Genomic DNA, 57,244 nt, shown 5'->3' on the forward strand with positions numbered 1-57,244 from the left:
AAGGCCATGCGCTCAATCGTCTTGACGTTCACCGGTCCGGCATCCTTCTCGGCCTCGTTCCAGATCTGCTCGTAGACGTCCCACACCGGAGGTCGAGGGTCGTCGCCAACCGTCTCCATGAGGGCAACCTGGTAGCTGCTGTAGCGGTCCAGGGGCATGAGCGTGAGGATGGACCTGAGCAGGTCGGGGATCCCCAGGCCGTCGGCCCGCACCGTGGTGGGGTGGAGGTGGTGCCCGGGGAAGTTCGCATCGGCCAGGAGAATCTCATCGCCATGGCCCATCTCGAGCAGGATCTTGACGAGTTCGGGTGACAGGTTGGCGGGAATGTTGCGGAGCATCGTTGCTCCTTTCGTGTGGTGGGTGTTCAGTTCAATGTGTGGTTGCGCTCGACGTGCCTGGCGGTCAGTCGGCGGTGGCGTTGCCCAGCCGTTCCCGCATGGTGTCGAAGGCACCGGGATCGGCGATGGCCCCGGAGGCGTCGACCTTCACGGAGCCGACGCTGCGGCGCAGCACCTCGCCGCGCGCGCTGGGGTCGAGGACCTCGGCGGCTTCGAGCTGGGCGAGGATATTACCCAGGGCACTGGCCTCCGGCGTGCCCACGATGACCCGACGGTGACAGGCCGCCGCCGTCATGGCCGGCAGGAGGCTGTTGCGCGCCCCGCCTCCCACCAGGTGGATCGGTGCCGCCGGATCCAGCTGGTCACCGACGACGTCCTGCAGCCCCTGGGCGTAGGCGGCGTGGGCGCAGGCGAGCGACTCGAGGATGAGCCGGACCGTCTGCGCCGGCCCCTCGGGAGCCACCTTGTAGTGACTGCGGCACCACTGGGCGATCTTGTCCGGCATGTCTCCGGGAGTGGTGAAGAGCTCGTCGTCGGGGTCGATGACGACCCCGAGGGAGGCGCACTGCCCCGCCGCCTCGACCAGCGCGCCGGTGTCGGGCTCGTGCCAGGCTCGCTGGCACTCCTGAAGCAGCCAGAAACCGGTGAGGTTGCGCAGCAGGCGGATGCCTCCGTCGGTGCGGACCTCGTTGGTCAGTCCGGCCCGCAGCGCCGCTTCATCCAGGACGGGGCTCGGGACGGCGGCCCCGATGAGACTCCAGGATCCCGAGGAGATGAACAGGCGCACCTCGTCACCGGCCAGACCGAGCGCGTGGACGGCGCAGGCGGTGTCGTGCCCGCCGGGACGCACGATGGTGATCCCCTCTGGGGTCGTCCCAGCCACCGTGGCGTCGTCGACGAGCGGGGGCATCCAGCCCTCGGGGATCCCGGTGGCCTGGAGCACGCGAGGCGACCACTCTCGTGCCCCAGGTGAGGCGAGCCCGGTGGTCGAGGCGATCGCCCGCCCCGCCTGCACGGGGGCCCCGAGCAGGTGGGCCACGAGGTCTGGCAGGGGCAGGAATCGATCCACCCGATCGACGAGGTCGGGCTCCTGTCTCAGGTCCGCGTAGAGCTGGTAGACCGTGTTGATCTGCTGGGGCAGGATGCCGGTCTCTTTCCAGGCCGTCTGCGCAGGGAGGGCCCGGTCCAGGTCCGCGGCCCAGCGGGCCATGCGCCGGTCCCGGTAGGCGCGTGGGGCGCGCAGCAGCTCTCCGTGGGCGTCGAGCAGACCGTAGTCGACTCCCCAGGTGTCGATGCCGATGGAGTCGGGGGCCCGCCCCAGGCGCTGCGTCGCCATGGCGATGCTCCGACGAACACCGTCCATGATGCGCTCGAGATCCCAGGTGAGGGTGCCGTGGTCGTCCACCGCCTGGTGGTGGAGGCGGAAGACCTCCTCGGTGCTGACGGCTCCCTGCCGGTAGCTTCCCAGGACCGCTCGCACGGAGCTGGAACCGAGGTCGAGGGCGAGCGCGTGGAACTCAGCCGCCTGCCTGTCCTGCCCCGCGCCGCTCAGGCTCATGTTCTGTCGGTGCTCGTCGGTGCTCGTCATGGCCGCGATCCTTCAGCGGTAGAGAGGACCGAAGGTGGCGCAGGCCCGGAAGTCGGCGCTCTCGGGCTCGGCGGTACCGAAGGGCACCCAGGCCTTGGGACGCAGGATCCTCTCGCGCTCGACGTTGTGCATGTAGACGGGGATGCGCAGCATCGAGGCCAGGGTGATGAGGTCGGCGCCGAAGTGTCCGTAGCCGGTGGCCGTGTGGTTGGCGCCCCAGTTGGCCATCCAGTCGTAGACGGAGGTGAAGGCGCCCTGGCCGGTCAGGCGCGGGACGAAGAAGGTCGTCGGCCACGTCGGGTCGGTACGGTAGACGATCTGGTCACGCACGTCGTCGGGCAGCTCCACGGTCCAGCCCTCGGCGATCTGGAGGACCGGCCCCTGACCGGCCACGAAGTTCAGGCGGGTCGCGGTGACGGGCATGTTGCCGGCGGTGGTGAAGTGCGTGGAGAAACCACCTCCTGGGAAGTACTCGCGGGTGGCGGCGTGGAAGGTGGAGGCCTTCAGATCCGCCTCGATGTCCGCCTCGGTGATCTCCCACCAGTGCTTGATGATGGGGTTGCCCCCGGCGTCCTTCTCCTGGCCGGTGGCGTTGAGGGTGGTGGCCCCGGAGTTGCGCAGGTCGATGAAACCGTTCTCCGCGCATCCCTCGAGCTTGTAGCCGGTGACCCGCTCAACGGCCTCGGGGCTCCAGTAGGTGCGCACGTCGCTGAAGAGCTGGGGGCGGTGGGTCAGGACGGAGTTGAAGAGCATGGCCACGGCGTTGCCGGCATCGCCCTCCGTGGCGAAGACCTTCTCGGGCCGCTTGCCGTTCCAGTCGAAGGTGGTGTTGAGGAAGGTCTCGAGGATGTCGCCGTTGGGCTTGTAGTCCGTCCACTGACGCTGCCCCTGGAAGCCCGCCGCGATGGCGTCATGACCCTCGGCCTCCTCGACGAAGCCGAGATCGGCCAGGGCGGGGTTGCCCTCCATGAGGTCGCGGCCGATGAGAAGCATCTTGATGCAGTAGTCGAACTGCTCGTCGTACTCCTCCTGGGTGAAGCGGTTGGCCTCAGGGTTGCGGTTCTCCCCGATGGTGAGGTGCTCCCGGGCCCAGGCCAGGGCGGTCTCGTACTCCTGGTGGTCGTAGATGCCGTGGGCGATACGGCGGTCGATCTCGATCATGTCGATGTACTCGGCACGCATGCCCAGGTAGTCGACGAAGAACTGCTCGGGGACGCGGCAGCCGGCGATCCCCATGGAGACGGTCCCGATCGAGAGATAGCTGCGCCCCTTCATGAGGCCGACCCCCAGGGCGGCGCGCGCGTAGCGCAGGATGTTCTCAACGACGTCGTCGGTCAGGCCCGAGTCGTCGGCGTCCTGCACGTCGTGGCCGTAGATGCCGAAGCAGGGGATGCCCAGCATGTTGTAGGCGGCGGCCGCGGCGGCCAGGGTCACGGCCCCGGGACGCTCGGTGCCGTTGAAGCCCCAGATGGCGTGCGGGATGGAGGGGTCGAGGTCGAGGACCTCGGTGATGTAGTTCCAGGAGGCGGTGACAGTCAAGTCGGCGCACACGTTCTCGGTGCGGAACTGCTCCTTGCAGCGGTTGGCCTCGGCCACGCCTCCGATCGCGGTCTCAGAGACGACGCAGCGCACCGGGCTGCCGTCGGGGTAGGTCAGGCGCGAGGAGATGAGCTCGGCGACATCCTTGGCCAGCTGAGCGGTCTTGTCCTCGAGGGACTCCCTCACGCCACGACGGCGCCCGTCAATGAGGGGGCGGATTCCGATGGCGGGGTAGGACGCGGTGGGCATGACAGGTTTCCTTTCACTGGGCGACGATGACCAGGACCCACATCGATGTGAGCGCAAACATAGAATGACCCCAACCAAGCAGCCATGTCAAGCATGAAAACAAGAACGCAAAATCGTAGACATGAGAGCGCCAACATGAGACGATGCCTCGGTACCACTTCTGACGCAACGGGGCGCGCAGCGGTACGCCCCGGGGAAAGAGCCCATCATGCTTCTCAACGACGCTCGACAGCAGATCACCGACGCCTGCTCCCACCTGTCCGACGACGGCCTGGTCGTCGGCACCGCTGGCAACCTGTCCGTTCGGGAGGGGGACCTGGTCGCCATCACTCCCTCGGGGCTGCCCTACCAGGAGATGCGCCCCGACCTGGTCGCCGTGGTCGACTACGCCACCGGCAAGCAGGTCGAGGGACCGCTCAAGCCCGCCAGCGAGCTGGACCTGCACCTGACCGCACTGCGGGCGACCGGACAGATGTCGGTCGTGCACACCCACTCCTACGCGGCCACCACCGTGGCCAGCCTCGAGGGCGTGAGCGCGCTCCCGGCCGTGCACTACTACATCTGCATGTTCGGCGGCAGTGACGTGCGAGTGGCCGACTACGCCATCTACGGCTCCCCCGAGCTGGCCGCCAATGTCGCCAAGGCCCTTGAGGGACGTATCGCGGCCCTCATGAGCAACCACGGCTCCGTGGTGACCGGGCCGGACCTGGCCTCCACCTACGTCCTGGCCCAGGAACTGGAGTGGGTCTGCGAGCTCTACCTGCGCACGCTCGCCGTCGGCAGCCCCAAAATCCTCTCCGATGAGCAGGTCGCGGCGGTCGCGCGCAAGATCCAGGACACCGGCTACGGTCAGCACGCCCCGGCCGAGGAGGGCTGAGCGCAGCGGCCACAAGGGAAGCGGGCTGCGGGCCGGGTAGGGTCTGTCCCATGACGAGGATCGTGGCCGGAACCGTGGGCGGACGCAGGATTGAGGTCCCCCGGGCCGGGACGCGTCCCACCTCCGAGCGCGTCCGCGAGGCTCTTTTCGCCCGCCTGGACCACTACGGGGTGCTCGACGGCGCCCGGGTGCTGGACCTGTGCGCGGGTTCCGGGGCCCTGGGTCTGGAGGCCGCGAGCCGGGGGGCCGGCGAGGTCACGCTCGTGGACTCCTCACGCGGTGCGTCGCAGACCTGCCAGCGCAACATCCGCTCACTGGGCCTGGGCGGGGTGTCGGCGGTGACCGCGAAGGCGGCCGCCTTCCTGGCCGGTGCGGCGGGCGCCCCGGTGGATCTGGTGCTGCTCGACCCACCCTACGAGCTGAGCGAGGAGGAGCTCACCGCGATCCTCACCCCCCTGGTCCGCAGCGAGGACCCGTGGCTGGCGCCGCGCGCCGTCGTCGTCGTCGAGCGCTCGACGCGCTCGCCGGAACCCACCTGGCCGGCGGGGTTGGAGCGCTTCGCAGACAAGCGGTACGGCGAGACCACGATCTGGTTCGCAGAACCGGCCTGAGCCGGGGGCGCTCCCCGGCTCGCGCCCTGGCGCGTCACGCTCTTTCGAGGAAGGCCTGGGATTCCTCGTCGAGGCGCTCGGCGATCGCCGCGGCCAGGGCCCGGTGCCCGCTCAGCTGCGGATCGGCGGCCACGATCCGCTCGGCCTGACGTCTCGCGGTGGCGATGAGGCGGGCGTCGCGGGTGACGCGCAGCAGGTCCAGCCCGGAGGCGCGACCCGACTGCGAGGCCCCCAGGACGTCGCCCTCGCTGCGCAGCTCGAGGTCGGCCTCGGCCAGCGCGAATCCGTCCGTGGTGGAGGCGAAGGCCTTGAGCCGGTGGAAGGCGGTGGAGCCGACCTGCGCACCGGTGACCGCCACGCACAGGGACGGCCTGCTGCTGCGCCCGACCCGCCCGCGCAGCTGGTGGAGCTGGGACAGGCCGAAGCGGTCGGCGTCCAGGATGACCATCATGGAGGCCTCGGGCACGTCCACCCCCACCTCGACGACGGTGGTGGACACCAGGACCGGGGTGACGCCCGAGGCGAAGTCAGCCATGGCGGCAGCCTTGTCCTCACTGCTCATGCGCCCGGTGAGGATCCCGACGTCGACGCCCTCCAGGGCCGGCTCACCGTCTAGTCGCTGCCTCCACTCCTCGACGGCGGCCAGTGGGCGGTCAGGATGCGAGCCGTCCCCGTCCTCCGCGAGCGGCTCCTCCCCCGGCCCACCATCAACATCGAAAGCCGCTGTGCCTTCCGCCTGCTCCTGTCGAGGCTCGTCGTCGACCTCGATCCGTGGACACACGACGTAGACCCGTCCTCCGGAGGCGACCTCGGTGGCCGCGCGCCGCCAGATGCCCTCCACCCAGGAGGTGCGCGACCACGGGACGAGGTGGGTGGGAACGGCGCTGCGCCCGGCGGGCAGCTCGTCCAGGACGGAAGTGGCCAGGTCCCCGAAGACCGTCATGGCGATGGTACGCGGAATCGGGGTGGCGGTCATGACCAGGAGGTGGGGAGTGTGACTGCGGCCGGTGGCCGGGTCGGTGAGACCGCCGCGCTCGCGCAGGGCGTCGCGCTGGGCGACGCCGAAGCGGTGCTGCTCGTCGACGACGACCAGGCCGAGGAAGGGGATCTGCACCGTGTCGGACAGCAGGGCGTGGGTCCCCACGACGATCGCCGGCTCACCGGCGACCAGCCCGGCGAGGATCCGACGGCGCTGAGCGGCGGGGGTGGAGCCGGTCAGCAGGTGGACGCGGGTGGCGCGTTCGGCGCCACCGAGCATCCCGAGGCGGGCCATGGGCCCCAGGACCGCTTCCAGCGAGGAGTGGTGCTGGGCGGCGAGGACCTCGGTGGGGGCCAGGAGGGCGGCCTGCCCTCCACCTCCGACCACCTGAAGCATGGCGCGCAGAGCCACGAGGGTCTTGCCACTCCCCACGTCGCCCTGGAGAAGGCGCTGCATGGGAACGGTGCGGGCCAGGTCGGCGGAGATCTCCTGACCGACCCGCACCTGGCCGGCGGTCAGGTCGTATGGCAGGCGGGCGTCGAGGTCCGCTCTCAGGGAGTCCTCCGCCTCCGGTACGGGCCAGGCGACCGCGGTGCGGGTCGCCTCATGGTGGGCTCGGCGCTGAGCCAGGGCGACCTGCAAGATGAGGGCCTCCTCGTGGCGCAGCCGTTTCCGGGCGGCCTTCCACTGCTGGCAGTCCTCGGGCCGGTGCACCCAGCGGTAGGCGGTGTAGGCATCGACCAGCCCCGCCTCGCGCCGCAGCTCCTCGGGGAGAGGATCGGCGACGTCGCCCGGCTCCAGCTGGTCCAAAACGATGCGCACCGCCTTGGCCACCAACCAGGACGGGAGGGCCTCCGTACCCGGGTAGATGGGCATGGGGCGGGCCAGCAGGGCCTCACGCTCGTCCTCGTCGAGCTCGTCGAGGACGTACAGGCGCGGGTTGGACAGCTGCTTGCGTCCGCGGTGGAGTCCCACCTTACCGCTGAGCAGGACGGTGGTTCCGGGGGCCAGCTGGGCCGCTCGGGCACGCATCTGACCCGCAGCACCGAACTGGACGAGGTCCATGGTGGAGGCGCCGTCGGTGACGGTGGCCTCCATGAGGGCCGGGACCCGGCCGGAGCGGGTGCGCCGGGAGGAGGCGCGCACGACCCGGGCCTGGACGGTGGCCTGCTCGCCCTCGACGAGGGTACGCATGTCGGTCAGCTCCCCCCAGGTGTCGTAGCGTCGAGGCAGCAGGCGCAGCAGATCCGCTCCGGTCTCCACCCCCTGCTTGGCGAGCTGGACGGCCGTGCGCTTTCCCACGAGCCGGGTCACAGGACGCTCGAGCGGGCCGACGCTGCCGGGGCGGGGCGTGCGGGTTGAGCGATCAGACGAGCCGGACACGACCCCACCCTATGACGAAGGAGCCTGGGTGCCGTTCATGACCTGAGGGCGCCTGCAGATGCGGGCGCCCTCAGGGCATTGCAGCACGAAGAGACGGCTACTCGATGGCGATGAGGACGTCAGGGTGCTCCTGTCCGCCCGCATGGACGGCGACCTCCACGTCCTCACCGACCACGTGCCCCCGGGCCCCTACCGCCGCGCTGGCGGCCAGGGCGCCGACGTCACGGCCGGCGTTGCGGCCGGTGATGACGGTGAGCAGTTCATCGGAGGGTCGCAGCGCCGAGGCCACGGCGCGAGCCACGGCCTCGGCGTCGGCCTGGGCTCCGTCGAGGGCGATGGTGCGCAGCCCCGCGGCGGCGCTCCAGGCGCGGCGGGCCAGCTCGGCCAGCTCGGCCTCCTCGCCCCTGCCGGCCAGGGCCACCGCCGCGGCCAGGACCCGGGCCTCGTCGTCGGTGTCGCACACGAGGAGCTGAATGCCCTCGGCCGCATAGCGCTCCGGCTGTCCCCCGACACGGGCGGTCTCGCGAGCGGCGCCCGCCTGACGGGTCCCCGCCGGTGGGCGGACGGTGGAGACCGCGGAGCGGGCCGCGAGGAAGCGGGCGGCGTCGTGGGCCGCCTCGGTGCAGGCGGCGTCGCAGGGCAGCACGATGACCTGGGAGGCCCCCAGGTCCGCGGCGGCGCGGGCGATCCCCTCCCGATCCGGGTTGAGGACGACGGCGGCGTCGGAGCGGGCAAGCTGCTCAATGAGCCCGGGAGCCCGGGTGCAGGCGATGACACCGACGCCGGACTGCCGCGAGCGCACGGCCAGATGCGGGGCCTGCGCCGGCGCGGGGCGGGGGGCGACCGCCTGGGAGGGGTGCATGCGCACCGACTTCGCCTTGCGCTCGGCCCGGCGTGCGGCCAGGCGCTCGAAGGAGACCACGTGACCCGTGGGGTCGGAGTCGAGCGCCCCCCACGGAGACGGAGGCTCGTCGGTGGAGCTCACCAGGGCGGTGGGGTGGAGGTGGTGGATGCAGATCTGGCGGGCGCGGCCCGCGTGCGGCAAGGCGGCACGCGGAGTGTCGGTGTGGACGTGGACCTGGTAGAGGCCCACCCCCAGGGCGTCCGGAGTGCCGACGACGCCCACGGAGTCACCAATGCGCTCCAGGTCCCGGCGCAGCTGACCGGCCTGGACCGCGGTCGCCTCCAGCAGGTACATTACCTCGAACTCGCCGGTGGACATGCCCAGGGGCTCGGGACCGATACTGTGCGGCACCCCGCCTGCGGCCAGGTCGGTGAGCATCTGGCGGGCGACGGCGGTGTAGGGGGCGTGCTCGTCAGCGTCCTGCTGGCCCTGACGCAGCTCCGGGGCGTCAGTCGTCCTGGGGTCCGCATCCTGCATCGCGTCGATGGTGTCCGACAGGCAGGTCAGCAGCAGCATGAAGGCTGCTCCCCCGGCATCCACCGGGCCGTGCCCGAGGCCGGAGGTCTCCACAACGGACTCCTGGGCACCGAAGGCGGCGGCAGCGGCGATGAGGCTCAGGGTCGCGGGCGAGCTCGCGGTCGCCTCCTCCAGGGCGGAGCGGGCGGCCGTGGCCGCGTCTCGAGCGACTGACAGCAGGGTCCCCGAGACCGGGCGGGAGACCGCCGCCCAGGTGGTGTCCGCCATGGCCTCGTAGACGTGCACGAGCTCGACGGGGCGCAGGCCAGTGGGATCCGGGGCCTCGGCGCAGACGTCGGCGAAGGCGGCCAGGGCCTGGGAGACCAGAAGACCCGAGTTCCCGCGGGCTCCCCGGACCGCGCCGTCGGCTGCGGCGCGGGCCACCTGGGCGGCATCAGCGGCCCGCCCCAGGCAGTGGAGGGCGTCGGAGGCCGAGCGCAGGGTGAGTAGGACGTTGGTTCCGGTATCCGCATCCGGCACGGGGAAGACATTGAGGACGTCCACCAGGTCCCGAGTCTGATCGGCAACGATCTCCGCCAGCGCGATCCAGCGCCGCACTGCGGCCCCCTGCAGCACCTGGGCCCCTGAGACAGGGGTAACGGGGCGGCGTCCTTGAGACTGCGCCATCTTCGCCTCCCCTGCATCCCGGCTACGACCAGCACACCATGTGTCTCACGCTGCGAACACCTTCTGTTCCATTGCATGATCTGCATATGTGCAGGCGTTCAGCGAGCCTGGTTCATGGCTGGGCCGAGCCTTTGGTTTGATATGTGGTTTCAGAGTACCTGTCCGAACACATTCCTCCCACCGGAGCGAGACGCCCGCACCAGGACCACGCTCGGGGCGGTGGGGAGCCGAAGGGGCATTCGGGACTTCGGCGCGCTGGTCAGGCCCCTACCACCACATCCGGCTAGGGCACACGTTCATCGCTTAATGATATTCATCACATTTCACGCTGAGTCCACACTTGCTCCTCGGGCCTCAAGCGCGATGGCATGTGCTCGAACGCACGCCAAGGCGGCTTGGGGCGCCACACGCAGGTCCGCTATTGTGTTCGGGTTGCCCGGCGCCTCGCGCCTGGGCGGTAAGACCTGGCGCCAGGCATCGGCCTGAGCGTTGAAGCATTGAAGATCAGGAGTGAGACCGTGGCTGCTGTGTGCGACGTTTGCGGCAAGGGCCCCATCTTCGGCAAGAGCGTCTCGCACTCCCACGTGCGGACCAACCGCCGGTGGAACCCCAACATCCAGCGTGTGCGTGCTCTCGTCAATGGCGCCCCCAAGCGCCTCAACGTGTGCACGTCCTGCCTCAAGGCCGGGAAGGTGACGCGCAACATCTGAGCGCATCACCTCGAGTCCTTCGAGCACGGGGCCGCCACTGCGCAAGCAGTCGGCGGCCTTTGTCGTGCCCCGTATTCCTCACGGTTACGGCCCGTCAGGTGTGGGAGAAGTGGTCCCACCCGGTGTGCTCCTGCGCGGGTTCTCCTGCCAGGAGGACGCCCGGTCGGCGCCCCGGCACCTGGTCCGGTGAGGACTGCGGGCTCAGGACCCGGCCGATCACCCGGGCTCCGGCGGGCAGCCGATCGAAGGCGTCTGCTGGGACGGTGGCGAGCAGTCCGTGGTCCTCTCCCCCGGTGAGCAACCAGCTGCGGGCCAGGTCGCGAGCGGCTGATCCGTCGTGGCCGCTCACGAGCGCGGCAACCGGCTCGAGGAAGGACGCGTCCGGCAGGTCGCCGGGATCATCGAGCTCAATGACGACGCCGCTGGCGCGGGCGATCCGACTGGCGTCGCGCAGCAGCCCGTCGGAGACGTCCAGCATGGAGGTGGCGCCGGCCAGTGCCAGCTCTCGGCCCGCGGCCAGGGGCGGGGCGGGGGCGCGGAAGGCCTCGATACAGGCTTGGGCCCGGGGATGCTCCTGACCTGAGGGGAGAGCGCCGCTCGCGCCTGATGCGCAGTCGGTGCCCGCGCTGAGCAGGGCGAGTCCCGCCGCGCTGCGTCCCAGGGTTCCAACGTGCACGACGGCGTCACCGGGCCTCGCTCCGCTTCGCAGAACCGGGGCCCTGCCCTCAAGGTCGCCCAGGACCGTGACGGACACGATCAGTGAGTCACCGGAGCTGAGATCGCCACCCACGACGCCTGCCCCGCAGGGCTCGCAGCCCTGGGCCAGTCCTCGGGCGAAGTCCCGCACCCAGCTGACCGGGGTGGCCGCAGGCATGACCAGGCCGACGACGAGCGCGACGGGCCTGGCGCCCATGGCGGCGGCATCGGCGAGGTTCTGGGCAGCGGCCCTCGCCCCGACGTCGCGGCCCGTGGACCACTGGGTGCGGAAGTGGCGTCCCTCAACCAGGACGTCGGTGCTCACCGCCGTGCGCGAGTCGGGAAAGGACAGGACCGCGCAGTCGTCCCCCGTGCCGACGGGGGCCTGCGGGCCGCGGGGCAGGAGGGGGGTGATGACGGCGAGAAGCTCCTCCTCGCTGAGGTCACCGACCCGCACGTCCTCCCCCGCTGCCTCTGCGCCGGCTGGGGCCTGCTCAGCGGTTGACATCGGTGGAGCGGGCCACGGCCAGCTCGATGAGCTCGGAGACCAGCTCGGTGTAGCCCAGCCCGGAGACCTGCCACATGTAGGGGTACATGGAGAAGGGGGTGAAGCCGGGCATCGTGTTGATCTCGTTGACGACCGCCTCACCGGTATCGGTGAGGAAGAAGTCGACGCGGGCCAGTCCCTCGCAGCCGAGTGCCTCGAAGGCCCGGGCGGCGGTATCTATGAGGAGTGCGCGTGCCTCAGGGTCGATGCGCGCCGGGCAGACCATGGCGACGGCGTCGTGGGCCAGGTACTTGGTCTGGTAGTCGTAGAACTCGCCGGCGCCCTGGGAGGCGTCCATGGCAATCTCGCCGGGCTCGGCCACCCGGGGGGCGTCATCGCCGCGGCCCTGAAGGACGGCGACCTCGACCTCGCGTCCGACGATGCCGCTCTCCACGAGGACCTTGGGGTCGACCGCGCGGGCCGTCTCAATGGCCTCGGGAAGGTCCTCAGGGCGGTCGACCTTGCTGATTCCCAGGGAGGAGCCGGCGCGAGCGGGCTTGACGAACAGGGGGTAGGTCAGGGACCGGCAGGCCTCCAGGATCGCCTCGGGGTCACGCTTCCAGGCGTGGGGACCGACGACGACGTGCGGCGCCGTGGCGATGCCCGCGGCCCCCAGGAGCACCTTGGTGACCTGCTTGTCCATGCCCGCGGCGCTGGCCAGCACCCCGCAGCCGACGTAGGGAAGACCCATCATCTCCAGCATGCCCTGGATGGTTCCGTCCTCGCCATAGGGCCCGTGCAGCAGCGGCAGGACGACGTCGACCTGGCCCAGGACCTCAGGCCCCGTGGGGCCGAGTACCGTGAGCTCGCCTCCTCCCAGGGGGGCGCTGAGCCTTCCCCGCCCCAGGCCCTCGGCGGTGATGGTCACCGGGGGGCGGTTGTCGCTGAGCTCGAGGGCGGCCGGATCGTCCTCGACGAGCAGCCACTGGCCCTCGGGCGTGATGCCCACTGGAAGAACCTCGTAACGGTCGCGGTCGATGGCTGACAGGACACCGGCGGCGGTGGCGCAGGAGATCGTGTGCTCGCCGCTGCGTCCGCCGAAGACGACGGCAACACGCACTGTGGACTTGTCAGAGCTGGGCACGGAGGGGCCGGTTTCCTGGAGGACTGTCATAGGCCCCACGCTACCGCGCGGCGCCCCACATGCTGATAACGCATGGCGAACCCGGAATTAAGGTGGCTCTCAGGAGTCACAGCGGCTAGGCCTGAGACGGTGCAGCGTGAACGCCCTCGGCCTTGCGGGGACGTGCCAGCAGCGCGTCAGTGACCTGAGCGACGCTGGCGGCTCCCTCAACGACGGTGACGACTCCGGCGGTGATCGGCATGTCCACGCCGTGAGCCCGGGCCAGGTCCAGGACGGCGCGGGCCGACTTGGCGCCCTCGGCCACGCCCCGGGAGGCCGCAGCGGCCTCGGCCACGCTCATCCCCTCGCCGAGGTGGCGGCCGAAGGTCTGATTGCGGCTCAGGGGCGAGGAGCAGGTGGCCACCAGGTCCCCCATGCCGGCCAGCCCGGAGAAGGTCTCCGGGCGAGCCCCGAGCTTGAGGCCCAGGCGGGTGATCTCCACCAGGCCCCGGGTGATGATCGTGGCCTTGGAGTTGTCCCCCAGGCCCCGGCCCGCGGCCGCACCGACGGCTAGGGCGATGACGTTCTTGACCGCCCCGCACAGCTCGACGCCCAGGACGTCGGTGTTGGTGTAGGGGCGGAAGGTGCCGGTGGCGCACAGGGAGGCGATCCGGGCGGCGATCTGCTCGTCGGCGGCGGCCACGACGGTGGCGGTGGGCTGGCCCGCAGCGATCTCGTCGGCGAGGTTGGGGCCGGAGACGACCACGACGCGGGAGGCGTCGATGCCCAGGGCCTCGGCCAGGACCTCGCTCATCCGCAGCCCGGTACCCAGCTCGATGCCCTTCATGAGGGAGACGGCCACGGCGTCGTCGGCCAGGGCGCACCGGAGGGGCTCCAGGACCCCCCGGGCCTCCTGGGAGGGCACGGCGACGACGACGATGCCCGCCCCCGCGACGGCTTCGGCCAGGTCGGTGGTCGCCTTCAGGCCCTGCGGCAGGCGGTGACCGGGGACGTAGCGCTCGTTGGTGCCGGCATTGATCTCCTCGGCCACCTCCTGGCGCCGGGCCCAGATCGTCGTGGGGGTGCCGGCCTGGGCCAGGAGACTGGCGAAGGTGGTGCCCCAGGCTCCTGAGCCGATGACGGCCGCGGCCGGGCGTACCGGTGCGCTCATTGCGGGTTCGACGCCGTTCACTGACCGTCCTCCTGAGTGTCCGCCTCGGGCAGCGGGTCGGGGCGGCGCACGCCGATCCTTCCCTTGCCGGGGTCGCCGTCGTAGTGCATGTCGAAGGGGCGGGGGGCCTTCTCCCCGCGGAGCTCCTCCACCAGGGAGGTGATGGCCCGCATGATCTCGGCGGTGCAGGCGCGCACGGCCTCGCGGTCCTGGGTGTCCGAGCCGAATCGGGACAGGTCCATGAGCTCGCCGATGGTGACGCGCACGTCCTTGCGGGGGAAGGGGTGGAAGGAACGCCCGTAGGTGTCCAGGATCTCGTGAGCACCCCACTGCCCCATGGGCAGGACGGGGGCGCCGCTGGTCATGGCGAGTCGGGCCGCCCCGGTCTTGGCCACCATCGGCCACTTGAGGGGGTCGCGGGAGAGCGTGCCCTCGGGGAAGATCATGATGGCGCCGCCGTCGGCCAGGACCTCACTGGCGGCCTTGAGGGCCGTGGCCGCGTTCTGCGTGCCCCGCTGGACCGGGATCTGGCCGCCGGCCCGCAGGATGGAGCCGAGCACCGGCACCTTGAACAGGGTGGACTTGGCCAGCGAGTAGACGGGGACATCGGCATCGACCAGGGCTCGCATGGCCGTGAGCGAGTCGAGGTCGGTCAGGTGGTTGGCCACGGCGATGAAGCCGCCCTCGCGGGGGATGTTCTCCAGGCCGGTCACCTTCTGCCGGGAGACCATCTTGAGGAACGGGATGATCGCTCCGCGCGCGGCGAAGCGGTAGAACGGGGTCATGGGGCGTGTTGCAGGCACGGGTGAACTCTATCCGCTGAGGCGCTCTGAACGAGGCTGTCCGAGCCGGGCCCGGCCCCTGCCCGTGCGCCCCGCCTTGCGGGTCCACGGGGCCCACGGGCAGGGGCCGGCGTCGATCTGCCTCAGGCCAGACGGGTGACAGCGGCGTTGAGGGACTCCAGCTTGGACATGAAGTGCTCATAGCCGCGGTCGATGAGGTTGACGCCCTCGACCTGGCTGGTGCCTTCGGCGGCCAGGGCCGCGATGAGATGGGAGAAGCCACCGCGCAGGTCGGGCACGACGATGTCGGCACCGGTCAGGGGCGTGGGCCCGGAGATGACTGCGGAGTGGTAGAAGTTGCGCTGGCCGAAGCGGCACTCAGTGCCGCCCAGGCACTCGCGGTAGACCTGGATGGTAGCCCCCATCTTGCGAAGGGCACCGGTGAACCCGAAGCGGTTCTCGTAGACGGTCTCGTGGACGATGGACAGGCCCTGGGCCTGGGTGAGCGCCACGACGAGAGGCTGTTGCCAGTCGGTCATGAAGCCAGGGTGGACGTTGGTCTCCACCACAATCGACTTCAGGTCCCCACCGGGGTGGTAGAAGCGGATGCCCGCATCGGTGACGTCGAAGGCGCCCCCTACCTTGCGGAAGGTGTTGAGGAAGGTGGTCATGTGGCTCTGGTGGGCTCCGCGCACGAACACGTCCCCGCGAGTGGCCAGGGCGGCCGAGGCCCAGGAGGCCGCCTCAATGCGGTCCGGTAGGGCCGAGTGGGTGTAGCCGCACAGCTCGTCAACGCCCTCGACGTGGATGGTGCGATCGGTGTCCACCGAGATGATGGCGCCCATCTTCTGCAGGACATCGACCAGGTCCATGATCTCGGGCTCGACGGCGGCATTGCGCAGCTCGGTCAGTCCTTGAGCGCGCACAGCAGTGAGCAGGGTCTGCTCGGTGGCTCCGACTGAGGGGTAGGGAAGCTCGATGACGGTGCCGCTGAGACCGTGAGGCGCGGTCAGTCGGATACCCTGGGCCTGTTTGTCCACCACGGCGCCGAACTGACGCAGGATCTCCAGGTGGAAGTCGATGGGGCGATCACCGATACGGCACCCGCCCAGGTCGGGGATGAAGGCCTCTCCCAGGCGGTGCAGGAGCGGACCGCAGAAGAGGATCGGAATGCGCGAGGAGCCGGCGTGCGCGTCGATGTCAGCCATGTGCGCCGACTCGACCTTGGATGGGTCCAGCTGGAGGACGCCCTCACGCTGGTCGTAGTCGATGCTCACGCCGTGCAGGCTCAGCAGCCCCGAGACCACGTCGACGTCACGAATGAGCGGGACATTGCGCAGCACCGAGGGAGACGAGCCCAGCAGCGCCGCCACCATCGCCTTGGGAACCAGGTTCTTGGCTCCGCGGACGGTGATCTCACCAGTCAGCGGGCGACCGCCCTCGACCTGGAGCAGACCGTCGACCATGCACACCTCCATGACGTCATCTGGGTGTGCCGCGCACGAGCCGCTCACCCATCCCCGCGCAGGCGCGCGAGGCCGTCCCAGCATAAGCGCACTGGAGGGACTCCCAGGGTCTTTTTCAGGGCTGTATCAGGTGGCCTTCGACTCACAGAAAGCCCCAATTAATAGTAGGGCAGACCGTGCTAATACTGATGAAATTCGGAGGAGGAATTCTTTCGCGCGCCGGCTGCGAGCCTCCCGGTCCCGCTCAGGGCCGGGGCATATCCGCGGCCCGGGCAGAGACAACCTCCTGGGCAGGCAAGTGCTTGGCCGGCAGGGTGCGTGGCTTGAAGCTTGGACGGGCCTCCTCGTAGGCGCGGATGGCGTCCTCCTGGGTGAGGGTCAGGGAGATGTCGTCGAGTCCCTCCATGAGAATCCAGCGCACGTAGTCGTCGATGGAGAAGGCGCAGCGGAAGGACCCGGCCTCGACCGTGCGGTTCTCCAGGTCCACCGTCACCTCGGTGCCCGGCTCGGTCTCGAGGATCTTCCACAGCTGCTCGCAGTCCTCCTGGGAGACCACGCCGGCCACCAGTCCCTGCTTGCCGGCGTTGCCACGGAAGATGTCGGCGAAGCGGGGTGCCAGGACGACCTTGAAGCCGTAGTCCTTGAGCGCCCACACGGCGTGCTCCCGTGAGGAGCCCGTGCCGAAGTCGGGACCGGCGACGAGCACCGAGGCCCGCTTGTATGCCTCCTGGTTGAGGATGAAGTCGGGCTCACCGGCCCGCCAGGAGGCGAACAGGGCGTCGTCGAAACCCGTGCGGGTGATGCGTTTGAGATACACCGCCGGGATGATCTGGTCGGTGTCGACGGCGCTGCGCCGCAACGGGGCGCCAATGCCGGTGTGTCGGATGAACTTGTCCACGGTCTTGGATCTCCTTGCCTCTACTCGGCCCCTAGCGGGCCTGTCCTCGCCTGTATGCCTTCATCTCCTGCGCGCCGGCCCCTACTGGACGCTCGCCTCAGGCGCGCCAGCGACCGGCGCAACCGCCGGGACCGTCGGGATATCGCCCGAGTCCTGCGAGGCCTTGGGCCGCGGCGGCAGGTCCCCCGGGGCCGACAGCGCCCCGCGCACGGCGGTGGCCGCGGCGACGACGGGTGAGACGAGGTGGGTCCGTCCGCCTTTTCCTTGACGCCCCTCGAAATTGCGGTTGGAGGTGGAAGCCGCGCGCTCCCCGGAGGAGAGCTTGTCGGGGTTCATGGCCAGGCACATGGAGCAGCCGGCGTTGCGCCACTCGGCGCCGAAGCTCGTGAAGACCCGGTCCAGACCCTCGGCCTCGGCCTGCAGACGCACTCGGGCTGAGGCCGGTACCACGAGCATGCGCAGTCCTTCAGCCTTCTTGCGTCCGCGCACCACCTCAGCGGCGGCCCGCAGGTCCTCGATACGGCCGTTGGTGCACGAGCCGATGAAGACGGTGTCGACCTTGATGTCGCGCAGGGGCGTTCCCGGAACGAGGTCCATGTACTCCAGGGCTCGTTCGGCGGCCAGCCGCTCGGTGGCGTCGGCGATATCCTCGGGGTCGGGGACCCGCGCGGACAGCGGCAGGCCCTGCCCGGGATTGGTGCCCCAGGTGACGAAGGGCTCGATGTCCTCGGCCTGAAGGACCACCTCGGTGTCGAAGACGGCGTCGGGGTCGGTGCGCAGGCTGGACCAGTACTCCACGGCGGCATCCCAGTCCTCGCCGACGGGCGCGTGAGGACGGCCCTTGAGGTAGTCGAAGGTGGTCTGGTCCGGGGCAATCATGCCGGCCCGGGCCCCGCCCTCAATGCTCATGTTGCAGATCGTCATCCGGGCCTCCATCGAGAGCTGCTCGATGGCCCGGCCGCGGTACTCGATGACGTGCCCCTGGGCCCCGTTGGTGCCGATCTTGGCGATGATGGCCAGGATGATGTCCTTGGCCCCGCTGCCCGAGGGCAGGTCCCCGTCGATGGTGACGCTCATCGTCTTGAAGGGGGCGATGGGCAGGGTCTGGGTGGCCAGGACGTGCTCGACCTGGGAGGTGCCGATACCGAAGGCGAGGGCCCCGAAGGCGCCGTGGGTGGAGGTGTGGGAGTCACCGCAGACCACGGTCATGCCGGGCTGGGTCAGCCCCAGCTGCGGGCCGACGGCGTGAACGATCCCCTGGTCGGCGTCCCCCAGGGAGTGCAGCCGCACCCCGAACTCAGCGCAGTTGGCACGCAGGGTCTCGATCTGAGTGCGGCTGGTGACGTCGGCGATCGGCAGGTCGATGTCCACGGTGGGGGTGTTGTGGTCCTCCGTGGCGATCGTCAGGTCGGGGCGACGGACCGTGCGTCCGGCCAGGCGCAGCCCCTCGAAGGCCTGGGGGCTGGTGACCTCGTGGACCAGGTGGAGGTCGATGTACAGCAGGTCGGGAGCGCCGTCGCTCCCCTTGGACACCACATGATCGCGCCATACCTTCTCGGCGAGAGTCATTCCCATCGACTTCATCCTCTCAGCAACAGGTGTTCCCGATCCGCTCCGCGCTCAGGAGCACCCGAAGACGCTGCTGGCCCGCGCAGACCGCGCGAAGCGGCCGCTCCACATCCGAGGCCATTGAGCCTTGGCCTACAGGATGCTGACACTGCGCCGCTTCCGAGGTGGACCCTAACTTGAAATCTCATACCTTGAAATGCCAGTATCAGATTATGGACAGCCCCTCAGAGAACTCCCCGGAGAACGACAGCAGCGGCGTCGGCGTCATCGACAAGGCGGCCCTGGTGATGAGTGCGCTGGAATCGGGGCCGGCGACCCTGGCCCAGCTCGTGTCCACCACGCACCTGGCCCGACCCACGGCTCACCGCATCGCGGTCGCCCTGGAGTTCCACCGCCTGGTCGCCCGCGACTCCCAGGGACGCTTCATCCTGGGCCCCAGGCTCACCGAGCTGGCCAGCGCCGCGGGAGAGGACCATCTCCTGTCCGCCGCCGGACCGGTGCTGGCGGCCCTGCGCGACAAGACCCACGAGTCGGCGCAACTCTACCGCCGCCAGGGGGATGTGCGTATCTGTGTGGCCAATGCCGAGCGCCCGATCGGGCTGCGCGACTCCATTCCCGTGGGCGCCACCATGTCCATGCAGGGCGGCTCGGCCGCCCAGGTGCTCCTCGCCTGGGAGGAGCCCGACCGCCTGCACCGCGGTCTGGTGGGGGCCCGCTTCACCGCCACCATGCTCTCGGCGGTCCGACGTCGGGGATGGGCTCAGTCGGTTGGGGAGCGTGAGCCCGGAGTCGCCTCCGTCTCGGCGCCAGTACGCGGGCCCGGAGGCAAGGTGGTGGCCGCGATCTCGATCTCCGGCCCTATTGAGCGCATGGGCCGTCAACCCGGCCGGGTTCACGGGCACGTGGTCATGGCCGCGGCACGTCGACTCTCCGAGGTGCTCAACGACGCCAGTACCGCCTGACGAGGGGGTCGATAACGCCCTCACCTCCAACGCCGGCTCACGCAGCCAGTTAAGCTCACGCAGCTGCCAGGGCGATGGCGCGCCGGTAGGCCTCGACGTTCATCTGCGCCACGGCGCCCCACTCGGGCAAGGGGGCGTTGTCGTAGTTGTGGGTCTTGACGCGCTCGAGCAGCTCGTCGTCCTCCAGGAGGGTGGCGAGCTCGCGGGCCAGGCCCGCGTCGTCGTCGGCGAGGAGACCATCGACGCCGTCGGTGATGAAGTCGCGCACTCCGCTGGAGCGCAGAGCGACAACGGCCAGCCCCGCACTGCGGGCCTCCAGGGTGGAGATACCGAAGGAGTCGGCGGGCGAGGTCTGCAGGTAGATGTCTGCACGCGTGAAGGCCTGGGCGAGCTCAGTGCGCTCGACGCGCCCCACGAGCTCGATGCGGTCGGCCAGGCCGGATTCGGCGACCTCGCGGGCGAGCTGCTCGCGCAGTGGACCGTCCCCGTAGATCTTGAGGAGCGCATCGGTGCCGGGGGTACTTCTGACCGCCTGGGTGAAGGCGCGCACGACCTGCAGGGGGCGCTTGCGCTCGACCCATCGCAGAGAGGCCACGACCGTGACTGGCCGGTGAGGCCGTCGCTCCTGGGGGCCGGGGCGCTCCAGGCGCCAGTCCTCGACGGTGATGCCGTTGGGCAGAACGGTGACGGGATCGTGAGCGCCGGCGCGACGGACCTCGGCGGCGAGCATGGAGGACACGGCCGTCAGGTCGGCGCCGCCGCGCTGCCACAGCCGCACGGGGCTGACGGGACCCAGCGCTCCGGCCACGTGCGCCCAGGGCCCCAGGACGCAGTGGAAGGTGACGGCCAGCGGGAGCCCCGCTCGCCGGACCGAGGCGATGCCGGACCAGGCGAAGGGCGAGACGACGCCGACGTGGGCGTGCACGACGTCGGGGTGCAGGCGCGACAGGAGGTCATCGAGCTCGCGCCCGGCTCGGGGATGAACGGGCACCTCCTTGGGCAGGTGCGCAGTGGTGCGGAAGACGGGGAAGCCATCGACCCTCTCAACGCTGCGGCCACGACCGTCACCGACCGGCGTGGCGGTGACGACGGCGGGCTCATGACCGGCCAGCTTCAGGTTGCGGGCGAGATCCCGCACCTGAGTTTCGATGCCGCCCAACCTGGGCGCGTAGCAGTCGGAGACGATGAGGACGCGCATGACGTTAAGTCTGCCACGTCCTCCTTTGTCGCAAGCCCCTGACGGGCTCCTCACGCCGCGCAGGCCCTCGTCGTCCGACCAGGTCAGCAGGCAGCCTCGGTGCTGCGCAGCTCGGCAATGGCCTTCTCGAAGTCCTCCAGGGAGTCGAAGGAGGAGTAGACCGAGGCGAAGCGCAGGTAGGCGATCTGATCCAGCTCGCGTAAGGGCCCCAGGATCGCCAACCCGACGTCGTGGGAGTCGACGAGCGCCTGACCTCCCGCGCGAATGGCCTCCTCAACCTGGTGCGCCAGCAGCGCGAGCTGATCGTCGGAGACGGGGCGTCCCTGGCAGGCGCGTCTGACCCCGACCACGACCTTGTCACGGCTGAAGGGCTCGACGACGCCGGAGCGCTTGCGGACCGACAGGCTGGCGGTCTCCAGAGTGGTGAAGCGGCGCCCGCACTGCTGACACTCACGACGACGACGGATCGAGGTGCCGTCCTCAGCGGTCCGGGAGTCGACAACGCGCGAGCCGTCATGACGGCAGAAGGGGCAGTGCACGCCTACAACCTCCGAACTCACTGGACTATGGTCAGTCCATCGGAGGGTAAACGCCCGGTGGGCCGCCCCGCAAGCCCTCCTCGAGGTACGACCCGCGCACCGGTTCTCACACCGCAGGAATCTCAAGCGTCTGTCCGGCACGGATGGTGGTCCCCTTCAGGTCGTTGAGCTCGGCGATCCGAGCCACCATCTCGGGGACGTCCGAGGTCCCGCTCGCCTCGGCGATGTCCCACAGGGACTGACCAGGGCGAACAACCGTGGTGGTGGTATCCGCCGGCACCTGTGCAACCGCCGTGGCGGGGGCCGCAGAGACTAAGCCCACCAGGGCCCCGATGGTCAGTCCGCTGCAGGTGAGCACGAAGGCCGCGACGATGACCGCGAGCCCGCCACGAAGAAGCCGCAGCCCCGCCCGAGAGCGTACCGCCGCCTTCACCGTCTTCCGCGGGAGGGACAGGACGGACTCACTCTTGCCCACACTCTGAGCGCCACCTCGCCGATCCTCCTCCTGCTGGGCGCTCCGTCGCAGCCCGGCGGCCCGCACCGCCGGGTGCTGCGGGGCCAGCCTCTCCAGCTCCGTGCGACGGCCCCGCAGGGCCACGGACGCCGCGGGACGACGCATTGCCGGCGCTTCCGGCAGCGCCGCGACGCCTACGGATGCGGACCCGGGGCGCGGAGCGCCCTCGAGGCCGCTCCGCACGGGAGCCTCGGGGACGAAGTCCTCGGTGACCAGCCTCAGCCTGGGCCGACGGGAGGACTGCCCACCGCCCCGGCCGCTAGCCGGCCCGGCAACGGGCTCATCAGTCCGAGCCCGAGAAGCCTGGCGGGACGGGAGCGGGATGGCAATGGCGCTCACAGCAACCTCCTGAACACATGTTCGACGAACGCTTGTTCGATACATTAGCGCCTGAGAGGCGACACGTCCAGCACTTCTTCGAACATGTGTTTGAATCGTGCTCGTCTCGCCAGTAGGCTGGTCATGTCCAAGACGATCACGGACCACCGACATCTATTCCGTGCCCTTGACGCCCCCGGGCCTGAGGGCCGTCCGGCAGGGAGAGCCAGGACCATGAGCACCACAGCACACCAGGGCGACTCACCGAGCCCGATGCCGCCCGCCGGAACCGGCGGTTCGAAGGCGACCAACGCAGCAGCGGTCGCGGAGGCCGTCAGCGACCTCGACAAGCGCGCCCGCGCGGTCTATGAGGCCGTCCGCGAGGCCATCGCCACCCACGGGTATCCACCCTCACTGCGTGAGATCGGTGAGCAGGTGGGGCTGACCAGTCCCTCCTCCGTCAAGCATCAGCTGGACAAGCTCGAGCGCCTGGGCCTGGTGCGCCGAGACCCCCATCGTCCTCGGGCGATGGAGGTCGTCTCCGCCGACAACGGCCCTGGCGACCGTGCAGCCGCCCCCGGTGGCGCTCACGTCTCCTCTCTTGACTCCCCCAACCTCCCCGGCGTCGAGGACGGGGACGCGGTCGCCGTTCCGCTGGTGGGGCGGATCGCCGCCGGCACCCCGATCCTGGCGGAGCAGGAGATCACCGATGTCATGGCCCTGCCCCGCCGCCTGACCGGCGAGGGCGAGCTCTTCATGCTGGAGGTGCACGGGGACTCGATGATCGAGGCCGCCATCTGCGACGGCGACTGGGTGGTGGTGCGCTCTCAGCCCGACGCGGCCAACGGAGAGATCGTGGCGGCCATGATCGAGGATGTCGACGGCGCCTCGGCGACGGTCAAGGTGCTCTCGCGTCGCGACGGCCACCAGTGGCTGCTCCCCGCAACTCCAGCTACGCCCCGATCGACGGAGACCATGCCACGATCATGGGCAAGGTGGTCACGGTGCTGCGCGCCCTGTAGTCACTCCCGGTCTTCATGACAGAAGGACCGCCCCGGTTCAGCGGGGCGGTCCTTCATCGCTTCAGGCCAGTGACTCAGTAACCCAGGCCGCGCGCGACCTCACGCAGGTGGTCGGCGGAGGCGATCAGGCGCTCCTCCTCCTCAGCGGTTAGAGGGAGCTCGAGGCGACGCCCAGCGCCCTCACGTCCCACGATCGTGGGGACGGCCATGCACACGTCGGAGATGCCGTGCCAGTTGTCCAGCAGCGGGGAGATGGTGAGCACCCGCTGCTCGTCGTTGAGGACGGCACCGATGATGCGCTGCACGGCCAGGCCGACGGCGTAGTTGGTGGCGCCCTTGCCCTCGATGATGCGGTAGGCGGAGCGGACCACGTCGTGGGCGATGCGCTTACGCTTGGACTCGTCGAACACGCCGCCGTCGAGAGTGGTGCCCCACTGGGTGATCGGCACGCCGCCGATCTCGGTGGAGGACCACAGGGGCACCTCGGAGTCGCCGTGCTCACCGGCGATGTAGCCGTGGATGTTCTGGACGGCCGTACCGGTCTCCAGGGAGATGAGGTACCGCATCCGGGCAGTGTCCAGCACCGTGCCGGAGCCGAAGACCTGGTTCTCGGGCAGGCCGGTGATCTTCTTGGCGCAGTAGGTCACCACGTCCACCGGGTTGGCCACGAGGACGAAGATGGCGTTGGGAGCGACCTCGACCAGCTTGGGGAGGATCTTCTCCATGATGCCGACGGTGGCGCCGGCCAGCTCGAGGCGGGACTGGCCGGGCTTCTGCTTGGCACCGGCGGTGATGGCGATGACGTCCGCGTCGCGGCAGATCTCGGGGTCGTCGGATCCCGAGACGGAGCCGGCGGAGGTGAACTGGATTCCCTGGGCGATGTCGAGGGCCTCGGCCTCGACCTTCTCCTTGACGATGTCCTGCAGCACGACCTCGCGGGCAACGCCCTTGGTTACACAGGCGTAGGCGAGGGTGGAGCCGACGGCCCCGGCACCGATGACAGCGACTTTGGAGGGGCGGCCGGAACGGTTGGTGGGGTAGGAGCCTTCAGCGGTAGTGGTGATGTGGTCTGACACGTTCTTCTCCTCGGTGGGATCTGCTGGGCAGGACCGCAGGGGCGCGAGCACCCGCTCACGCCAAGCCTACGTGCAGATCCTCCCGAGGGGCACCTACCGAAAGGCCCAGCCGACAGGTTCACTCCTCCTCCGGGGCATCGGGCCGCACGGCCAGACGCCTCAGAGCGCCGCGCACCACGTCGGGCTTCGTCGTCGGCCACAGGGCGGGCATGGAGCGGGTGAGGAAGCCCCCGTAGCGCGCCGTGCGCAGGCGCGAGTCCAGGACGGCGACGACGCCGCGGTCCTGGCTGCGACGGATGAGGCGCCCGGCCCCCTGGGCCAGGAGCAGGGCCGCGTGGGTGGCCGACACGCTCATGAAGCCGTTGCCACCTGCGGCCACGACGGCGTCGGTGCGGGCCTGGGCGACCGGGTCGTCGGGGCGGGGGAAGGGGATGCGGTCGATGACGACGAGGCGGCAGGTGCGTCCGGGCACGTCCACGCCCTGCCACAGTGAGAGGGTGCCCACCAGGCAGGCGGCGTCGTCCTCGGCGAAGGCCTGCACCAGGGTGGGCAGCTGGTCGTCGCCCTGGGCGTAGACGGGCAGGTCGGTGGCTCCGCGCAGTACCTCGGCGGCCTCCTGGGCGGCGCGCCTGGAGGAGAACAGGCCCAGCATGCCTCCTTCGGAGGCCTCGACCAGGGCGAGCATCTCATCCAGGGCGGCCTCGGAGATGCCTGCGCCGGGGCGGGGCAGGTGGGCGGCCACGTAGAGGATGCCCTGGCGGGGGTAGTCGAAGGGGGAGCCGACGTCGAGACCTCTCCAGGGCTGCTCCGCCAGGGTCAGTCCCAGGGAGCGGGCCATGGGATCGAAGCTGTCCCCCAGGGCGAGGGTCGCCGACGTCATGACGCCGACGCGGCCGTTCAGCAGGTGGCCGGCCACCGACCCGGCGACCTCGATGGGGGCCAGGAGGAGGCGCGGGGGCTCGGCGCCCATGCGGGGGCGCTCGATCCAGGCGACGTCGCGGCCCTGGGCCACCGAGTCGGAGGTCATGCGGTCCAGGGCGTCGACCAGGTCGGCGACGGCGGTACGAGCGACCGCCAGACCCCCGGCGGCCTCGCTGGAGCGGTCGCGCCCCAGGGCGCGGGCCTGGTCGCGCACGTCGGAGGCGACCTGGCGGGCGGCGCCGGCCAGAACCACGAGCGCGTCGTGCAGGGCGGTGGGCAGGGGCGCTTCCAGGCGGCCGTCGGGCAGCTCGGCCAGCGCGAGCTGGAAGGTCTGGCCCGCGGACTCCAGCTCGCTGACCAGCACGGAGGCGTGCTTGCGGGCGGTGGCGGCGGTACGCGCCACCGCGGCCGCCGACAGGGCGATGGTGCCCTGGGAGCGAATGCGGTCGGCCAGCTCGTGGGCCTCGTCGACGATGAGGACCTGGTGGTCGGGCAGGACACCGGGGTTGCCGGCCACGACCACGCCAAGCATGGCGTGGTTGGTCACGACGAGATCGGCCCGGGAGGCGGCGGCGCGCGCCAGCTCGGGAAAGCACTCGGACTTCAGGGGGCAGGACTGCCCCAGGCACTCGGCCCGGGAGACGGAGACCTGGGCCCAGGCGCGCTGGGAGACGCCGGGGACGAGGTCGTCGCGGTCACCGGTGTCGGTCCTGGCCGCCCACTCGCGCAGGCGGACCACCTGCTCGCCCAGGCTCGCGTCACTCCCGTGCCCGGCGGCCGGCTGGGCGATGGCCTCCCCGACGCCGAAGAGCGCGGCCTCGTCCTCGTCCTGCGGGTAGCCTCCGTCCAGGCGGTGTCGGCACAGGTAGTTCTGCCAGCCCTTGAGCAGGGCCACCTCGGGGCGGGTGCCGGTGACCTGCTCGACGGCGTCGGCGGCCAGGGGCGCGTCCTTGGTGAGGATCTGCCGTTGAAGGGCCAGGGTGGCGGTGGAGACCACGACCCGGGCACCGGCCTGCACGGCGTGGACCATGGCGGGCACCAGGTAGCCCAGCGACTTTCCCGTCCCGGTACCGGCCTGCACCAGGAGGTGGGTGCCGTCGGCCAGGGACTGGGCAGTCTCTTGGGCCATGGTGGTCTGTCCCTGGCGGGGGCTGCCGCCCATGGAGCGCACCGCGGCGTCCAAGGCGTCCAGGACCTTGCGATCACCGGCGCCATCAGTGTCAGGCCGGTCCGTCCGGCTCGGCTCGCTCGGCGTCACGGCGCCTCTCAGCCGACGGTGACGCCTGCGGCGGCGCCCTCGATCTCGGCCGCTAGGGCGGCGCCGACGCGCGCGACGACGTGAGTGCCCTCCTCGACGTAGCCGACCGTGTCGATCTCGCCCTCGGCGTGGACCCGGGAGACGAGGTCCCCGCGGGAGTAGGGCACGACGACGTCGATGCTCACCTGCGGGTGGGGCAGCATCTGCTCGATGCGGGCGCGCAGCTCCTCGATCCCCTCCCCGGTGCGGGCCGAGACCGCGACCGCCCCGGGCAGGCCGGTGCGCAGCGCGGCCAGGGTGACGGCGTCGGCAAGGTCGGTCTTGTTCAGGACAATGAGCTCGGGCACGTCCAGGGCTCCGGGGATCTCGGACAGGACGGTGCGCACGGCCGCCACCTGGCTGAGGGGGTCGGGGTGGGCGGCGTCGACGACGTGCAGCACGAGGTCGGCCCCGGCGACCTCCTCCAGGGTGGAGCGGAAGGCTTCGATAAGCTCGTGGGGCAGGTTGCGCACGAAACCGACGGTGTCGGTGAGGGTGTAGGTGCGTCCTTCGGAGGTCTCGGCCCGCCGGACGGTGGGGTCGAGGGTGGCGAACAGGGCGTCCTCAACCATGATGCCGGCCTCGGTGAGGCGGTTCATGAGGGAGGACTTGCCGGCGTTGGTGTAGCCGGCGATCGCCACCGAGGGGATGGCCCCGCGTCGGCGCGAGCCCCGTTTGGTCTCGCGTGAGGGCGCCATGGCCTGGATCTCGCGGCGCAGGCGGGCCATGCGCTGGCGGATGCGGCGCCGGTCGAGCTCGATCTTGGTCTCTCCGGGGCCGCGCGAGCCGATGCCCTGACCGGCGGCCACGCGGCCTCCGGCCTGTCGGGACATGGACTCGCCCCATCCGCGCAGGCGCGGCAGGAGGTACTCGAGCTGGGCGAGCTCGACCTGGGCCTTACCCTCACGGGACTTGGCGTGCTGGGCGAAGATGTCCAGGATGAGGGCGGTGCGGTCGACGACCTTGACGCCGACGACGTCCTCCAGGGCGCGGCGCTGGGAGGGGGCGAGCTCGCCGTCGACGATCACCGTGTCGGCGCCGGCCGCGGCCACGACGTCGGCCAACTCGCGCGCCTTGCCGCTGCCCAGGTAGGTGGCGGGATCGGGGTGGTCTCGCTTCTGGATGAGGGCGTCGAGGACCTCGCTGCCGGCGGTCTGGGCCAGGGCGGCCAGCTCGCGCAGGGAGGTGTCGGCGTCCTGGGTGTCGCGCACCTGGCCGCTTCCGCCCGGTGCGCCGGTGGCCGGGCCGTGGGGCCGGGGCAGCTCCAGGCCGACCAGGACGACCTTCTCCAGGCGGACCTGTCGGTACTCGACCTCGCTGACGTCCTCCAGCTCGGTGGACAGGCCAGCCACACGGCGGCGGGCGGCGCGGGCCTCCCGCTCCAGGGCGCCGTCGTCGAGGCCGTCCTCGTAGCCATCAGCGTGCTCGTGCTGGGCGGCGGTGGAGGCCAGGGCGGTTCCGGTCCGGGACAGGACCCGGGCCACAACGTCATGGACGTCGTGAACGTCACGGACGTCACGGACGTCACGGCCCTCATGGACGTCGCGGGTGTCGCGCAGGTCTGCTGCGTCCTCGGGGGTGGAGGGGGTGGTGGAGTGGTGATGGGTCACAAAATGTCCTTCGTCGTATGCCTGCGCCCCTCCGATGGGGCGCGATGGTTCTGGCGGGGAGCGGCGCCGGCCGCCGTTTCAGCGCATACGAAGGATCCACATGGGGGCGATGCTACTGCCCGCGGGCGCGTGGGGCCACCTGCGCGCTCAAGCGGCGCGTCGGGCCAGCAGCGGGGTGAGAAGGAGCCCCACGGCGAGCATGACGAGCGTCGGCCACAGCCGGTCCGTCTCGACACCGGCTGCCGTGGGGGCGACGAAGGCCGTGGCGGCCGTCCCCAGGACGGCACCGCCGGCCGCACCGGCGATCGTCACGGCGGTGGCGGCCTGGGCGTGGGTGATGCCGTCGGGCCGGGCGGGATCGGTGACGATTCGGTTCATGGTGTCCAGGTGGGTCAGGCCCATGCCGATGCTGGCCACGCCGTATCCCACGGGCAGCCCCCACCAGTGCGGTCGGCCCAGGACCGTGATCACCATGAGCGTGGCTCCGACCACGAAGAAGACCACGGCCAGCGTGGTGCGGCGTCGGTAGGCCTCCGGTTCTCGCGCCGGGCGGGCCCCGCAGGCGATCGCGACGACCGACCAGCCGACGCCGCCGGCGGTCAGCGCCCAGCCGGTCTGGGTCGGGGTCATGCCCAGGACGTCGTGGGCGCTGGGAGCCACCAGGAAGTCCAGGGCCAGGAAGAAGGCGCACACCCACAGCAAGGTGGCGATGCCCGCGCGCCGGCCGGGTACCAGGCGCAGGGTCCCGGCCGGCAGGACGCGTGAGCAGGACCAGAGCACCAGGGCGGTGCCGACGGCGACGCCGGGCCAGAACCAGGGGTTGGAGGCGCGCAGCGCACCGATGAGCGCCACGCCCGCGGCCATGGCCAGGGCGGGCAGCCATGGCACCGCCTCGTCGCGCCCCGTCTCCTCATCCAGGCTGAGGTCGCGGATCTGGGTGGCCATGACGGCCCGGGCCGCGATGAGCACGGGCAGGTAGGCCACGAGGGCCCAGCGCCAGCCCCAGGAGGCGCTGACGCCGGAGGCGTAGACGGGGCCGGCCAGGGCCGCCACGACCCACATGCCCGAGCCCGCCGCCAGGCACAGTCGTCTCCAGGCGTCGGGCAGGCCGGCAACCATGACCCCCATGGTCGCCGTTGCCAGGGACCCTGCTGCCAGCCCACGCAGGATCTCCCCGAGGACGTACACCCCCACGTTCGGGGCAAGGGCTCCGACGACGGCGCCGACCACCAGCAGGACGGTGAGCGCGGTCATGAGGCGGGCCGGCCGCCACCGGGTGAGCATGGCTCCGCCCAGCGGCATCGTGAGGAAGGCGGGGACCTGGGCCGCGGCGGTCACCAGACCGTAGGTGTTGCGGGCGCCCATCTCGGTGGCCAGCAGCGGCAGAACCGTCTGGTTGAGGTAGACCTGCATGCCCGCCAGCAGCTCGACGACGAGCACCGCCATCGCCAGGTGCCCCGCCCGCGAGCCGAGCAGCGCCCGGATCGAGGGACTGCTGGTGGAGCTGGGCGGGGCGGTCATGCCCGTCAGAGTACGCGAGTAGCCTGACGGGTGTGAGCGAGCACTACTTCACCGCCTCCCCCGCCGTCGAGGCCGAGGAGCGCACCCACCGCTTCTCGATCCGCGGCGTCGAGCGCACGGTGGTCACGGCCTCGGGCGTCTTCAGCGCCGACCGCCTCGACAAGGGCACCCAGGTCCTCCTCGATCACGTCCCCGATCCACCCGAGACCGGGACCTTCCTCGACCTGGGCTGCGGCTGGGGACCGATCACGCTGGCCCTGGCCGAGGCCGCCCCCGGGGCCACGGTCCTGGCGGTCGATGTCAATGAGCGCTCCCTGGCCCTGACCGCTCACAACGTCGCTGCCGCAGGCCTGGACAACGTGCGTGTCGCCCCGGCCGACGCGCTGCTGGCCGAGCTGCGCCAGAGCTCGACACCGGTGGATCTCATCTGGTCCAACCCACCGGTGCGCATCGGCAAGGAGGCCCTGCACGCCCTGCTGCAGGACTGGCTGGCGCTGCTGTCCGAGGACGGCGAGGCCTGGCTGGTGGTGCTCAAGAACCTGGGAGCCGACTCCCTGGCCACCTGGTTGAGGGACCAGGGCTGGGACGTGAGCCGGATGGCCTCCTCGAAGGGCTTCAGGGTGCTACGGGTGCACCGCTGACACGGCTGACACGACGCCGGGCCATGCCCGGACGGGACCCGCTCACGGTCGTGGCGGCGGCCCTGACCATGGTCCTGGCCTACCACCGGCGTCGTCGCCTCGCCAGACGCAGATCAATGACGGCGACCCCGGCGGCGACGGCGATGGCGGCCACGACGGCCAGCAGACCGGCTTGGGCGGCGGCCTCCCAGCCCGAGGAGTGCGAGACTCGGAAGGTCAGGCCCGTGATGACGGCGATGCCGATGGAGGTGCCGATGCGCTCACCGGTCTGGAGGATGCCGCCCGCGGCCCCGGCGTACTCCAGGGGGACGTCGGCCAGGGAGAGGGTCTGGTTCGGGGAGACCACGAGGCCCTGCCCCACTCCGAGCACCAGCAGCGTGAGGGTCAGCCACCAGGGGCTCCACCCCGCGCGCGCGTGCATGTGCATGATGCCGATGCTCGCCAGCAGCCCGGCCATGCCCAGCACCATGCCGCCGAGCACCATGACCCGCCCCACCCGGATGACCCGGCGGCCGGCGACGGCGGCGGCGATCGATCCCGCCAGGGCGGCCGGGACTCCGATGAGTCCGCTGGCCAAGGCACTGGAGCCCAGACCGGCCTGGACATACTGGGCCACGATGATCCACACGCTGGTGTAGCCCAGGAAGTACACGGCGATGGCCAGGCTGCCGTAGGCGAAGGAGGGGATGGCCAGCAGGCTGAGGTCCACCATGGGGGCGCCGCCCCTGGTCCGGTAGCGCTTCTCCCAGGCCACCCAGGCGCCGATGATGCCGATGCCGGCGGCTTCCAGGCCCCAGATCCAGGTGCCGGCCGAGGCCTCCATGAAGGGGATCATGATGAGCAGCGTGCCGACGGCGAGCAGCCCCATCCCCACCGGGTCGAGATCGACCCCGCCGCGGCGGGTGGTCCCGGTGGCGTCGCCGGCGGCGGCGCGGTCCGTCTGCTCCATGCCGCTCCCCCGGTGCCAGGCGGAGGCCGGCAGGTAGCGGCGCGCGGCCCAGACGCCGGCCAGGGTGAGGGGAACGTTGATGAGGAAGGAGGCGCGCCAGCCCCAGTCGTCCCCGAGCCAGCCGATGAACCCGCCGCTGAGCACCGGCCCCAGCGCCACCGAGACCCCGATGACGGCGCCGAAGAGACCGAAGGCGCGCCCTCGGGCCTCACCGGTGTAGTACTGCTGAATCATGCCGGTCACCTGCGGGTTGAGCAGCCCTGAACCCACTCCCATGACGACCCGGGCCAGGTTGAGGGTGACGACGTCGGGAGCCAGGCCCGAGACGAGGGATCCGGCACCGAACAGGAGCATGCCGATGACGAAGAGCCGCCCTCGCCCCATGACGTCGCCGGCGCGGCCGGCCGGGACGAGGGCGACCCCGAAGACGAGGGCGTAGCCGGACACGACGAGCTGGAGCCCGGCGGTGCCGGCGCTCAGGCTGTGGGAGAGTGCCGGCAGGATGACATTGACCGAGGAGACGGCCAGCAGCGAGACGAAGGCGGGGATGAGCAGTGTCGGCAGAAGCCGCTCATGGTTCGGACGCGGCGTCTGGGCTGGGTCTCGGGGGTAAGGCGTGGGCACGGCGAGAGGCTACCGCGTGCCGGGCGGTTCACAGCTGTGAGGCGGCGGCGTGCTCGACGTCCTGCTGGGCCCGGCTGGGTGGTTCCCCGGGGGCGGGCGTGGACCAGGCTCCGGAGCGGATGTCCAGGACGATGCCGATCCCCAGGGCGAGGAGCGCCGGCAGGATCCAGCCTGTGGAGTCGCTCCACAGGCCGGTTCTCGCCAGCAGCCTGCTGGGGCCATCCCAGCCGGCGGCGGTGATGGCGGGCACGGATCCGAGGATCCCGGCTGTGCTCACGCACCACAGGTAGGCGGCCTTGAGCCGTCCCGGTGCCACGGCGTCGACCAGGGTCACGGCGACCAGGGCGATGGCCAGGGGGTAGAGCAGGAACAGCAACGGTCCCGCGATCTTGAGGATGGCGCTCAGGCCCAGGTTGGCCAGGGCGAAGGAGACGATCGCGCAGGCGGCGAGCTGTCGGTTGAAGGAGACGGCCGGCCAGGCGGTGTAGGCGTAGCCGGCCCAGGAGGCCATCAGCCCCACGGCGGTGGTCAGGCAGGCCAGGATGACGATGGCGGCGAAGATGACGACGCCCGAGGTCCCCAGCGTGGAGGAGGCCGCGTTGCGCAGCAGCGCGGTGCCGTCCTTGGTGTCGACGGTGATCTGCCCGCGGGTACGCGTCCCCAGGACGGCCAGGCCGACGTACACCATCCCCAGGAGCACGGCGGCAATACCACCGGACAGGATCGTGCCGTGCACCAGGGCTCGGGGGGAGGTCAGGCCGCGTTCACGCAGGGAGGTGATGACGACGATGCCGAAGACGGTGGCCGCCAGGACGTCCATGGTGAGGTAGCCCTGAGTCAGCCCGTTGGTCAGGGGATGACTCGCATAGTCCCCGATGGCCTCGCGCTCCACCCTGGGAGACATCACGATGGTGACCCCGCAGAGCAGGGCCAGCAGGGCCAGCAGGGCGGGAGTGAGCCAACGCCCGACGCGGTCGGCCAGGCGGCTCGGACTGCGGGCGATGCTGAAGGACACACCCATGAACACCGTCACATGCGCCAGCAGGACCAGACGGGAGGGGTGAATCCCCAACAGCTCGAGCACCGGGCGGGTCGCCAGCTCGTAGGCGACCGTGGTGACACGGGCAATGGCGTACAGCGGGCCGATCGCCAGGTAGACCGCCAGCGGCATGACGGTGCCGAATCGGGGTCCTACTCTGCGAGCCAGGCCCAGGATCCCCTCACCGGAGGTGGAGACGGCCACCACCGTGATGAGCGGCATGAGCACTCCGGTGGCGAGGAAGCCCACCATGACCGGAATGAAGGACCTGCCCGAGGCGGCCCCCAGCAGGGGCGGGAAGATGAGGTTGCCCGCCCCGAAGAACAGGGCGAAGAGCATCAGGCCGGTCGGCAGGACGGCGCCGACGGCGGTGCGTGTGGATGGCTGGCTCATAGTGGTGGTCGGTTTCTCTTCTCGGATGCGGCGTCGGTGCGACGTCCGGGAGCAGTGTGGATGGCGGCGGGTCTGACGGGCCTTCAGGCGACGGTGACCCGTCCGGTGATCGTGGCCGGCCCGGTCAGCAGCACGCTGCTGTCCTCGTCCAGGGGGTCGGTGCCCACGTGGACCCCGATCTCTCCGCCGGCAACGAGCAGCCGGTAGTCCTCGGGAGCGTCCGGACCACTCCAGGCGTGCAGGGCGACGGCGACGGCACAGCAGCCTGCCCCGTAGGAGAGGGTCTCCCCCACTCCGCGCTCCAGGACGCGCATGCGGGCGACACCCACCGGGGTGTGAGTGTCGGGGTCGGTCTCCTCCCCCAGCGGCACCACGAGCTCGAGGTTGGTGCCGACCTCGGGGGCGGGGTCGTAGGCGACCGGGTCCGCGGAGTCGGTGAGCCCGGCGAAGGCGGCCGCCTCGAGCTCCTTCTCCTCCCCCAGGGCGACGACGGTGTGGGGCCCGGAGATCTCCACGCTCAGGGCGGCCCGCTGCCCGGCCAGGCCGGGGACGACGACGGCCGTGTCCCAGCCCTCGTCGTCGGCCTCCTCAGGGTTGGCCAGGCGGGCCGGCCCCATGTCCACGGTCCACAGCTCGCCCAGGCGGGTGATGGTGCGGGCCCCACCGCGCGTGCCGATGGTGACGGACTCGCCGTCGGCGATGGGACGCAGCCCCTCGCTGTCCAGGACGTGGGCGAACAGGCGTGCGGCGTTGCCGCACATCTCGGCCACGGCTCCGTCGGCGCGGTAGTAGTCCATGAACCATTCGGCCTCGGGCACGGAGGCGGCGAAGGCTCCGCCGCCGGGCAGGGCGGTGGTCCGCACGACGCGCACGAAGCCGTCGGCGCCGATACCGCGGTGGCGGTCGCAGACCGCTGCGATGTCGGCGCCGCTGATGGCGACCTCGCAGCCGGGGTCGACCAGCATGAGGAAGTCGTTGAGGGTCGCGTGGCCCTTGATGAGCTCACGACCGCGAAGACCTGTCGAGTGCGGCATGGCCCCTAGCCTAAGCGACGCCACGAGGCGCGCAGACGAGCTCCCATGCCTGCCGGGTAAGCCGGGAACGCTCGGAGTCGGTGCACTCCCCGGTCTCGGTGAGGGCGACGTCGATCCAGTGCACCCGCGGATCGCGCCGGAACCACTTGATCTGGCGGGAGGCGAGCTGGCGGGTGGCCAGGGTGGTGGAGTCGACCGCCTCGGGCACGCTCATGGTCCCGTCGATGACCGCGAGCGCCTGGGCGTAGCCGATGGCGCGCGGGGCGGTCGCCCCCTCCCGGATGCCCTGGTCGATGAGGGCCTCCACCTCCTCGACCAGGCCGCGTTCGAACATGGCGCGGGTCCGCTCGTTGATGCGCTTATCCAGGAGCCGGCGCTCGCAGCGCAGGGCGATGTGGACGGTGGGGGCGATGTCCTCGTAGCGGGGCAGACAGGCGGAGAAGGGTCGACCTGTGATCTCGATGACCTCCAGGGCCCGCACGATCCTGCGGGTGTTGGAGGCCTCGACGCGCTCGGCGGCGGCCGGGTCGAGGCGGGCCAGCTCGGCGTGCAGGGCGGCGGTTCCCTCCTGCTCGGCGCGCTCGCTCAGGCGGGTGCGCACGGCCGGGTCGGTGCCGGGGAAGTCGAGGGCATCGGTCAGGGCCCGCACGTACAGGCCGGAGCCTCCGGCGATGATCGGCAGGTTGCCCCGTGACTCGACGGCGTCGATGTCGCCGCGGGCGCTGCGCTGGAAGGCTGCCACGGATGCCCGGTCCCTGACGGTGAGGACGTCGATCTGGTGGTGGGGGACGCGGGCCCTCTCGGCGGGGCTGGGTTTGGCGGTGCCGATGTCCATGCCGCGGTAGAGCAGGGAGGCGTCGGCGTTGATGATCTCGGCGCGGGTCGCCGGTTCGTCGGCCTGTATCTTCTCGGCGAGGTCGAGGGCGAGGGCCGACTTGCCGGTGGCGGTGGGACCCACGACGACGAGTCTGGGCAGGCAGGGGGCGCTCGGGGACACTGGGCTCATGGGGCTCAGATCTCCGGCAGGAGGGGGCCCACGAGGCTGAGAGCCTGGGTGCAGGCGGACAGCGCCGTGTCCAGGTGGAGGCGCAGCTGAGCGTCGGTGACCCCGGCGGATAGGTCCGTGAGGTAGGTGGCGCGCACCAACGGACCGATGGGGGTGTCGATGACGCCGACGGTGGGAAAGAACTTGTCCCGGTTCCAGTCGTTGACGCTGGCGGCGATCTCGTCTCTCTGGGAGGCGGGGGCGGCCTCCTCCCAGTCCCCGGAGACCAGGAGCCAGCCGTCGTGCCCCTCAGGGATCTCGATGACGAAGGGGAAGGAGTCCCAGGTGCCCAGGAGGCAGGGGTGCTCGCGGTCCTCGGTCAGCTGGACGTTGTACTCCATGGGGCCGGTGAGCATGGACTCGATCCGGGCCAGGGTCAGCCCCTGGGGCTCCTCCTCGGTCGGATCCAGGTCCGAAGGGTGGTCGGCGCCCTGTTCTCCCGCTGCCGGGTCCTCCTCCGACCGGCCTGATGTGCTCGACCAGGTGCGTGAGGCGTCTAAGGTCTGCGCCGAGGCGGTTGCCCTGGCGGGCTCCGATGGTCCGTTGGAGTCGGCCGGGGTGGTTGAGTCGGTCGAGTCGGCTGAGTCTGCGGGTCCGACGGGACCTGCGACGTACGGTGAGATGGTCGGGGGCTCGTCGGGCCGGCCGCGCGAGTCGCCCGGGTGGCTGCTCGCCGGGCTGGTGCGCTGGCGGTCCAGTGCCCGCACGTCCCACTCCTTGCCCAGGAGACGTGCGATGAAGTCGGTGAGGCGTTGCAGTCTGGGCATCACGGCTCCAGGCTTCCGCGCAGCTCGTCGGGGAACTGCTCCTCGGCCTCGTGCATGAGGGCGACGATGAGCCGGCAGCCGCCGAAGACGAAGTCCTCGAGCTGTCGGTCTGTCATCCCCGCCTCGAGGGGGTAGGTGTACTCGCCGTGAAGACGCACCACCCCGCCGTCGGCGACGGTGAGGTAGGCCTTGGGGCCGATGCGGGTGGTGTTCCAGTCCTCGACCAGGGCGCGCAGCTGGGTCAGGTGCTCGGTGTCGGCGATGCGGTGCCAGATCCCGCGCATCTGGACGGCCCTGGTGTCCTGAAAGATGGCGTGGACGGTGACGTAGCGCCAGGGAATGCCGATGTCGCCCTCGTCATCGATGAAGTAGCGCAGTCCCAGTCGTTTGACGCACTCGTGGATACGGTCGACGTCCACGGGCCGGGGGACCGTGGCGGCGGCAGCAGAGCTGGCGTCGAAGCTGGGCATGCTCCCCAGCCTAGCGGGGCCTGCGGGCTGCTCCCCAGCCCAGCCCGGCCCGCTCCACCGTCAGCGCAAAACAGACGGGATTCTCAGGCGGCTCCCCGGCCCTTTTCCCATCGCTCACCGTCGGACGCGGAGGGTGCGGGGTGCGGCCCGAGTCGGCGCTGAGCCCGCACCGCCCCGTATCCAAGGCACGCCGGCGTCAGAGCTGTTCACCGACCTTCTGGGAGAACTCCACGAGGCGGTTGGAGAAGCCCCACTCGTTATCGTACCACCCGAAGACCTTGACCTGGCCATCGATCACCTCGGTCAGGGGCGCATCGAAGATCGAGGAGTGCGGGTTGCCAACGATGTCGTGGGAGACGATCGGCGCCTGGGAGTACTGCAGGTAGCCGGCCAGCGGCCTGTGATCGGCAGCCTCGCGGAAGGCTGCATTGACGTCCTCAACCGTTGCCGGGCGGGAGGTGACCACGGTGAGGTCGGTAATCGAGCCGACCGGGACCGGAACCCTCATGGCAGCGCCGGTCAGGCGCCCGTCGAGCTCGGGGATGACCAGACCGATGGCCCGGGCGGCCCCTGAGGATGTGGGAACGATGGAGGCGGCGGCAGCGCGCGCCCGACGCAGGTCCTTGTGAGGTGCGTCGTGAAGCCGCTGGTCCCCGGTGTAGGCGTGGATCGTCGTCATGAGACCGCTCTCGATCCCGAAGGCGTCGTGGAGGACCCTGGCGAGCGGGGCCAGGGAGTTTGTGGTGCACGATCCGTTGGAGAACACGTCGGCGGCGGAGACGTCCAGCTGACTGTCGTTGACCCCCAGGACGAAGGTGGGGACGTCACCCTTGGCTGGTGCGGAGATGATGACCTTCTTGGCGCCGCCCTTGAGGTGTTGGGCGGCCTTGTCCCGGTCGACGAAGAACCCGGTGGACTCGATGACGACGTCGGCCCCGACTTCGCCCCAGGGGATCTTGGCCGGGTCCGGCTCGGAGAAGACCTTGATGGTTCGACCGGCGACCTCGAGTTCGTCGCCGTCGGTAGCGACGCCGTCGAGATGCCCGGCCACTGAGTCCCACTCCAGGAGCGTGGCCAGCGTGCCTGCGTCGGTCAGGTCGTTGACGGCAACGACCTCGACGTCCGCTGCGCTGGCCAGCGCAGCACGCAGGTACGTGCGTCCGATACGTCCGAAGCCGTTGATACCGATACGAATAGTCATGTTCCTTCTCCTTCGGTGAATGGTGACGCCGGCGGACACCGACGCCGATTGTCAGGATCAGGAGGAAGCGGACCCGTCGCTGCCAGGAGCCGCGCTGGCGGTCCCGGCCGCTACGCGGAGCAGCTCGAGGGCACCTTGACAGGCCGCGTCATACGGGGCTCTGTCCTGCTCGGCCATGGCCAGAACGTAACCGCCCTGAACAACGGCGACCATCGTGCGAGCCAGGTGGTCCGGCTCAAGGTCTACCGGCAGACGTCCCTGTGACCTGGCCATGCCAATGACAGCGGCCAGCATCTCGCAAAGCTGGGCAAAGGACTCGGCGACCGGCTGACGAAGACCGTCGTCGGCCACCACCGCCTTGTCCTGCGCCATCCGACCGACTCGACAGCCTTTGAGCGGATCACGCGGGAGAGTGAGGTAGGCAGCGAGGATCTCGAGCGGATCCTCGAGGTCCTTGAGCGCGGCCTTCCAGGAATCCAGCTGGACCTGGCAGTTGTGATTCAGGGCGGCCAGCCCGAGATCCCGCTTGGTTGGGAAGTAGTGGTACATGCTCCCCTGACCGACGCCGGAGAGCTCGCGAACCGCCCGCGGGCTCGTGGCGCTGTAGCCACGCTCCCACATCAACTCTGCCATCGCCTCAACCAGCTTCTCTCTCGAGTCCACGCCAGAACTGTACATACCTCGCTATGACGTACCCCTGGGAGGCACGGCGGCCGCCCGGATCTGCTCCCTTCTGATTCCCATACCAGAACTGTACATACCTCTAGGTACAGAACACAAGGGCAGTCATCCACTGAGAATTGCTCACTCGAGTTTCAGTCAGACGGGTGCGCCCACGCGCAGGGTGGGCAGGCCCAGGCTCACCGGGGCGGTGTCGGGCTCGGGAGTGGCGCAGGCCTCGGCCTGGCGGCGCTCCCAGGCGTCACCGGCGCGGGTGCGTCGCACCTGGAACAGGGCGGGGCCGTCGTCGAGCCAGAGGCGGTCACCGGGCTTGAGGGCCTCGTTGGCGGCCACGGCGAGCGGGTCCAGCTCGCGTCCGCAGCGGGCGGAGTCGGCGATGAGGTTGTGAGGGGCGCCGTGGGTGACGCGCACGGTGACCATGTCGCCGGGGCGCGGGGCCCCGCCGGCGTAGTCGTCCTCACCCAGGCCCTCGGGCAGGGCTACGTGGACGAGGCGGTTGTCGGCGGCGCGCCCGGAGATGCGGGCGGTGGCCGAGTCCCGGCGCCCCTCGCCCTCGGCGACGAGCACCTCGACGACGCGTCCCTCCTGGCGCTCGTTCTCCTCGTGGACGATGCGGCGCACGAGCGCGTCAAGCCGCCGGTAGCGGTCCTTGACGACCTCGGTGGGGACCTGGTCGTCACGGTCGGCGGCGGGGGTGCCCGGGCGCGGGGAGTACTCGAAGGTGTAGGCCGAGGCGAAGCGGGCCTGCTCGACGACGTCGAGGGTGGCCTGGAAGTCCTCCTCGGTCTCACCGGGGAAGCCGACGATGATGTCGGTGGTGATGGCGGCATCGGGCATGACAGCGCGGACCTTGTCCAGGATGCCCAGGAAGCGCTGAGTGCGGTAGGAGCGGCGCATGGCGCGCAGCACCCGGTCCGAGCCGGACTGCAGGGGCATGTGCAGGCTGGGCATGACGGCCTCGGTGGTGGCCATGGCCTCGATGACGTCGTCGGTGAAGGCGGCGGGGTGGGGGCTGGTGAAGCGCACGCGCTCGATGCCCTCGACTGCGCCGGTCGCCCGCAGCAGCTTGGCGAAGGCGCCGCGGTCCCCGAAGCCGACCCCGTAGGAGTTGACGTTCTGCCCCAGGAGGGTCACCTCGATGGCGCCCTGCGCGGCGACGGCCTCAACCTCGGCCAGGACGTCGCCGGGGCGGCGGTCGCGCTGCTTGCCGCGCAGGGAGGGCACGATGCAGAAGGTGCAGGTGTTGTTGCAGCCCACGGCGATGGAGACCCAGGCGGCATAGGAGGACTCGCGGCGGGTGGGCAGGGTGGAGGGGAAGACCTTGAGGGACTCCTCGAGCTCGACGGCGGCCGCGGAGTTGTGCCGGGCGCGCTCGAGCAGGGCGGGCAGGACGTCGAGGTTGTGGGTGCCGAAGACGACGTCGACCCAGGGGGCCCGCTCGACGATCCCCTCCCCCATCTGCTGGGCCAGGCACCCGGCCACGGCGATCTGCATGCCGGGGCGCTCGCGTTTGACGGCGGCGAGCTGGCCCAGGTTGCCGAAGAGCCGGGTGGCGGCGTTCTCACGCACGGAGCAGGTGTTGATGATGACGACGTCGGCCCCGCCGTCACCGGCGTCGGTGGCGCGGGCGGCGGCCTCGGGCACGTCCTCGACGCGCAGGTAGCCGGCCCTCTCCAGCAGTCCCGCCATGTGCTCGGAGTCGTGGACGTTCATCTGGCAGCCGAGCGTACGCACGTGGTAGGTGCGCGGCCGGGCGCCTCGGGCATCGAGAACAGGTGCGGAGGTGGTCAGCGTGGTCATCGCCGAGCAGTGTAGGTGGCGCTGGGGCCCCGCCCCAGCCCTGGCGCAGTGTCGTGACCAGATGCACGCCGGGGCGGGGCCCTCAGCTCTCCCAGTGACGGGGCGAACCGGGGTCAGGACTTCTTGCGCGAGGCGCTTCTGACCTCGTTGCGGGCAGCCTGAGCCAAGGCGTCGCTCACCGGCCTCCCGCGACCACCGTCCACTGATCCAGGGCCAGGGCGGCCGCCCCCCGCGCCCACTCGTCGAACTCGAAGGGACGCAGCAGGACGGGCGCCGGCGCCGCCGCCCAGTGCCGCAGACCTCCCACCTCCTTCTCAAAGGTCTCCCGGTAGGTCTCCACCACGGCGACCCCCTCCCCGGAGACGACGACGAGCTCGGGGTCGACGTAGGCGATGAGAGTCCCCACGACCCTTCCGACCGCCAGCGCCGCACGCCGTAGGACGTCGTCGACGCCGTCGTTGCGACGCATGTCGGGGCTCAGGAGCAGATCGAGGCTCAGCTCCTGGGCCTGACACCCCAGGTGCTTGGCGGCCGCCCGTAGGATTTGGGAGGTCGAGGCGAGAGCACGGGCGCATCCGGGGTGCCCGATCTCGCAACTGGGTCCTGAAGGGTCCACCGGCAGGTGCCCGACGCTGCCGGCCGCCCCCTGCGCACCGGAGACGACCTCACCGGCCACCACGACCCCGCAGCCGATCCCGGCGCCGAGGGTGACCATGGCGAAGGGGTCCTTTCCGCGGCCGGCCCCGAACCTGGCCTCGGCGTAGGCGAAGGCGCGCACGTCATTGGCCGCGACGCAGGGCAGCCCGGTGGCCTCGGTGACCATGGCGGCCAGAGGCACGTCACGCCATCCCAGGAAGCTGGCCACCACCACGGTCCGTCTCCCGGCGACGGCCGCCCCCAGGGAGATCCCGACGGCGTCGGGCCGTCGACCGCTGCGCTGAGCCAGCTGCGCCACCACTGAGGCGATCAGGGCGGTCACGGAGTCGGGGTCGGTCTCGGTCAGCGGCAGGGATTCCCCGGCCAGGACCTCGCCCAGCGGATCGGTCAGGACGGCGTAGAGGCGGTCGGCGGTGAGCTTGACGCCCGCGACGGTGGCGGAGCCCGCGACGACGGCCAGGAGGCGGGTGGGCCGTCCCGGTCCACCCGCCTCCACCGGCGGCTGCTCCTCGATGAGGCCCGCCTCGATGAGGGGGCGCACCGTGCGCGTCGTCGTCGCCGCGGACAGCCCCAGGCGCTCGGCGAGGTCGCCGCGGCTCATGGGACCCACTGAGATCAGGGAGAGCAGTGTCTGAGCGCCGAGGCTGCGTCCTCCACCGTCCATGTCCTGTTCCCGCTCCCGCCGTCGCCGACTGCTAGATGGACCATTGGGCCCATGACCTGGGACGACGCCGACCGCCGCCCGATTCGTACCGACACTGTAGGTCAAACCCTTGCGGAAACTGGCGTCATCAATTATTTTCATCTTACAAGGAATCGCTTCTGGTTCCTCCCCTCCCCCGGAAGGACAATGATGACCCTCCATCTGCGATGCGCCGACACCTCCGTAGTCCTCGACCTGCCCGACGACCGTTTCCCGGTGGTGCGCCACTGGGGTCCCGACCTGGGTGACGTCAGCGGTGACGACCTGTCCGACGCGACCCTGGCCGCACAGACATCCTTGGGAACCAACACCGCCTGGATCACCAACGACCTGCCGATCCTGCCCCTGGCCCACCTGGGGTGGAGCTCCCGCCCCGCCGTGGTGCTCTCACGCACCGACGGCTCGGCCTTCTCGCCCCACCCCACTGCCTTCACCCACGAGGAGGGCTCCGAGGACACCCCGGCCGGAACCGCCCTCGTTGTGCGCTCCAGCGGAACCGACACCGCCCACGCGCTGACTCTGGGCACTGAGCTGCGCCTGGAGCCCTGCGGCCTGGTACGCCTGCGCGCCTGGGTCCGCAATGACCACTCCGGGTCCGGCGGCGATCAGGGGGCCGACCTCGTCGTCGGTGAGCTCACGCCGGTACTGCCGCTGCCCGACAGCGCCGATGAGCTGCTGGACACCACCGGCCACCACGTCCAGGAGCGTCGGCTCGTGCGCACCCCCTTCACCCCGGGCACCCGCCTGCGCGAGTCCTGGGAGGGACGCCCGGGGCACGACGCCGTCACCTGGCTGGCAGCCGGCCCCACCGGCTTCGGGTGGCGCAGCGGGCGCGTCCACGGCGTTCACGCGGCCTGGTCCGGAAACGTCCGTCACCTGGCGATGAACCCGGCCTCGGGGCGCAAGCTCCTGGGAGCCGGAGAGCTGCTCCTGCCGGGCGAGGTCTTACTGGCCCCCGGTCAGACCTACACCTCTGCGTGGACGGTCTTCTCCTGGGGCGAGGGCCTGGACGCCCTGGCCCACCGCAGCCACGCCTGGCTGCGCTCGCGCCCGTCCCACCCCACCCGTCCCCGCCCGGTGCTGCTCAACACCTGGGAGGCCGTCTACTTCGACCACGACCTGGACAAGCTCAAGGCCCTGGCCGACGCCGCCGCCCAGGTCGGTATCGAGCGCTACGTCCTGGACGACGGCTGGTTCGGCTCCCGCCGCGACGACACCTCGGGACTGGGCGACTGGCAGGTCTCCCCCGAGGCCTGGCCGGACGGTCTGGAGCCGCTCGTGGAGCACGTCCACGCCCTGGGCATGGAGTTCGGCCTGTGGTTCGAGCCGGAGATGATCAACGTCGACTCCGAGCTGGCCCGCACCCATCCGGAGTGGATCCTGTCCGACGGCGCCGGCGGAGCGCCCGAGCACCGCCACCAGCGGGTCCTGGACCTGTCCGCCCCCGGCGCCTGGGACTACCTGTTCGACGCCATCTCCACCCTCGTGGAGCGCCTCGGCATCGCCTACCTCAAGTGGGACCACAACTCCCCCCTGCTGGCCACGGGTCACGAGGTCGCCGACCCCACCGCGGGGCGCCAGGGGGCGGCCGCCGTCCACGACCAGACCCTGGCCGTCTACCGCCTCCTGGACGCGCTCCATAAGCGCTTCCCCTCCCTGGAGATCGAGTCCTGCGCCGGCGGCGGCGGCCGCATCGACCTGGGGATCATGGAGCGCACCCAGCGGGTGTGGGCCTCGGACTGCATCGACGCCCACGACCGTCAGAACATCCAGCGCGGCACCACGCTGCTGCTTCCTCCCGAGATGGTGGGCACCCATGTCGGCTCCGGGCGGGCGCACACCACCCTGCGCGACCTCGACCTCGACTTCCGGGCCGGCACCGCCCTGTGGGGCCACATGGGAGTGGAGTGGGACCTCACCGAGGCCGATGGGCCCACCCGCGAGCGCCTGGCCTCCATCATCGCGCTGCACAAGGAGCTGCGCGGCCTGCTGCACTCGGGGGTGACGGTCCATGCGGACCTGCCCGACGACGACGTGCTGCGCATTGAGGGGGTCGTCGCCCCTGATGGCTCCGACGCCCTGTTCGAGATCGCCTCGCTGGGCCAGCTCCTGGCCTGGCCCACGGCGCCGCGCCCTCTGCCTGGCCTGGACCCCTCGCGCCGCTACCACGTGCGCCTGGCGGCACCGGCCTACCCCGAGCTGCGTCTGGCGGCGGGCTGGATGGCCCAGGGCGTCACCCTGCCGGGCTCCTACCTGACCACCACGGGGCTGGCGCTGCCGGTGCTGCACCCCGACCACCTCGTCCTGCTGCGCGTGAGCGCCGTCGACTGAGGGATCGGCGACCCTCCGAGTCGCTGATCCGTCCTCTCTTCTTCTACCCGTCCCTACCCCACCCGTCCGTCTTCGACCCGTTTTCCCTCATCACCGTCGATTTGGAGACCCGATGTCAACCTCGACCCTGCTCGCACGACCATCGCGTCGGCAGCGCAAGCCACGCTCCGACCTCAAGCTCGGCCTCGCCTTCATCCTCCCGGCGACGATCGGCCTCGTCGCCTTCTACATCTGGCCCCTCATCCGAGGCATCTGGCTGTCCTTCACCGAGTACAACCTCCTGACTCCTGAGGAGTTCACCGGCCTGGACAACTACAAGCGCATGGTCCAGGACGACACCTTCTGGAACGCCGTCGTCGTCACCGTGGAGTACGTGGTCATCAACATCGGTCTGCAGACGATCCTGGCACTCCTCATCGCCGTCCTCATGCAGCGCCTGACCCAGTCCACCTTCGTACGCTCCATCGTGCTGACGCCCTACCTGGTCTCCAACGTGGTCGCCGCCATGCTGTGGCTGTGGATCCTGGACAACACGCTGGGCATCACCAACCAGCTCCTGGAGCCCCTGACGGGCTCAGCCGTCGACTTCTTCTCCTCGTCGATGGCCATCCCCACCATCGCCATCATCAACGTGTGGCGGCACGTGGGCTACACGGCCCTGCTCATCTTCGCGGGCCTGCAGTCGATCCCGAACACGGTCTACGAGGCGGGCAAGATGGACGGCGCCAGCGAGTGGCGGATGTTCTGGCGGATCACCGTCCCGCTGCTGCGTCCCATCCTGGCGCTCGTGCTCATCATGACGATGATCGGCTCCTTCCAGGTCTTCGACACCGTCTCGGTGGCCACCCAGGGCGGACCCGTCAACGCCACCCGCGTGCTGCAGTACTACATCTACGACATGGCCTTCGGGCGCTTCCAGTTCGGATACGCCTCCGCCATGGCTGTGGGGCTGCTGCTCGTCCTGGCCGCGATCACGATCCTGCAGTACCGCATGACCCGTGCCGGCGAGACGGACCTGGACTGAAGGAGGACAAGCCATGACAACGACAACCGCACCCGTGTCCTCCACCAAGCCCTCCCAGGCGGCCGCTGCGGCGTCCCGCGAGACCCCGGGCCGCCGGTTCACCGTCGGCAAGGCCCTGGCCTGGGCGGCGATGATCCTCATCATGCTGTTCACGCTCCTGCCCTTCTACTGGGTGCTGCGTACGGCACTGTCCTCCAACGCGGGCATCACCGCCCACCCCACCAGCCTGCTGCCGGTGGACATTAACCTGCGCGGCTTCGCCCGCGTCTTCGGCATGCAGTCCACTAAGGAGGCGCTGGCCGACGGCGGCAGCGGCGCAGCCATCAACTTCTGGCTCTACCTGCGCAACTCGGTCATCATCTCCACACTGGTCACCGTGGGGCAGGTCTTCTTCTCAGCGATGGCCGCCTACTCCTTCTCCCGCCTGCGCTGGAGGGGACGCGACACGGTCTTCGCCGTGTTCCTGGGCGCCCTCATGGTCCCCTCGATCTTCACGCTCCTGCCCAACTTCGTGCTGGTCAAGCAGCTCCACCTCATCGACACCTTCCTCGGGGTGGCGCTGCCGACCATGTTCATGACGCCCTTCGCGGTGTTCTTCCTCAAACAGTTCTTCATGAATATCCCGCGCGAGCTGGAGGAGGCCGCCCTGCTCGACGGAGCCTCCAAGGTCCGGGTGTTCTTCACCCTCATCCTGCCCATGGCCAAGGCCCCGATCTCGACGCTGGCGATCCTGACCTACATCACGGCCTGGAACGACTACTTCTGGCCCCTGCTGGTCTCCTACACGGACTCCTCCCGGGTACTCACGGTGGCTCTAGCCGTCTTCCGCTCCCAGGCCCCTCAGACCGGTCCCGACTGGGCCGGGCTCATGGCCGCCACCCTGGTGGCCGCCCTCCCGATGCTCCTGCTGTTCATGGCCTTCGCCCGGCGCATCGTCAACTCCATCGGCTTTACCGGAATCAAGTGAGGCACCAGATGACGACTCAACCGATCAGCCCTCTTCGCTCCTCACTGTCGCGCCGCAGCCTCCTGTGCTCCCTGGCCTCAGGAGCGGCCGCCCTGACCCTGGCCGCCTGCTCCGGTGGCTCCAGGAAGTCGGGAGCCGGCGCCGTCGAGTACTGGATGTGGGACGCCAGCCAGCTGCCCGCCTATGAGGCGTGCGCCAAGGCCTTCGAGGCCAAGACCGGCATCAAGGTGAACATCACCCAGATCGCCTGGGGCGACTACTGGACCAAGCTGACGGCCGGCTTCATCGCCGGGACGGGTCCGGACGCCTTCACCGACCACATCTCCAAGTTCGCCCAGTTCGAGGACCTGGAGGTCCTGGTTCCGCTGGAGAAGCAGGCCGCCTGGTCCGGCGTCGATGAGTCCGCCTTCCAAGAGGGCCTCATCGACCTGTGGAAGGGGGAGGACGGTCACCAGTACGGCTGCCCCAAGGACTGGGACACCGTGGCGGTCTTCTACAACCGGGACATGCTCACTCAGGCGGGCCTGTCCGAGGCCGATCTGGCCGGCTGGTCCTGGAACCCCACCGACGGCGGAACCTTCGAGAAGATCCTCGCCCGCCTGACCGTGGACAAGAACGGCGTGCGCGGTGACGAGCCCGGTTTCGATAAGAACCGCGTGGCCGTCTACGGCCTGGGTATCCAGGACGCCGGAACCGGGGACGGCCAGACCCAGTGGAGTCCCTTCACCGGTTCGGCCGGAGACTGGTTCTACACGAACAAGGAAACCTGGGGTGACCACTACCGCTACGACGAGAAGGTCTTCCAGGACACGATGGACTGGTACTTCGGCCTGGTGGACAAGGGCTACATGCCTCCGCGCGGCGCCTTCTCCTCCACGACCAGCACCGATGTCCAGCTCGGCAGCGGCAAGGTCGCCATGTGCTTCAACGGCTCGTGGATGTTCGGCACCTACGCCAAGCTCGACGTCAAGGTCGGGATCGCCGCGAACCCCGTGGGCCCCAACGGAAAGTCGGTCTCCTTGTTCAACGGGCTGGGCGACTCGATCTCCAAGCAGTCGGCCAACATCGACAACGCCTCCAAGTGGGTGGCCTTCCTGGGGACCGCGGAGGCGCAGGACATCGTGGCCTCTCACGGAATCGTCTTCCCGGCGATCTCCTCCTCCACGGAGAAGGCCGTCAAGGTCTTCGAGGAAACGGGGCTTCCCACCAAGCCCTTCACCCAGCACCTGGAGGACAAGTCCACCTTCTTCTTCCCACTGACCTACTTCGGCGCGGACGTGGCCGCCATCATGAAACCTGCGACGGACGACCTGTGGGCCAACCGGGTGCCGGCCTCAACGCTGACGAAGTACAACGAGCAGGTCAACCTCCTGTTCAAGACGTCCAAGCACAAGAAGGGCTAGCAGCAGGGTTGTTCCTGACCGGCTACGGGCCGGGTCCGGCGATATGCCGGGCCTGGCCCGTGACTTCTCAGCGCAGCCCCATGATCTGCCCGGTGTCGAGATCGACGTCGATGCGTTCGGCGGCGGGGTGGCTCGACAGACCCGGCATGGTCGACAGGCTGCCGCAGATCGCGTAGACGTAGCCGGCCCCCGCGGCCAGGCGCACCTCGCGCACTGGCAGGCGCCACCCGGTGGGCACGCCCTTGAGGCCGGGCTCGGCCGACAGGGACAGCGGGGTCTTGGCGACGATGACGGGCAGGTTCCCGAAGCCGCTGCGTTCATAGTCATCCAGCCGCCTGCTCGCGGCGGGGGTGTAGTCCACGCCGTCGGCGCCGTAGAGCTCGGCCAGCTTGGCGATCTTGGTGCGCAGGTCGTCCTGAGGCTCGTAGGCGGGTCGGGGGCAGGCCGCCTCTCCCGCCTCCTGGCAGGCCTCGACGACGGTCCCGGCCAGGTCGAGGCAGCCCTCGCCTCCCCTGGTGACGGGGTGGCAGGCCGCGACCCGGGCTCCGGCGTCGCGGGCGATACGGGTTACCTCCTCGATCTCGCTGTCATGGTCGGTGGGGAAGACGTTGACGGCCACGACCGGGGTGATGCCGAAGCCGCGCACGATCTGCAGGTGCTTGAGCAGGTTGGCGGCGCCGGCGCGCACGTCCTCGACGTTCTCCTGGAGCATCTCCTCGGGCAGGTCCTTGCCGCTGACGAGTCGGTGGCGCCCGCTGTGGGCCTTGAGCGCCCTGATGGTGACCACGACGACGGCGATGGTCGGGTGCATCCCCGAGACGGCGCACTTGAGGTCGATGAAGCGCTCCAGGCCCATGTCGGATCCGAAGCCGGCCTCGGTGAGGATGTAGCCGCCGTCTCGGGCTCCTGCTGCGGCGACGCGGTCGGCGATGACCGAGGAGCAGCCGGTGGCAATGTTGCCGAAGGGGCCGGTGTGGACCAGGACGGGCGTGCCCTCACCGGTGCGCAGGAGATTGGGTTCGAGGGCGTCGCGCAGGACGGCGCACATGGCCCCGGCTGCCTTGAGGTCCTCAGCGCTGATCCACTCCCCGCTGCGGCTTTGGCCGATGACGATGTGCCCCAGGCGCCTGCGCAGGTCGGCCAGGTCCGTGGCCAGCGACATGATGACCATGAGCTCGCTGGCCGGGGTGATGTCGAAGGAGGCCTGCCGGGTGATGCCGTCGATCCTGGACCCCAGGCCGGTGACGATATGGCGCAGGGCGCGGTCGTTGACGTCCAGGACCCGGGGCCAGGAGATGGTGCGTTCGTCAATGTCGAGCTCGTTGCCGTGGTACAGGTGGTTGTCGATCATCGCCGACAGGAGGTTGTGGGCGGCGGTGATGGCGTGGAAGTCGCCGGTCAGGTGCAGGTTCATCCGCTCGGCCGGCAGGATGCGGGCGCCTCCGGAGCCTCCGGCCCCGCCCTTGATGCCGAAGGTGGGGCCCATGGCCGACTGGCGCAGGGTGAGGACGGCCCGCTCGCCCAGGCGGGTGAGTCCCTGGGCCAGTCCGATGGCCGTGGTGGTCTTGCCCTCCCCGAAAGGCGTCGGCGTGATCGCAGTGACGACGACGTAGTGAGGGGCATGGGCACCCCCACTGCACACGTGCTCACTGGATTCCAGCACGCGCAGGTCGATCTTGGCGACGTCACGGCCGTGAGGGATGACGTGCTCGGCCGCGATGCCCGCCGACGCTGCCAGCGCGTGGAGGTCGATCGGGGCGTGGGGGCCGCCGGTGGCCGCAATCACCTGGGTCATGAGCCAAGCCTAGTCGGCCGGCAAGCAGGCCTCAGGCTCTTGACGCCTCACAAGCAGTCCCGTCCTCATTCCGATTCCTCGGCGTGAGCAGCAGCGATGGCCCGCATGGTCACGTCCCGGCTGTAGCCCTTGCGCCCCAGCACAGCGGCGGTGCGGCGCCGGCGCACCTCCCAGGGCAGGTGGCCGGTGGCGGAGAGCTTCTTGCGGGCCAGCGCCAGCGCCGCCACGTCCTCGTCCTCGGAGCTGATCTGCTCGAGGGCCTCGGCGACATCTCCCTCGCCCAGCCCCTTGCGCCGCAGCTCCTCGGCGATGGCCCGTCTGGCTGCCCCTTTCTCCGCGAAGCGGGTGCGCGCCAGGCGGGCCGCGTAGGCGGTGTCGTCAATGACTCCGGCCGCCTCCAGACGGTCGAGGACCTCGGTGGCCACACGGGGGTCCACCTCCTTGCGCTCGAGGAGCTCGGCCAGGGCAGCGCGAGGAGCCGCGCTGCGGTCGAGGCGGCGCAGGACGATCTCCCGCGCCGCCTCGACCGCCTGCGCGTGGGTGTCAGGGATGAGCCAGGGCATCAGAACCCGCCGGCGTCCTCACCGAAGATGGTGTCCGCCTCATCCGCCGACGTCACCTTGGGGGTCTTCGCGCTCTTGGAGGCCTTAGCGGTGGTGGCGGCCTTCTTCCCGCGCCCTCGGGCGTTCTTGACCGCGCTTGTGGCGGCGGTGTCAGCGCTGTCTACCGGGACGGCGGCCGCGGCCACGGCCGCCTCGGCGGCGGCGAGCTCCTCAGCCTCCCGGGCCTTGCGGCCGGGCTCACCGATTCCCAGGGCGGCGAGGATCTTCTCCTCGATCTCGGCGGCCAGCTGCGGGTTGTCCTTGAGGAAGTTGCGGGCGTTCTCCTTGCCCTGACCGAGCTGGTCCTCCCCGTAGGTGAACCAGGCCCCCGACTTGCGCACCACGCCGTTGTCCACACCCAGGTCCAGCAGGCTGCCCTCGCGGGAGATGCCCTGGCCGTAGAGGATGTCGAACTCGGCCTGCTTGAAGGGCGGCGCCATCTTGTTCTTGACGACCTTGACCCGGGTGCGGTTACCCACGGGCTGGTCCCCGTCCTTGAGGCCGCCGATGCGGCGCACGTCCAGACGCACGGAGGCGTAGAACTTCAGGGCCTTCCCACCGGTGGTGGTCTCCGGGTTGCCGAAGAACACACCGATCTTCTCGCGCAGCTGGTTGATGAAGATGGCGGTGGTGCCGGTGGAGGACAGTGCACCGGTGATCTTGCGCAGCGCCTGGCTCATGAGGCGGGCCTGGAGGCCGACGTGGGAGTCCCCCATCTCCCCCTCGATCTCGGCCTTGGGGACCAGGGCCGCCACGGAGTCGATGACGATGATGTCCAGGCCGCCCGAGCGCACCAGCATGTCGGTGATCTCCAGGGCCTGCTCCCCGGTGTCCGGCTGTGAGACCAGGAGGTTGTCGATGTCGACGCCCAGGGCCTTGGCGTAGACCGGGTCGAGGGCGTGCTCGGCGTCGATGAAGGCCGCGTTCCCGCCGGCCCTCTGCGCGCTGGCCACGGCGTGTAGGGCGACGGTGGTCTTTCCGGAGGACTCCGGCCCGTAGACCTCGATGATGCGCCCCCTCGGGAGCCCTCCGACTCCCAGAGCCACGTCGAGGGCGACCGACCCCGTCGGGATGACGGAGACCGGAGGACGGGACTCGTCCCCCAGACGCATGACGGATCCCTTACCGAAGCTCTTGTCGATCTGGGCGAGGGCTGTGGCCAGGGCCTTGGAGCGGTCCTGGGTCTGGCTGGCAGCGGGCATTGTTCTACCTCGGTTCTCAGGGCGGCGCGCAGCCGCGGCGGACATGGCTGGTCAACTTCGGCGAGGTCCCCTCTCCGGGGCTCACCAACGACGGTATGCCTGACCACTGACATCTATCTCCGCCCCTCATCAGCCCTGTGGACTCAGGGGGCGTCGTCGTCGTTCGTGGAGAACAGTACCCGAACACCTGTTCGATCATGACATCATCGTCACGCGCGTGTCGGCGACTCCTGAGCTCGCCCCAGCACCCGCCCTCACCGCCTGGGCTCAGCGACGGGGATCCGAGCGGAAGATCCATCGCTCGGCGTCCGTGCGCTCAGTCTCGTCGCACAGAAGACTCCAGACCCGCTCCGGCGCCACACCGTCGTCAAGCGCCTGCACGCAGGTCACCCCCAGGCCCGGAAGAACTAGATCCTGCGCCAGCGACCGGCCGTAGGCCGAACCGAAGACCGTCTCGACGGCGTTCCAGAACTCCGAGTGCTTCACCACTCCCCCTTTCCCCCTTTGTCAACAGGCAACCCGGCGGCGAGTCCACTCATCGTGGCCCCACCGCCGGGAGGATCGGCTCACTGGCAACGGCCTGCGCACCGCGAGAGCAGCGCAAGCAGAGCATCAGCGGATGGTCACCGCAGGGCGACCCCCTGCTGACGCACGAGCTCATCGGGAACTGTGTCTGGAATCATGACACCCTCGGTCAGGGCGATGCGGTCGGAGACCTCGCGCAGCACCACGGACAGGGGGGCGTCAAGCGCCTGGCAGATGGAGGCGAGCAGCTCGGAGGAGGCTTCCTTCTGACCGCGCTCAACCTCGGAGAGGTACCCCAGGGAGACGCGGGCCTGAGAGGAGACCTCACGCAGCGTGCGTCCCTGGTGCTGTCGGACGCCGCGCAGGACTTCTCCGATCTCGCGGCGCAGGACGACATTTTCATGCTTCGGGGTGTCCACGGACACACCGTACCCTGCCCCGGGTCCCTGGCGCATCGGCATCCGGTTGTTGATCGGGCGAGTGGTGCGGGGGTGAGTCGTGTTGTTCATCGTCTAGCACAACCATTCACGTCGTGGATTCATTCCCGCCACGCGGGCCCAGCTCTTCGGCTCCGGTGACGTTGGGAACCACTCTACCGGTATTCCTGAGAGAAATCTGAAATACGCCTTAGTCTGTGGTCTGTAGTTGGTCGGTCGTCGATGTGAGGCAGTCACGGCTGCGACTCACGGCCTTCTTCCCGCAGGAAACCGATGGCCAGCTCACACACTTCCATCACGGTGGCGCGCCGGATCTGCGAGCGGTCACCGCTCAGGTGCAGCTCGCGGTGCCTGCGCCCCCATGGAGCGGCGACGGCGACGTGAACCGTTCCCGCCGGATGGCCGTCGGCCGGCCCCGGTCCGGCCACTCCAGTGGTCGCCAGCCCCAGATCGGCCCCGAGGAGCCTGCGCACTCCGTGCGCCATTTGCAGGGCGACATCGCGGTCCACTGGCCCGGTCCGCTCCAGGTGCGCAGCATCGACCCCGAGGACCTGCGCCTTGATCCGGGTGGCGTAGGCCACGACCGCCCCCACGAGTACACGGGAGGCGCCGGGGACCTCCACCAGGCTGGAGGAGACCTGCCCACCCGTCAATGACTCGGCGACCGCCAGACTCACTCCGCGATCCGCGGCAGCTTGCAGCAGGGCCGTCGCCACGCGGATACGGCCCTCGGTGCCCTGCACGTCCCCGATCACCACGGCTTGCGCCCCCGGGGAGGTCACTGGTCGCTCCGTCCGTCCTGACGGCTCAACCGCACCGCCTGGCGGACATAGTCCAGGCCCGTCACCACCGTGACGATGAGCGCCGCAGCCACAATGACGTAGGCCGCCTTGGTCAGGAACGTGGCCGGGCCCGCGGGCAGCAGGAGCATGGACCAGGGTGTGAGCAGCCCGACCAGCCCCACCATCTGCAGCGTCGTCTTGATCTTGCCGCCGCGCGAGGCCGCCATGACGGCGCGGCGCAGCATGAAGAAGCGCATGACCGTGATGCCGAGCTCGCGCACGACGATGAGGATGGTGACCCACCACCACAGCCGGTGGTTGACGCTCAGCAGGACGAAGGCGGACAGGGTCAGTGCCTTGTCCGCGATCGGGTCGGCGATCTTGCCGAAGGAGGTCACCAGCCCCCACGAGCGCGCCAGCTGGCCGTCCAGGCGATCCGTGAAGGCCGCCACGACGAAGACCACGACTGCGGCGAGCCTGGCCCGGTCCCCTAGGGAGAGCCAGATGAAGACGGGCACGAGCAGCAGGCGCAGCACCGTCAGGACGTTGGCGATGTTGAGCAGCGGCGCCTGCTCTGACTGCGCGGCGCCGTCCGGGGCGGTCGGGGCGTTCATCAGGGTCAGCCTAGTCGCGGACGGCCTCCAGTCGACGCAGAAACCTCGATCCATCTTCTCGACCGCCTCGTATCTGCTCACCTCCGCCGTACGCGCTACGACGCCACCACATACGACACGCGGCGTAAGATCCGTTCTCACCCACGGTTCACGCCGACGTCTCGACACGTCCGCCTCGCGCCGCCGGAACGAGCACGAACCGTGCACACGTCATTAAGGTCCACTTCTTACGTTCATCACCATGTACTCAGCCGCTCCTCTGCCTTCGTCTTCGCCACGCTCGGCACGTCTCGCCCGCAGGTCACGAGGACCGGGCCTGCTGACCGCCGTCGTTCTCACCGTGTCCGCCGCGGTGAGCGGCTGCGCGACGAGCACTGACCACTCCGTGCCGGCTCAGTCGCCGACTTCGTCCGCCTCCGCCAGCACCGGCGGCTCACAGGACGTGCACTTCACCGTGGGCTACGCAGGGGACGTCCTCATGCACATGCCGGTGATGGAGTCCACCCCGGGGGCCTCAGGTGACATCACCGCCAACATCGCTGCTGAGACCCCCTGGGTCGAGGGCCTGGATCTGGCCCTGTGCGGGATGGAGGTTCCTGTCGCTCCGGACGGGGTCTACTCGGGCTACCCCTCCTTCGGCACCTCGGCCGAGGTCGTGGCCGCCTTGGCGAGATCCGGGTGGGACGGCTGCGCAACCGCCTCCAACCACGCTGCGGATCGGGGGGAGGCGGGGGTCGTGGCCACCTTGGACGCCCTGGACGCTCACGGGCTGGGCCACGCTGGCACCTACCGGAGCCGACAGGACGCCTCGGTGCCCTTCGCGCTCTACGAGCTTGAGCGGGGTGGGCGCACAGTGACCGTCGCCCAGATCTCCACGACCATGGACCTCAACGGCCTGGAGGATCCCACCGGCTACTCGGTGTCGCTCAACGACGTCGGCGCCATCACGAAGGCGGCGACGTCGGCCCGTGCGGCGGGTGCCGACCTCGTCGTCGTCCACTCCCAGCTCGGTGAGGAGTACGAGACCACGCCCAACGACAAGCAGGTCTCCTACGCCCAGTCCCTGGCCGACAGCGGGCAGGTCGACATCCTCTTCGGCGCTCACCCCCATGTGCCTCAGCCCGCCGAGAAGCTCTCCGGAGGAGTCGGGGGCAAGGGGATGTGGGTGTCGTACTCGGCCGGCAACTACATCTCGAACCAGGATGAGGAGTGCTGCGCCCCGTTGTCCGACGTCGGTCAGCTGGTCTGGGCCGACGTCACGTCCCACGCCGACGGCTCGGTGAGCGTGGACAAGCTAAACTGGCACCCGTTCACGATGGATCTCGCCGGCGGCCACAAGATCAGGGACCTGGCGGCGCTTCACAACGGCGAGCACCCTGCCGACCTGGGCCTGAGCACCGAGCAGATCGACCGGCGCTGGAGCCTGCTCACCTCTCAGGTCAAGGACGCCTCGACCATGTCCACCACGCCGCCCACACCCACCGGGCCGGCCCCGACGATTCCCAGTCGGGAAGAGGTCATCACACGAGCCGGAGCCCACCCGGGCCCGCAGGGCACGGCATCGGCCTCCCCATCACCACGATGAGCCGCGGCCAGTGAGCGACCAGGCGTCCTCGGAGTCCTCATCGGCGGAGGTGTCGTCCCAGGACTCCGACTCCGGCAGGCTCGAGGCGACCTCCAACGGATCCGTGCTGTGGCGGTTCGACGGCATGACCGCGGTACGAGGCTCATTCGCGGCAGGAGCCGAGGGCTCGTCGGAGCCCGGCTCGCCCTGAGGGGCGTCATGGGCCTCGGGAGTCTCAGCGCTTCCCGGCGCACCGCCCTCGCCCTTGATCCAGGCCAGGGTCTCCTCGAGCTGCTCGGGCTGGACGAGGACGTCGCGGGCTTTGGATCCCTCCGAGGGGCCAACGACCTCACGGGACTCGAGCAGGTCCATGAGGCGTCCGGCCTTGGCGAAGCCGACGCGCAGCTTGCGCTGGAGCATGGAGGTGGAGCCGAACTGGCTGGAGATGATGAGCTCGGCGGCCTGCAGGAGCAGGTCCATGTCATCGCCGATCTCCTCATCGATCTGCTTCTTGACCTCCGGGACGACGACGTCCTCCCGGTACTCGGGCGTCAGCTGGGACTTGACGTGCTCGACGACGGAGCGGATCTCGGACTCGGTGACCCAGGAGCCCTGGATACGCACCGGCGTGGAGGCGCCCGGGCCAAGGTAGAGGGCGTCACCCTGGCCGGTGAGCGTCTCGGCCCCGTTCTGGTCGAGGATGACCCGGGAGTCCAGCTGTGAGGCCGTGGCGAAGGCCAGGCGCGAGGGAACGTTGGACTTGATCAGGCCGGTGACCACCTGGGCGACGGGTCGCTGGGTGGCCAGGACCAGGTGGATCCCGGCGGCGCGGGCCAGCTGGGTGATGCGCTGGATGGATGCCTCCACGTCCTTGGGGGCGGTCATCATGAGGTCGGCGAGCTCGTCGACGACGACCAGGAGGTAGGGGTAGGGGCTCAGCTCTCGCTGGGATCCCGGCAGGGGCTGGACCTCTCCGGCCCGCACCGCCTTGTTGAAGTCGTCGATGTGCTTGAAGCCGAAGGAGGCCAGGTCGTCGTAGCGGGCGTCCATCTCGCGCACCACCCACTCCAGAGCCTCGGCCGCCTTCTTCGGGGAGGTGATGATCGGGGTGATGAGGTGGGGGATGCCCTCGTAGATGGTCAGCTCCACCCGCTTGGGGTCCACCAGCACCATGCGCACCTCCTCAGGCGTGGCGCGCATCATGATCGAGGTGATCATCGAGTTGACGAAGGAGGACTTACCCGATCCGGTCTGACCGGCCACCAGCAGGTGCGGGGTCTTGGCCAGGTTGGTGACGACGTAGTCGCCCTCGACGTTCTTGCCCAGCCCGACCACCAGCGGGTGCGCCTGCTTGCGCGCGGCCTGGGAGCGCAGGACGTCGCCGAGCTTGACCATCTCCCGGTCGCTGTTGGGGATCTCGATGCCGATGGCGCTCTTGCCCGGAATGGGGGTGAGCAGGCGGATCTCGTCGGAGGCCACCGCGTAGGCGATGTTCTTCTCCAGCCCCGTGATCCGGGAGACGTTGACCCCCCGGCCCCGGTGGACCTCGTAGCGGGTGACCTGAGGACCGCGCGTGTAGCCGGTGACCGTGGCGTCCACGTTGAACTCGGCGAAGACGTTCTGCAGAGCCTCGACGATGGCGTCGTTAGCGGGGGTGCGGGTGGAGTGTCCCGGTCCTGGACCGAGCAGCGCGTCCTCGGGCAGGGTGTAGGTCGAGCCGTCAGGCAACGACATGTTGCCCAGGTCGCTCATGGCGATCTGGTCGGCGAGGTCGGGCTCCTCGAGGGCGACCTCGGGGGTCTCCTCGGTGACGGCGTCGAAACCGGACGGTGACTGCGAGGGTGCCTGCGGGACGGGGCGCTTGGCGGACGAGGGTTTGCGCTGCCCCCCTGCGGCCGGGCCGGAGGCCGCGGGGCCACCTGCCGGGCCGGCGGGCCTGCTCCGGGTGGCGGACGCGGCTGAGGGCGCCGGGGAGGCGATGACGTCGGTCTCCTCGCCCACGTCCGGGATGACGAAGTCCTCGCCCCCGGAGTGAGCGCCGTGATCGCCGCCCGGCTCGAAGAGCTCGGTGGTCGAGGCCTGCTGGGCCTCCCGGTCGGACGAGCGCTTACGCCGGCCGCTGCCACGCTTGCGAGAGGACGACTCCTCCACCTCCAGGGCGGAACGGAAGGGCTCGTCGCCATCGTAGGAGTCCAGGAGCGCCGTCTGATCCGAGTCCCCGCCCGAGGCGCCGGCCCGCCCGGTGCCTCGACGCACCCGTCCGAGCAGGCGCCGGGCCAGGGAGTCACCGGATCCATCGGCTCCGTGGGAGTCTCCGTCACCGTCCGCAGCCCGGTACTGCTCCAGCAGGTCACGGATCTCGGCAACGGTCTTGCCGGACAGGACCAGGGCGGAGAACGCGATCAGGAGGAGGAACAGGATGACGGCCCCCACGGAGGAGAACAGCGCCGCCAGGGGGTAGCCCACCAGCCATCCCAGCAGCCCTCCGGCACTCTCCAGGCCA

Annotated in this window: 47 protein-coding genes and 1 pseudogene (1 of these 48 only partly in view); 11 read left to right on the forward strand and 37 right to left on the reverse strand. The window is 70.1% G+C overall.

Annotation, left to right across the window (positions count from 1 at the left end):
- The 3 genes from HMPREF2883_RS12090 to HMPREF2883_RS12100 form a co-directional block, all read right to left on the reverse strand.
- Window positions 1-338 (reverse strand): RbsD/FucU family protein (locus HMPREF2883_RS12090; protein ID WP_070662841.1); only part of this gene is annotated, 338 nt, incomplete at its 3' end.
- Window positions 339-402: 64 nt separating this feature from the next.
- Entirely contained in the window at window positions 403-1,926 is a 1,524-nt protein-coding gene (locus tag HMPREF2883_RS12095; RefSeq protein ID WP_256277473.1) for a rhamnulokinase, read from the reverse strand.
- Window positions 1,927-1,938: 12 nt separating this feature from the next.
- Window positions 1,939-3,714 (reverse strand): L-fucose isomerase, encoded by a 1,776-nt coding sequence (locus tag HMPREF2883_RS12100; protein WP_070662843.1) that lies wholly within the window; start codon window positions 3,712-3,714, stop codon window positions 1,939-1,941.
- A 208-nt stretch (window positions 3,715-3,922) separates the two neighbouring features.
- On the opposite strand from HMPREF2883_RS12100, the gene HMPREF2883_RS12105 reads away from it, so the two are divergent.
- Together HMPREF2883_RS12105 and rsmD are read left to right on the forward strand one after the other, a co-directional pair.
- A complete protein-coding gene (locus HMPREF2883_RS12105) occupies window positions 3,923-4,591 on the forward strand; it encodes a class II aldolase/adducin family protein (protein ID WP_070662845.1) in 669 nt (222 codons plus the stop codon).
- A 50-nt stretch (window positions 4,592-4,641) separates the two neighbouring features.
- Window positions 4,642-5,202, forward strand: a complete 561-nt coding sequence (rsmD, locus tag HMPREF2883_RS12110) for a 16S rRNA (guanine(966)-N(2))-methyltransferase RsmD (RefSeq protein WP_070662847.1) — start codon at window positions 4,642-4,644, stop codon at window positions 5,200-5,202.
- Between the two features lie 34 nt (window positions 5,203-5,236).
- Here rsmD and HMPREF2883_RS12115 read toward each other — a convergent pair whose 3' ends face one another.
- Window positions 5,237-7,495 (reverse strand): ATP-dependent DNA helicase RecG, encoded by a 2,259-nt coding sequence (locus HMPREF2883_RS12115; protein ID WP_070662849.1) that lies wholly within the window; start codon window positions 7,493-7,495, stop codon window positions 5,237-5,239.
- A gap of 166 nt (window positions 7,496-7,661) precedes the next feature.
- Complete coding sequence (locus HMPREF2883_RS12120) at window positions 7,662-9,611, reverse strand: DAK2 domain-containing protein (protein ID WP_070662851.1); 1,950 nt, start codon at window positions 9,609-9,611, stop codon at window positions 7,662-7,664.
- Between the two features lie 518 nt (window positions 9,612-10,129).
- On the opposite strand from HMPREF2883_RS12120, the gene rpmB reads away from it, so the two are divergent.
- On the forward strand, window positions 10,130-10,321 hold the full coding sequence (gene rpmB / locus HMPREF2883_RS12125; protein WP_003785965.1) for a 50S ribosomal protein L28: 192 nt from the start codon (window positions 10,130-10,132) through the stop codon (window positions 10,319-10,321).
- 94 nt (window positions 10,322-10,415) lie between these two features.
- Here rpmB and HMPREF2883_RS12130 read toward each other — a convergent pair whose 3' ends face one another.
- The 7 genes from HMPREF2883_RS12130 to leuC form a co-directional block, all read right to left on the reverse strand.
- Window positions 10,416-11,525, reverse strand: a complete 1,110-nt coding sequence (locus tag HMPREF2883_RS12130) for a thiamine-phosphate kinase (RefSeq protein ID WP_070662853.1) — start codon at window positions 11,523-11,525, stop codon at window positions 10,416-10,418.
- On the reverse strand, window positions 11,512-12,678 hold the full coding sequence (locus tag HMPREF2883_RS12135; protein ID WP_070662855.1) for a D-alanine--D-alanine ligase family protein: 1,167 nt from the start codon (window positions 12,676-12,678) through the stop codon (window positions 11,512-11,514). Before HMPREF2883_RS12135 ends, HMPREF2883_RS12130 begins: the two co-directional genes overlap by 14 nt.
- An 85-nt stretch (window positions 12,679-12,763) precedes the next feature.
- Window positions 12,764-13,819 (reverse strand): NAD(P)H-dependent glycerol-3-phosphate dehydrogenase, encoded by a 1,056-nt coding sequence (locus HMPREF2883_RS12140; RefSeq protein WP_176747217.1) that lies wholly within the window; start codon window positions 13,817-13,819, stop codon window positions 12,764-12,766.
- Window positions 13,816-14,583 carry a lysophospholipid acyltransferase family protein gene (locus tag HMPREF2883_RS12145; RefSeq protein ID WP_070662860.1) on the reverse strand — a complete coding sequence of 256 codons (768 nt, stop codon included), beginning with the start codon at window positions 14,581-14,583 and terminating at the stop codon, window positions 13,816-13,818. The genes HMPREF2883_RS12140 and HMPREF2883_RS12145 overlap by 4 nt, the downstream gene beginning before the upstream one ends.
- Before the next feature lie 140 nt (window positions 14,584-14,723).
- Window positions 14,724-16,046, reverse strand: coding sequence for a UDP-N-acetylglucosamine 1-carboxyvinyltransferase (gene murA / locus HMPREF2883_RS12150; RefSeq protein WP_070662904.1), 1,323 nt, complete (start codon window positions 16,044-16,046; stop codon window positions 14,724-14,726).
- A 244-nt stretch (window positions 16,047-16,290) separates the two neighbouring features.
- Entirely contained in the window at window positions 16,291-16,944 is a 654-nt protein-coding gene (gene leuD, locus HMPREF2883_RS12155) for a 3-isopropylmalate dehydratase small subunit (RefSeq protein ID WP_070662862.1), read from the reverse strand.
- A gap of 81 nt (window positions 16,945-17,025) precedes the next feature.
- Complete coding sequence (gene leuC / locus HMPREF2883_RS12160; RefSeq protein WP_070662865.1) at window positions 17,026-18,519, reverse strand: 3-isopropylmalate dehydratase large subunit; 1,494 nt, start codon at window positions 18,517-18,519, stop codon at window positions 17,026-17,028.
- Between the two features lie 206 nt (window positions 18,520-18,725).
- Between leuC and HMPREF2883_RS12165 the strand changes: the two genes are divergently transcribed.
- On the forward strand, window positions 18,726-19,475 hold the full coding sequence (locus tag HMPREF2883_RS12165) for an IclR family transcriptional regulator (protein ID WP_070662866.1): 750 nt from the start codon (window positions 18,726-18,728) through the stop codon (window positions 19,473-19,475).
- 55 nt (window positions 19,476-19,530) lie between these two features.
- On the opposite strand, the gene HMPREF2883_RS12170 is transcribed toward HMPREF2883_RS12165, so the two are convergent.
- From HMPREF2883_RS12170 to HMPREF2883_RS15645, 3 genes are all read right to left on the reverse strand, one after another.
- Window positions 19,531-20,673: a glycosyltransferase family 4 protein gene (locus tag HMPREF2883_RS12170; protein ID WP_070662868.1), complete on the reverse strand. Its 1,143-nt coding sequence runs from the start codon at window positions 20,671-20,673 to the stop codon at window positions 19,531-19,533.
- A gap of 83 nt (window positions 20,674-20,756) precedes the next feature.
- On the reverse strand, window positions 20,757-21,212 hold the full coding sequence (gene nrdR / locus HMPREF2883_RS12175) for a transcriptional regulator NrdR (protein WP_070662870.1): 456 nt from the start codon (window positions 21,210-21,212) through the stop codon (window positions 20,757-20,759).
- A gap of 106 nt (window positions 21,213-21,318) precedes the next feature.
- Window positions 21,319-22,065, reverse strand: coding sequence for a LysM peptidoglycan-binding domain-containing protein (locus HMPREF2883_RS15645; RefSeq protein WP_256277474.1), 747 nt, complete (start codon window positions 22,063-22,065; stop codon window positions 21,319-21,321).
- A gap of 213 nt (window positions 22,066-22,278) precedes the next feature.
- Here HMPREF2883_RS15645 and lexA point away from each other — a divergent pair.
- Window positions 22,279-23,066: pseudogene (gene lexA, locus HMPREF2883_RS12185) on the forward strand (transcriptional repressor LexA).
- A gap of 74 nt (window positions 23,067-23,140) precedes the next feature.
- On the opposite strand, the gene HMPREF2883_RS12190 reads toward lexA, so the two are convergent.
- From HMPREF2883_RS12190 to HMPREF2883_RS12205, 4 genes are all read right to left on the reverse strand, one after another.
- The gene (locus tag HMPREF2883_RS12190; protein WP_070662872.1) at window positions 23,141-24,142 is read right to left on the reverse strand and encodes an L-lactate dehydrogenase; all 1,002 of its coding nucleotides are present in this window, start codon (window positions 24,140-24,142) and stop codon (window positions 23,141-23,143) included.
- A 118-nt stretch (window positions 24,143-24,260) separates the two neighbouring features.
- Entirely contained in the window at window positions 24,261-26,321 is a 2,061-nt protein-coding gene (locus HMPREF2883_RS12195) for an ATP-dependent DNA helicase (RefSeq protein ID WP_070662874.1), read from the reverse strand.
- A gap of 8 nt (window positions 26,322-26,329) precedes the next feature.
- On the reverse strand, window positions 26,330-27,970 hold the full coding sequence (gene hflX / locus HMPREF2883_RS12200) for a GTPase HflX (protein WP_070662877.1): 1,641 nt from the start codon (window positions 27,968-27,970) through the stop codon (window positions 26,330-26,332).
- Window positions 27,971-28,117: 147 nt separating this feature from the next.
- The gene (locus HMPREF2883_RS12205; protein WP_070662879.1) at window positions 28,118-29,491 is read right to left on the reverse strand and encodes an MFS transporter; all 1,374 of its coding nucleotides are present in this window, start codon (window positions 29,489-29,491) and stop codon (window positions 28,118-28,120) included.
- A gap of 32 nt (window positions 29,492-29,523) precedes the next feature.
- Between HMPREF2883_RS12205 and HMPREF2883_RS12210 the strand changes: the two genes are divergently transcribed.
- The gene (locus HMPREF2883_RS12210; RefSeq protein WP_070662881.1) at window positions 29,524-30,132 is read left to right on the forward strand and encodes a class I SAM-dependent methyltransferase; all 609 of its coding nucleotides are present in this window, start codon (window positions 29,524-29,526) and stop codon (window positions 30,130-30,132) included.
- 79 nt (window positions 30,133-30,211) lie between these two features.
- Here the strand turns inward: HMPREF2883_RS12210 and HMPREF2883_RS12215 are convergent, their stop codons facing one another.
- From HMPREF2883_RS12215 to HMPREF2883_RS12260, 10 genes are all read right to left on the reverse strand, one after another.
- On the reverse strand, window positions 30,212-31,705 hold the full coding sequence (locus HMPREF2883_RS12215; protein ID WP_070662883.1) for an MFS transporter: 1,494 nt from the start codon (window positions 31,703-31,705) through the stop codon (window positions 30,212-30,214).
- Window positions 31,706-31,733: 28 nt separating this feature from the next.
- On the reverse strand, window positions 31,734-33,137 hold the full coding sequence (gene brnQ, locus HMPREF2883_RS12220; protein WP_070662884.1) for a branched-chain amino acid transport system II carrier protein: 1,404 nt from the start codon (window positions 33,135-33,137) through the stop codon (window positions 31,734-31,736).
- Window positions 33,138-33,220: 83 nt separating this feature from the next.
- On the reverse strand, window positions 33,221-34,171 hold the full coding sequence (locus tag HMPREF2883_RS12225; RefSeq protein WP_070662885.1) for a diaminopimelate epimerase: 951 nt from the start codon (window positions 34,169-34,171) through the stop codon (window positions 33,221-33,223).
- Between the two features lie 10 nt (window positions 34,172-34,181).
- Window positions 34,182-35,177, reverse strand: coding sequence for a tRNA (adenosine(37)-N6)-dimethylallyltransferase MiaA (gene miaA, locus HMPREF2883_RS12230; RefSeq protein ID WP_081384521.1), 996 nt, complete (start codon window positions 35,175-35,177; stop codon window positions 34,182-34,184).
- A gap of 5 nt (window positions 35,178-35,182) precedes the next feature.
- Window positions 35,183-35,983 carry a type III secretion system chaperone family protein gene (locus HMPREF2883_RS12235; RefSeq protein WP_070662887.1) on the reverse strand — a complete coding sequence of 267 codons (801 nt, stop codon included), beginning with the start codon at window positions 35,981-35,983 and terminating at the stop codon, window positions 35,183-35,185.
- The gene (locus HMPREF2883_RS12240; RefSeq protein ID WP_004565218.1) at window positions 35,983-36,453 is read right to left on the reverse strand and encodes a YbjN domain-containing protein; all 471 of its coding nucleotides are present in this window, start codon (window positions 36,451-36,453) and stop codon (window positions 35,983-35,985) included. Before HMPREF2883_RS12240 ends, HMPREF2883_RS12235 begins: the two co-directional genes overlap by 1 nt.
- Before the next feature lie 196 nt (window positions 36,454-36,649).
- Complete coding sequence (gene gap / locus HMPREF2883_RS12245) at window positions 36,650-37,654, reverse strand: type I glyceraldehyde-3-phosphate dehydrogenase (protein ID WP_070662888.1); 1,005 nt, start codon at window positions 37,652-37,654, stop codon at window positions 36,650-36,652.
- A 57-nt stretch (window positions 37,655-37,711) separates the two neighbouring features.
- Complete coding sequence (locus HMPREF2883_RS12250) at window positions 37,712-38,332, reverse strand: TetR/AcrR family transcriptional regulator (protein WP_070662889.1); 621 nt, start codon at window positions 38,330-38,332, stop codon at window positions 37,712-37,714.
- Window positions 38,333-38,473: 141 nt separating this feature from the next.
- Window positions 38,474-40,135 (reverse strand): tRNA (N6-isopentenyl adenosine(37)-C2)-methylthiotransferase MiaB, encoded by a 1,662-nt coding sequence (gene miaB, locus HMPREF2883_RS12255; RefSeq protein ID WP_070662890.1) that lies wholly within the window; start codon window positions 40,133-40,135, stop codon window positions 38,474-38,476.
- Window positions 40,136-40,310: 175 nt separating this feature from the next.
- Window positions 40,311-41,456 (reverse strand): ROK family transcriptional regulator, encoded by a 1,146-nt coding sequence (locus tag HMPREF2883_RS12260; protein WP_070662891.1) that lies wholly within the window; start codon window positions 41,454-41,456, stop codon window positions 40,311-40,313.
- Between the two features lie 189 nt (window positions 41,457-41,645).
- Between HMPREF2883_RS12260 and HMPREF2883_RS12265 the strand changes: the two genes are divergently transcribed.
- From HMPREF2883_RS12265 to HMPREF2883_RS12280, 4 genes are all read left to right on the forward strand, one after another.
- A complete protein-coding gene (locus HMPREF2883_RS12265; RefSeq protein ID WP_070662906.1) occupies window positions 41,646-43,826 on the forward strand; it encodes an alpha-galactosidase in 2,181 nt (726 codons plus the stop codon).
- Between the two features lie 112 nt (window positions 43,827-43,938).
- Window positions 43,939-44,850 (forward strand): carbohydrate ABC transporter permease, encoded by a 912-nt coding sequence (locus tag HMPREF2883_RS12270; RefSeq protein ID WP_070662892.1) that lies wholly within the window; start codon window positions 43,939-43,941, stop codon window positions 44,848-44,850.
- A 13-nt stretch (window positions 44,851-44,863) separates the two neighbouring features.
- On the forward strand, window positions 44,864-45,817 hold the full coding sequence (locus HMPREF2883_RS12275; protein WP_083313584.1) for a carbohydrate ABC transporter permease: 954 nt from the start codon (window positions 44,864-44,866) through the stop codon (window positions 45,815-45,817).
- A gap of 8 nt (window positions 45,818-45,825) precedes the next feature.
- Entirely contained in the window at window positions 45,826-47,220 is a 1,395-nt protein-coding gene (locus HMPREF2883_RS12280; RefSeq protein ID WP_083313585.1) for an ABC transporter substrate-binding protein, read from the forward strand.
- 67 nt (window positions 47,221-47,287) lie between these two features.
- Here HMPREF2883_RS12280 and HMPREF2883_RS12285 read toward each other — a convergent pair whose 3' ends face one another.
- The 7 genes from HMPREF2883_RS12285 to pgsA all read right to left on the reverse strand — a co-directional run bounded on the left by HMPREF2883_RS12285 (window position 47,288) and on the right by pgsA (window position 53,177).
- Window positions 47,288-49,015 (reverse strand): formate--tetrahydrofolate ligase, encoded by a 1,728-nt coding sequence (locus HMPREF2883_RS12285; protein WP_070662894.1) that lies wholly within the window; start codon window positions 49,013-49,015, stop codon window positions 47,288-47,290.
- A gap of 65 nt (window positions 49,016-49,080) precedes the next feature.
- Complete coding sequence (locus HMPREF2883_RS12290; RefSeq protein ID WP_070662895.1) at window positions 49,081-49,578, reverse strand: regulatory protein RecX; 498 nt, start codon at window positions 49,576-49,578, stop codon at window positions 49,081-49,083.
- The gene (gene recA / locus HMPREF2883_RS12295; protein ID WP_070662896.1) at window positions 49,578-50,819 is read right to left on the reverse strand and encodes a recombinase RecA; all 1,242 of its coding nucleotides are present in this window, start codon (window positions 50,817-50,819) and stop codon (window positions 49,578-49,580) included. Before recA ends, HMPREF2883_RS12290 begins: the two co-directional genes overlap by 1 nt.
- A gap of 267 nt (window positions 50,820-51,086) precedes the next feature.
- The gene (locus HMPREF2883_RS12300) at window positions 51,087-51,308 is read right to left on the reverse strand and encodes a DUF3046 domain-containing protein (RefSeq protein WP_176747218.1); all 222 of its coding nucleotides are present in this window, start codon (window positions 51,306-51,308) and stop codon (window positions 51,087-51,089) included.
- Window positions 51,309-51,442: 134 nt separating this feature from the next.
- A complete protein-coding gene (locus HMPREF2883_RS12305) occupies window positions 51,443-51,853 on the reverse strand; it encodes a helix-turn-helix domain-containing protein (RefSeq protein ID WP_176747219.1) in 411 nt (136 codons plus the stop codon).
- Window positions 51,854-52,014: 161 nt separating this feature from the next.
- Window positions 52,015-52,536, reverse strand: a complete 522-nt coding sequence (locus tag HMPREF2883_RS12310; protein ID WP_081381339.1) for a CinA family protein — start codon at window positions 52,534-52,536, stop codon at window positions 52,015-52,017.
- Window positions 52,537-52,559: 23 nt separating this feature from the next.
- A complete protein-coding gene (gene pgsA, locus HMPREF2883_RS12315) occupies window positions 52,560-53,177 on the reverse strand; it encodes a CDP-diacylglycerol--glycerol-3-phosphate 3-phosphatidyltransferase (protein WP_141759120.1) in 618 nt (205 codons plus the stop codon).
- A 241-nt stretch (window positions 53,178-53,418) separates the two neighbouring features.
- On the opposite strand from pgsA, the gene HMPREF2883_RS12320 reads away from it, so the two are divergent.
- Window positions 53,419-54,762, forward strand: coding sequence for a CapA family protein (locus tag HMPREF2883_RS12320; RefSeq protein WP_070662897.1), 1,344 nt, complete (start codon window positions 53,419-53,421; stop codon window positions 54,760-54,762).
- Here HMPREF2883_RS12320 and HMPREF2883_RS12325 read toward each other — a convergent pair.
- Window positions 54,751-57,244: the 3' portion of an FtsK/SpoIIIE family DNA translocase gene (locus HMPREF2883_RS12325; RefSeq protein ID WP_070662898.1), read on the reverse strand. The gene runs 431 nt beyond the window's last position; only the last 2,494 of its 2,925 coding nucleotides appear in the window; its start codon lies beyond the right edge, outside the window — the gene reads right to left on this strand; its stop codon occupies window positions 54,751-54,753. The two genes, HMPREF2883_RS12320 and HMPREF2883_RS12325, sit on opposite strands and share 12 nt — an antisense overlap.

Source organism: Actinomyces sp. HMSC075C01 (genome assembly GCF_001812965.1).
Classification (GTDB): Bacteria; Actinomycetota; Actinomycetes; order Actinomycetales; family Actinomycetaceae; genus Actinomyces; species Actinomyces acetigenes.

Excerpts from the sequence above, each read along its gene's own strand:
- HMPREF2883_RS12095 (WP_256277473.1), bottom strand. The coding sequence starts at position 1,926 with ATGACGAGCACCGACGAGCACCGACAGAACATGAGCCTGAGCGGCGCG.
- HMPREF2883_RS12100 (WP_070662843.1), bottom strand. The coding sequence starts at position 3,714 with ATGCCCACCGCGTCCTACCCCGCCATCGGAATCCGCCCCCTCATTGAC.
- HMPREF2883_RS12105 (WP_070662845.1), top strand. The coding sequence starts at position 3,923 with ATGCTTCTCAACGACGCTCGACAGCAGATCACCGACGCCTGCTCCCAC.
- rsmD (WP_070662847.1), top strand. The coding sequence starts at position 4,642 with ATGACGAGGATCGTGGCCGGAACCGTGGGCGGACGCAGGATTGAGGTC.
- HMPREF2883_RS12120 (WP_070662851.1), bottom strand. The coding sequence starts at position 9,611 with ATGGCGCAGTCTCAAGGACGCCGCCCCGTTACCCCTGTCTCAGGGGCC.
- HMPREF2883_RS12130 (WP_070662853.1), bottom strand. The coding sequence starts at position 11,525 with ATGTCAACCGCTGAGCAGGCCCCAGCCGGCGCAGAGGCAGCGGGGGAG.
- HMPREF2883_RS12135 (WP_070662855.1), bottom strand. The coding sequence starts at position 12,678 with ATGACAGTCCTCCAGGAAACCGGCCCCTCCGTGCCCAGCTCTGACAAG.
- HMPREF2883_RS12145 (WP_070662860.1), bottom strand. The coding sequence starts at position 14,583 with ATGACCCCGTTCTACCGCTTCGCCGCGCGCGGAGCGATCATCCCGTTC.
- murA (WP_070662904.1), bottom strand. The coding sequence starts at position 16,046 with ATGGTCGACGGTCTGCTCCAGGTCGAGGGCGGTCGCCCGCTGACTGGT.
- leuC (WP_070662865.1), bottom strand. The coding sequence starts at position 18,519 with ATGGGAATGACTCTCGCCGAGAAGGTATGGCGCGATCATGTGGTGTCC.
- HMPREF2883_RS12165 (WP_070662866.1), top strand. The coding sequence starts at position 18,726 with ATGGACAGCCCCTCAGAGAACTCCCCGGAGAACGACAGCAGCGGCGTC.
- HMPREF2883_RS12170 (WP_070662868.1), bottom strand. The coding sequence starts at position 20,673 with ATGCGCGTCCTCATCGTCTCCGACTGCTACGCGCCCAGGTTGGGCGGC.
- HMPREF2883_RS12205 (WP_070662879.1), bottom strand. The coding sequence starts at position 29,491 with ATGACCGCCCCGCCCAGCTCCACCAGCAGTCCCTCGATCCGGGCGCTG.
- brnQ (WP_070662884.1), bottom strand. The coding sequence starts at position 33,137 with ATGAGCCAGCCATCCACACGCACCGCCGTCGGCGCCGTCCTGCCGACC.
- HMPREF2883_RS12225 (WP_070662885.1), bottom strand. The coding sequence starts at position 34,171 with ATGCCGCACTCGACAGGTCTTCGCGGTCGTGAGCTCATCAAGGGCCAC.
- miaA (WP_081384521.1), bottom strand. The coding sequence starts at position 35,177 with ATGAGCCCAGTGTCCCCGAGCGCCCCCTGCCTGCCCAGACTCGTCGTC.
- HMPREF2883_RS12235 (WP_070662887.1), bottom strand. The coding sequence starts at position 35,983 with ATGCCCAGACTGCAACGCCTCACCGACTTCATCGCACGTCTCCTGGGC.
- HMPREF2883_RS12240 (WP_004565218.1), bottom strand. The coding sequence starts at position 36,453 with ATGCCCAGCTTCGACGCCAGCTCTGCTGCCGCCGCCACGGTCCCCCGG.
- gap (WP_070662888.1), bottom strand. The coding sequence starts at position 37,654 with ATGACTATTCGTATCGGTATCAACGGCTTCGGACGTATCGGACGCACG.
- HMPREF2883_RS12250 (WP_070662889.1), bottom strand. The coding sequence starts at position 38,332 with ATGTACAGTTCTGGCGTGGACTCGAGAGAGAAGCTGGTTGAGGCGATG.
- miaB (WP_070662890.1), bottom strand. The coding sequence starts at position 40,135 with ATGACCACGCTGACCACCTCCGCACCTGTTCTCGATGCCCGAGGCGCC.
- HMPREF2883_RS12260 (WP_070662891.1), bottom strand. The coding sequence starts at position 41,456 with ATGGACGGTGGAGGACGCAGCCTCGGCGCTCAGACACTGCTCTCCCTG.
- HMPREF2883_RS12265 (WP_070662906.1), top strand. The coding sequence starts at position 41,646 with ATGACCCTCCATCTGCGATGCGCCGACACCTCCGTAGTCCTCGACCTG.
- HMPREF2883_RS12270 (WP_070662892.1), top strand. The coding sequence starts at position 43,939 with ATGTCAACCTCGACCCTGCTCGCACGACCATCGCGTCGGCAGCGCAAG.
- HMPREF2883_RS12275 (WP_083313584.1), top strand. The coding sequence starts at position 44,864 with ATGACAACGACAACCGCACCCGTGTCCTCCACCAAGCCCTCCCAGGCG.
- HMPREF2883_RS12280 (WP_083313585.1), top strand. The coding sequence starts at position 45,826 with ATGACGACTCAACCGATCAGCCCTCTTCGCTCCTCACTGTCGCGCCGC.
- HMPREF2883_RS12285 (WP_070662894.1), bottom strand. The coding sequence starts at position 49,015 with ATGACCCAGGTGATTGCGGCCACCGGCGGCCCCCACGCCCCGATCGAC.
- HMPREF2883_RS12290 (WP_070662895.1), bottom strand. The coding sequence starts at position 49,578 with ATGCCCTGGCTCATCCCTGACACCCACGCGCAGGCGGTCGAGGCGGCG.
- recA (WP_070662896.1), bottom strand. The coding sequence starts at position 50,819 with ATGCCCGCTGCCAGCCAGACCCAGGACCGCTCCAAGGCCCTGGCCACA.
- HMPREF2883_RS12305 (WP_176747219.1), bottom strand. The coding sequence starts at position 51,853 with ATGAACAACACGACTCACCCCCGCACCACTCGCCCGATCAACAACCGG.
- pgsA (WP_141759120.1), bottom strand. The coding sequence starts at position 53,177 with ATGAACGCCCCGACCGCCCCGGACGGCGCCGCGCAGTCAGAGCAGGCG.
- HMPREF2883_RS12320 (WP_070662897.1), top strand. The coding sequence starts at position 53,419 with ATGTACTCAGCCGCTCCTCTGCCTTCGTCTTCGCCACGCTCGGCACGT.